Raw genomic sequence first — 55,875 nt, forward strand, 5'->3', positions numbered from 1 at the left:
CCGTTACACTGCGCGACCTTTTCAAACTGTAACGGCATTGCTGTTCCTGTAGGAGCGAGCATGCTCGCGAAAAACGCATGGGCGACGCGTGTATTCTGAATGCACGCGTTATCGTTAACGTCCATCGTCGGAGCGCCGCCCGGAGCATGCTCGCTCCTACAAGTGAAATGAAGGTTGTACCGTTTCAGTAGCGCTGCCCCTGCCTGAGTGGGGCTTCGCGGTCGATGGCACTTCCCAAGTGCCGCGACCAGTCTTTGTCCTCCCAAGAGGATTGCCGGTGGCCAAAAAAGCCGCATCCTTCGCCGCCCTAGGTGGCCTGGTATTTTCCACCGACGCAGGTCGTCATTGCCCGGAATGCAGTAAACCGGTGGACGCCTGCATCTGCAAACAGACCGTTATCCCGGCCGGCGACGGCATCGCTCGCGTGCGTCGCGAAAGCAAGGGCCGTGGCGGCAAGACGGTGACCACCATCACCGGCGTGCCCTTGGCCGAAGACGCACTCAAGGAGCTGGCTACAACGTTGAAAAAACGCTGTGGTACCGGTGGGGCGTTGAAAGACGGGATCATTGAAATCCAGGGCGATCATGTCGAGCTACTCTTGGCTGAACTGATCAAGCACGGTTTCAAGGCGAAGAAGTCCGGCGGCTAGCAGCCTCTGTGAAACCCACCTGCGGCTTGATCCAGACCTGCCTGACAGCAGGCCTGGCGTCGTCATCATGGTTTTCACAGAGCCTGTTCATGACCGGTTTCTAAACTCACTGCGGTCGGCGAGGTCTATCCCTTCGTTGACGAACCGTCATTATCATTCTTTAGACTGCGCCGGCCTGAATCCAGGCGACGCACTATGACTTCTTTATAGGGGACTTCAATGTCCGTACGACGCACACGCAAAGACGATGGCAGCCAATGGACAGTTGCGGACAGCCGCAGTGTTTACGGGATTCGCCATTGGGGGGCCGGGTATTTCGCGATCAATGACGCCGGTCGCGTCGAAGTTCGTCCCAACGGTCCGAGCAGTTCACCGATCGATCTGTTCGAGCAAGTCGACCAGTTGCGCAAGAGCGGGCTGTCCTTGCCATTGCTGGTTCGTTTCCCGGACATCCTGCAAGACCGCGTGCGTCAGCTGACCGGTGCGTTCGACGCCAACATCGAGCGCCTGGAATACCAGAGCAAGTACACCGCCCTGTACCCGATCAAGGTGAACCAGCAAGAAGCGGTGATCGAAAACATCATCGCCACCCAGAATGTCTCGATCGGCCTGGAAGCCGGCTCCAAGCCTGAGCTGCTGGCGGTGTTGGCGCTGGCGCCGAAGGGCGGCACCATCGTCTGCAACGGCTACAAGGACCGCGAATTCATCCGTCTGGCGCTGATGGGTCAGAAGCTTGGCCACAACGTGTTCATCGTGATCGAGAAAGAATCCGAAGTCGGCCTGGTGATCGAAGAAGCCGCCTCGCTCAAGGTCAAGCCACAGGTCGGCCTGCGGGTGCGCCTGTCGTCCCTGGCCTCGTCCAAGTGGGCAGACACCGGTGGCGAGAAATCCAAGTTCGGCCTGTCGGCGGCGCAATTGCTGTCGGTGGTCGAGCGTTTCCGAGCGGCCGGCCTGGACCAGGGCATTCGCCTGTTGCACTTCCACATGGGTTCGCAGATCGCCAACCTGGCTGACTACCAGCATGGCTTCAAGGAAGCGATCCGTTACTACGGCGAGCTGCGCAACCTCGGCTTGCCCGTGGATCATATCGACGTCGGCGGTGGCCTGGGGGTGGACTACGACGGTACGCACTCGCGTAACGCCAGCTCGATCAACTACGACATGGACGATTACGCCGGTGTCGTGGTCGGGATGCTCAAGGAATTCTGTGACGCGCAGAGCCTGCCGCACCCGAACATTTTCTCCGAAAGCGGCCGCTCCCTGACCGCCCACCACGCCATGCTGGTGATCCAGGTGACCGACGTCGAGAAGCACAACGACGACGTGCCACAGATCGAGAACAAGGAAGCGCTGCCGGAAACCGTGCAGTGGCTGGTGGACCTGCTGGGCCCGACCGACATCGAAATGGTCACCGAAACCTACTGGCGCGCCACGCACTACATGAGCGATGTTGCCGCCCAGTACGCTGACGGCAAACTGACCCTGGCCGAAAAAGCCCTGGCCGAGCAATGCTACTTCGCCGTTTGCCGTCGCCTGCACAACTCGTTGAAGGCACGTCAGCGTTCCCATCGCCAGGTGCTCGACGAGCTCAACGACAAGCTGGCCGACAAGTACATCTGCAACTTCTCGGTGTTCCAGAGCCTGCCGGACACCTGGGCCATCGACCAGGTACTGCCGATCATCCCGCTGCACCGCCTGGACGAAGAGCCCCTGCGTCGCGCGGTACTGCAGGACCTGACCTGCGACTCCGACGGCAAGATCAACCAGTACGTCGACGAGCAGAGCATCGAAACCAGCCTGCCGGTGCACGCCCTGAACGAAGGCGAGGACTACCTGCTGGGCGTATTCCTGGTCGGCGCCTACCAGGAAATTCTCGGCGACATGCACAACCTGTTCGGTGACACCGACTCGGTGAACATCTATCAGAACGCCGACGGCAGCGTGTACCACGCCGGTATCGAAACCCACGACACCATTGAAGACATGCTGCGCTACGTGCACTTGTCGCCGGAAGAGTTGATGACCCACTACCGCGACAAGTGCGCTAATGCCCGCATCAGTGCCAGTGAGCGCACCCAATTCCTCGATGCCCTGCGTCTGGGCCTGACCCGTTCCTCTTACCTGTCTTCCTGAGGTAAGCACTGCGCTCATCAGGTTGTCTGAAAATGTACCGTTTGCTGCGGAAATTTCAGATGACCTGGTGCGGCAATTCTCTTTTTTCCAGCGAAATGGACCGTGTCTCGGCCGTCCAAGGGATTTCGTCCTCTTTTCGCGTAGGTCTTTTCCTAAGTTGTACTTCGCCTCTCTACTCGGCCATGTCTCTCGGCGAGAATCCCCGGCTGTCCCTCCTGTAGAGAAAACGCCCATGGTCGATCCAGTCAACGAGCCGTCATTTCGTCTGGACGTAGCAGGTCTGTCCAATGCCTTCGAGGTTCTGTCCTTTGCCGGTAGAGAATCCATCAACGAGCCTTTCGTGTTCGACGTGGACCTGCTGATCGAAGACCCGACGCTCGACCTCGCCAGCTTGCTGTACCGTTCGGCCTCCTTGCTATTCGGGCCGGCGGGAAACGGCATTCATGGACAATTGCATGAGCTGGTCCAGCGTGACCACGGCCTGGGAATCAGGCTCTGTCAGGTTCGGCTGGGGCCGAAACTCGCCTGTTTGGCCCAGCGCTTCAGCCAGCGCATTTTTAGCGGCCGGTCGGTGCCGCACATACTTGATCAGGTGCTCAGGGAGCACGGCATTGTCGATCATGATCGGCGCTTTGAACTGGCTGGTGATTACCCGCCCCGTGATTTCTGCACGCAGTACCGGGAATCGGACCTGCAGTTTCTTCAGCGCTTGTGCGCCCAGGAGCGGCTGCACTATCACTTCGAACACCGGGATGACGGGCATTGCGTGGTGTTTGGCGAGGGGCCGGGGAATTTTCAGATCGCTGAAGCGGCGGTCTTCCGTGCGGCGGGCGGGCAACCGGCAGTGCGTCGTTTCGAGGTCAGGCGCAGCACCGATGGCGCGGCGCAGCGCGTGGAGTGTGGCACTGACCTGACAACGCTGCGCAGCGGCCAGTTCATGCCGCTGTCCGGGCATCCGGTTGGCGAATGGAATCACCTGTGGCTGTTGACCCATATCGAGCATCAAGGCGCTCAGGGTGCGAGCCAGACCTACAGCAACCAGGTGCGGGCGGAGCACTGGGTATTGCCCTTTGAAGCGACTCAGGTGGCAGTGAAGCCAAGGATGCACAGCTTGCAACGGGCATGGGTGGTCGATGTCAATGAGCCGCAACCTGATCCATCCAGGCAGGTGGCGGTGCAGTTTGACTGGCTTTATCAGGGGGAGGGCGCGGCATCCAGCCACTGCTGGTTGCCATTGGCTGACCCATTGAACGTTTCGGGCAGCCCCCGGTTGGCTGAAGGCACGGAGGTGGTGGTGAGCTTCACCGAAGGTGATCCGGACCGACCGTTGATTACCGGGTTTCTGCACGGCCCCGCCGGTGTCGAAGCTGACGAGGTGCAGAATCCTGCCACCACGGTTCTCGAAAATTGCCCGCGCGACGGTGTACAAGACTGGCTGTGTTCGGGCGAGCCCCTGATGTTGTTGTGCCTGCTGCCCGGTGGCGGCAGTTTCAATCATTGCGCACAAGCACTCTGCATCTGCCGCACAGCCACGCGCCTTGGCCAGAGCGGTGCGGCATGACCGCGGTACAGGTGCCCGATGCGAACCCGCAATGGTTGTTACTGGACATGCCGGGCGCACCGCAGGCGGGCGTGACCCTGCAAGACACGTTTGCCCATGCCCGTCGGTTCTGGTTGTTCGAAGACACTGAGTGGCAGGCAATGCAGGAGCAGGGGCCGCTACTCATCGATCTGCGGACCTGCCCGGCCCTGGCCGATCTGAATCGCGTCGACGGGCAACGCTGGCGCGGGTTGCTGATGTTCAGCGAGGCGTCGGCGTCGACATTGCTGGCGCATCTGCGCCGCATGCTCAGCGTCTCGTTCAACCTGCATCACCGCGCCTTGTTGAGTTACTACAACCCGAACACCGCCAGTTACTTTTTTGATGCCTGCGACGCCGAGGAACTCAGTCGCTGGTTGGGGCCGATCAGCCAGTTGCGCTGGTTCGGCGGAACCTGGGCGGATCGCGCGCTTGGCTGTGAGGGTTGGCAGCAGTTGCTCAACCCGGGGCTTGCCGTGCGCCCCCTGGCGGTCGATGAAGACCTCAGCCCCCGGCAGCGGGAAAAACTGCAAACCTGCCTGCTGGAGCAACATGCCTGGCGCTGGAGTAAATCCACGGGGGCTGATTTCACGCGTTTATGGACCCATCTGGAAGAGGGGCTGGCATTGGGTTTCAGCGAGCGCCCGGTGCTCGATGGCTGGATGTGGCTACGCTTGCAGTACCCCGACGCCTGTCTGGTACAGCCATTATCGGGGCATACCCAACAGGAACGCCTCGAAAGCTTGCGCAGCCAATGGCAGAGCGACTCACCCTGAACTGGCGCTGTAGACAGCGCCGGCTCAGTGAGCGCGGGCGAACCAGCCATCGTTCTGGCGCAGGCGCCAGGCAATCAAGCCGAGCGTCAGGCTGCGTAGCAACATGAACAGCAGGAAGGTTATCCACAAGCCATGGTTGCCCAATCCCTGCAGCGCCCAGGCGAACGGCACCAGTAATGCCACCGTCAGCAGCATGCCGTTGCGCATTTCCCTGGCGCGGGTGGCGCCGATGAACAGCCCGTCGAGCAGGTAGCTCCAGACCGCGATCAACGGCAGCACGGCAAGGTAGGGCAGGTACAGGAAGGCGGTGTCGCGCACGCTGGCAATGTCGGTTTGCATCTGGATGAACAGGTGTCCGGCAAACAGAAACAAGCCGGCAAAGCCCAGGCTCGCCAACAATGACCAGCCGCAGGCCACCACCAGGGAGCGCCGCAGGGCATCGCGGTCGCGAGCGCCGATGGCGTGTCCGCACAGGGCTTCCACGGCATGGGCCAGGCCGTCGAGCGCGTGGGCGGTCAGCAGCAAGCCGTTGAGCAGCAGGGCGTTGGCGGCAACGGTCGCATCGCCCAGCCGGGCGCCTTGCACGGTGATCAGGAAAAACACCGATTGCAGCGCCAGGCTACGGATGAAGATGTCGCGGTTGACCGCCAACAGGGGCCGCCAACTCTGCCAGAGTCCGAGAGCGGCCCAGACGATATGGCCGGGATAGGCGCGCAGGGCCTGGCGGGTCAGCAACAGGCCGATCAACGCACCGGTCCACTCGGCGATCACCGAAGCCCGGGCCGCACCCACCACCCCCCATTCCAGGCCAAGGACAAACCACAGGTTCAGGGCAATGTTGACCAGGTTGGTGCTCAACAGGATCACCAGCGGCGCACGGGCGTTCTGCGTGCCGAGAAACCAGCCGACCAGCGCATAGCTGGCCAGGGCCGCCGGCAGGCCGAATAGCCGCGTATGGAAAAATTCGCGGGTCATCTGGTCCAGTTCCGCCGACGGTTGCATGAAGTGCAGCGCAACCCCGCTCAACGGCACGCCCAAGATGCCCAGGACCACCGCCAGCCCCATGGCCAGCAGCAGACCCTGTAACAGAATCTGCCGTAACGCCGCGCCATCCCCGCGCCCCGCGGCCTGGGCGGCAAAACCGGTGGAGCCCATGCGCAGAAAACCCATGGCCCAGGCGAGGAAGGTATAGAGGCTGGCCCCGACTGCCACGGCCCCGAGCTGGTGAGCGTGGGGCAGGTGGCCAATGACGGTGCTGTCGACCAGCGCCACCAGCGGTACGGAAATGTTCGAGAGAATCATCGGCGCAGCCAGCGCCCAGACCCGACGATGGGTTGGACGGTCGCGCCAGTCGGCGATCAGGTTGGACATGCAGGCTCCTTGGGGAGCAGGCATTGTAGCGACACATTTGGAATCTACGGCGATCCATGTGGAGGGTGTGTCAGTGCATGATCCAGCTGAGCAACCACAACCCCAGCATCAACCAGATGATCCCCATGATGATCGACGCATTCATGAAGGCTCGGATCGCCGACCACAACAGTACCAACCCGACGACCAGGGTGATGATGCTGATGATCGACGTGTCCATGCCCAGTGCCTGGGACAAGCCTTCGATAAAATGACTGCTGGCTCGACTCACCAGTTGGAACAGACCGCTGAGGCCGTCAACGATGAAGCGAATGACTGAACCGAGAACCTGGCCAAGCCATTCGAAAAAACCTTCTACCTGCATGGAATGAACGTCCTGATCAAAGAGAGGCATGGTTGCCGGATTTTAGCCTTGGGCTATCGACCTCGGTGCCGAGTTCCCTGTAGGAGCTGCCGAAGGCTCGGGCCGCGTTCGGACGATCTTTTGATTATGGTGCAAAGATCCACGTCACACTCGCACGCTTGCCTTCCCCCGCCATCCCCCCGAAGCTATACGCCTTCAGGAGAGCCCGATGAACCTTGTTGAACTGACCGAACGCCTGCACGCCATCCGTGATCGCAATGACTGGCGGCAATTTCACAGCCCGAAAAACCTGGCCATGGCCGCGAGTGTCGAAATGTCCGAGCTGGTGGAGATTTTCCAGTGGCTGAGCGAAGACCAGTCTCGCCAGCTGTCGGCCGACAAGCTGGCCCATGCCGGCCAGGAAATTGGCGATATCGTGCTCTATCTGTTGTTGCTGTGCAGTGAACTGGGGCTGGACATGAATGACGTTGTGCGCAGCAAGCTGGCGGACAGCGAGCGGAGGTTCGGCTGATGAGCGACCGTCATTTCGATCAACTGGCGACACGCTTCGCCGAAAAAATCTACGGCGGCGCCAAAGGCGCGATTCGTCTGGCGGTGCTGCAGGCCGATCTGGCCGAAGCCCTGCCGGACCGGCCGCTGCGGGTGCTGGATATCGGCGCCGGCCTTGGCCACATGTCGTTGTGGCTGGCCCAACGTGGCCATCAGGTGACCTTGGCCGAACCCGCCGAACCCATGCTCGAAGGCGCCCGCCAGCGCTTTGCCGACGCGGGACAGACTGCGACCTTTATCCAGGCACCCTGGCAGGAACTGCTCGGTCAGCTTACCGAGCCCTACGACCTGGTGCTGTGTCATGCCGTGCTGGAATGGCTGGCCGAGCCGCACGCCATCCTGCCGGTACTGCATCAGTTGACCAAGGCCGACGGCTGGCTATCCCTGGCCTTCTACAACCGCGATGCACTGATTTACCGCAACTTGCTCAAGGGCCATTTCCGCAAGATGCGCAAGAACGACATGGCCGGCGAGAAGCAGAGCCTGACCCCGCAACAGCCGCTGGATCCACGAGAGTTGGCCACGCAACTTGAGGGGCTGTGGCAGGTCGAAAGCCAGAGTGGCGTGCGGGTTTTTCACGATTACATGCCGGTGGAGTTCCAGGCCCGCGCCGATCTGTCGGACCTGCTCGAAATGGAGCTGGCCCATCGTCGCCATCCAAGCTTTGCCGGGCTTGGGCGTTATCTGCACTGGATCTGTCGGCCGGTCTGATCGGAGTTCGAAATGAAAAGTCGTTCAGGGTTGCTGTTGATCTGCCTGGGCCTGGCGGCCTGCCAGGGCAGCAATCCATACGTGGCGAGTTCCAGGCCCTTGCCGCCAGCGCCACCCCAGGCGGCCACTACCTTTGATCGCAGCGCTTACCCGGCGCCAACCCGAGGCTACGGGCGTTATCGCAGCTGGGCCTGGCTCAACGGGCAAATGCCGCCGGGCACCGCGTGGGCGGACTCGGCGCAGGTCGCCGAAGCCGTCAGCAGTGCGCTGGATCAACGCGGCCTGCGGCCCCTGCATGACAATCGGCCGGCGGACCTGTTCGTCAGCGCTGACCTGCGTCTGGAAACCCGCTTGCGTCAGGTCCGGGACGACTACGGGTACTACGGCGGTTACGGCGGCTACGACCGCTATGGCTATGGCCCGGGTTACGGCATGTACGGCAGCACGCCGATTGTGCGGACCTATGAGGAACAGGTCGTGGTGGTTCACGTCGACCTGTTCGACGCGCAAGACGGTGAACCGGTCTGGAGTTCCAGCGCCGAAACCAGCAACCGGGGCAGCCAGAGCGAGCGAGTCGACGCCATACGGGAGGCTGTAGAAAAGGCAATGTCGGCGTATCCTCCTAATTAGCTTCTTGTAGTCAAGAAGCATTTCGCAGGTTCATGTCTTCTACCGGAGAATCATCATGTTCCGCCGTCTCGCTTTACTGGTAGTAGCCGTGCTGCTCAGTGCCTGCGCCGCCAACCAGGTCAATCATGACTTCGACGCCAGCCGCGATTTTGCCGCGTATCACAGCTGGAGCTGGAAAGAACCCGCGCTGCAATACCGTCCCGATGACCCCAGGATCAAGAGCGACCTGACCGAACAGCGCGTGCGCGAATCGGTGGTCGATCAGCTCGAACAGCGAGGCTTGCGCCAGGCGGGAACTGGCGCCAAGGGGGACTTGAGTGTGCAGGCGTACCTGATTGTCGAAGATCGCCAGCAACAGGTAACTACCAACTACGGCGGCGGTTGGGGTTACCCTTGGTACGGTTACTATGGCGCGCCGATGTACAACGAAACCCGCCTGGTGTCCTACAAGGTAGCGACGATCCAGATCGACCTGCTCGACGGCAAGGACGGCAAGCTGGTATGGCGCGGCAGTGACGAGCAGATACTCAGCCGCACCCCGAATCCGACGGATCGCAGTAATGCCATACACGAAACGGTCACGCAGATCCTGGCCAACTATCCACCCCGCCGATAAAAACACATCCCCCCCCTCTGTAGGAGCGAGGCTTGCCCGCGAACCATGCGCCTCGGTGTATCTGTCGCACCGCGTTATCGTTCTTCGCCTGTAGGAGCCAGGCTTGCCGGCGAACCAGACGCCGCGGTGTGTCTGTTGCACCGCGTCATCGTTCTTCGCCGGCAAGCCTGGCTCCTACAGGTGAACCATTCAACGCGGTGTGTCAGGCGTGACGTCTGTAATAGCGAGTTGCCAGCAGTCGTGCCATCCCTTGTCTACACTGCTTTACACCCACGGAGGTCACGTTCGGCAGTGCGCCGGCAAAGGAGTGCGCGATGTCGCCCCGCATGCAGTTTCGCGGCCCGGCCAGGCAAAAGGGAGCAATTGGCTTGATGGCGGCGGTGACATTGGCGATGGCGCTGGCGTTCATGCTGGTGGTGATCGACAGCGGTCGGCTCTACCTGGAAAAACGCAACCTGCAGCGCATCGCCGACATGGCCGCGCTTGAAGCCGCCACACGGGGCGGGGATTGTTCCACCGCGGCAACCGCGACCAGCTATGCCACCGCCAGCGCCCAGCGCAACGGCTTCGCCTTGCCCAGCGACGGGCGCGCACTGGCGGTTAGCTGCGGTGCGCTGACCCTGGATGCCAACAGCCTTCGGACATTTGCCGTCGACCCTGGCAAAAGTGAAGCGATCCAGGTCATCGCCAGTCATGTCGTGCCGCAAAGTTTTGCTGGCGGCATCGGCGCATTGTTCGGCGGTGCATCTGCGAGCTCAACCCTGACCATGAAGGCAACGGCGGTCGCCGCGCTGCCGCCGCCGCTGGCAGCACTGACCATCCGCAGCACCGCGCTGGCATTCGATACCAGCAAGGCCGCCATCACCAGCTTACTGTTCGGTGGCTTGCTGGGAGGCAACGTGACCATTACCGCCGCAGGCTGGAATGGCCTGGTTAATAGCAACCTCAGCCTGCTCAGCTACCTCAATCGATTGAAAGTCGACCTCGGCCTGACCGCCGCAGGCTATGACCAGGTGCTGACCAACAGCATCAACGTCAGCCAGTTGATCCAGGGCGCCATTAATGTCCTGGACCCCAATGGCACTCTGGCGGCGAGTGCCACGATCGTCAGCCTGAAGGCGCTGAAGGTGGCGGCCGGTACGACCTGCGTCGTGCTGGGCGACTTGTTGCACGTCGAAAGTGGCAGTGACATCTCGGCCCTGGCGGTTAACCTGAAAGCCTTCGACCTGATTGAAGGCGTCGTGCAGTTGGCCAACAAGAAAAACGGCCTGGTGGCGACCCTGCCGATCAACCTCTCGGGCCTGGCACAGATCACCGCCCAGGTGCAGGTGATGCAGCCGCCGCAACTGTCGGCCGTGGGCAATCCGAAAAAGGCAGCCTTGGCACCCTTGGGACCTGACCGGATCTATGTTCGAACCGCCCAGGTCAAGACGTTGTTGTCGATCAACCTGCCGGCGCTGGACGCCATCACTCCCCTGGTCAATGCAGTACTGGACCTTGCTACGTCGCTGACCGACTTTCTGAAAGACCTGCTGGGCCTGCAACTGCACAAGTTGCTGACCTGCGGCTTGGGTGCACCCTGTGACACGACGGAAGTCAAGTTCTTGCCGTCACCCATACGGCTCGATGTCGCCCTGGAGGTGGGCGGTGCCTGGAGTTATGTCACGGCCTACAGCTGCATAAGCGCGACGAACAAAAGCCTGACGACCAACACCACGACTACGCTCATCGGACTGAAAATCGGACAGATCACCCCCGCGGATGTGTTTGGCTCCGCCACGGTCCCGCCCACCAACGTCGTGAACCCGCTACAAGTCATTTATGTCGGCGTGCAGACCTGCAACCGGCTGCTGTTTTTACCGGCGGTCTGTTACAACCATCGGCCGAGCGGCGGCATCGGCATCCAGGTCAATACCTCGGTGGCGCAAAACGCCAACATGCCCCATGTGTATTCCGCACCCGCCGCTGCCAATCTTCCGGAAATCAACCAGCCACCGTTTTTCTACGCCTACACCACCAACAACATCGTCAACAGCCTGAGCACCACCGTCAGCAACCTCGGCGTGAACATGTATGGGCTGTCGGGCAGCATCATCGGCGGCCTGGGGAGCCTCTTGAACGACGTCACCACCGCCCTGGTCAATGCGATCAATACCGTGCTCAGCCCGCTGCTGGACATACTGATCAACACGTTGCTGGCGAGCTTGGGCATCGACTTGAACAAGGTCGAAGTCGGAGCCAACCTCAGCTGTCACACCGGTCGCGCGTCGCTGGTGATCTGATCGTCGGGCACAATCGGCAGCTCGATGCAAAACCGCGCCCCCTCGGCCGAGTTGCTGACACTGAGTGTTCCACCCATGTTCTGCACGATGCCATAGCTCACCGACAACCCCAGCCCGGTGCCGACGCCCACGGGCTTGGTGGTGAAGAAGGGCTCGAAGATCCGCTCCAACAGGCGCGGATCGATGCCGCCGCCGTTGTCTTCAACCCACAGCCGTACAGCGTGTTCATCGCGTTCGGCGTACACCGCGATCCACGGCTTGAATTGCCCGTCGGCCTCACGCTTGCCGAGCAGCGCGTCCCGGGCGTTGACCATCAGGTTGATCAACACCTGTTCCAGCTGATCGACATGCCCGCGCACCTGAATCGCAAAAGCGCTTTCGCTGACCCGCAGCTCCACGCCTTTGCCGCGCATCCCCTCGGCCAATAGCGACAACGTGCCTTCGATAGCCTTGGCCGGGTTGAACGGGTGCTGTTCGATGTCCGAGCGACGGCCGAACACGCGCATGTGGTCCACGACCCGCGCGGCGCGCTGGACCTGAGCGTCGATGCGGTTGAGCTTGTCGGTCAGGTAATCGATCTGTACATCGCCATTGCCCAGGCGCTTGAGCACATTGATGATCGCCATGCGCATCACGTTCAGCGGCTGGTTGATTTCATGGGCCAGGCCGGTGGCCATCTCGCCCAATGTGGCCATTTTCGCGCTTTGGGTGAGTTGTTGCTGGGCGCGCCGAACTTCGGTGTTGTCGCGGCCCACGGCCTGGACTTCCAGCAGACGGCCGTGCTCGTCGAACACCCCGCGATCCGACCACACCCACCAGGCGTGTTCCCGGCCGGGCAACTGCAGGTTGATTTCCGCCGTGCTCACCGGGAACTCCGGGCTCAATTGGCTCAGGCGCTGAAGGAAGGACTCGCGCTGCTGCGCCGACATCCAGCTACCCAGGTTCACCCCCGGCAACCCTTCGGGCGAACATTCCAGATACGTCGCCAGCGGCCGGTTGCCGAAGGTCAGGGTCAGGTCCGGACGGTAGCGGCAGATCATGGCCGGCGAGTCCTCCACCAACATCCGGTAACGCTCTTCGCTCTGCTTGACGTGCTCGGCCGCCAGCGTCGCTTCGGTGACGTCCAGCCACAGGCCGACGGCTTCGACCGGCAAACCCAGGTCATCGCGCAGCAACCTGGCTTCGTCGAGCAGCCAGTGGTAATCGCCACGACTGTCGCGCAGCCGATACCGTGCGCGTGCCGAACCTTCGCGCAGCAGCAGACGGGTGCGTTCGAAATAGCGCTCGCGATCCTCGGGGTGAACGCGATCGACCAACGCCGCACCGGCGCAATCGGCGAGCGTCCAGCCCAGTAAGGGTTGCAGGCTGTCGCTGAAGAAGGTGGGTTGCAGCGCACCTTCGACATAGCGCTGCACGTAAATCACCGCGGGCGAACTGGCGATCAGATTGTCCAGTCGCGCATGGGCGGCAGCGGCGAGTTGCTCCTGGTTCTTGATGTCGCTGATGTCGAGCATGAATCCTACCAGGCGCCGTTGGCTGCCAACGCCCAAGGCCTGGCCTTGCAAGCGATACCAGACCGCTGGAGCGTCGCCGTCGACGCGTTGCAGGCGCACGCATATCAGCAATGGCGTGCCGTCGTGCTGCAAGTCCTGCAGGCGGCTGCGCAACTCTTCGCGATCGGCGGGGTGCACCTGGGTGAGCCAGTCGTGCAACGGTAAACGTTCCTGGTCAAGGTTCAGGGCGCGGGTCAGGGAGGGGGCCAATTGCACCTCGGCGCTGTCGCTGAACATTTCCCACCAGCCGGTGCCGAGCAAGGCCTGCAACGACTCCAGGCGTTCCAGCTGCAGCTGGTGTCGATGTTCGCGCAAGCGTTCCAGCAAGGGGCCGGCGAGCGCGGCGGCGAACTGCAACCAGTCGCGCTCGCTGGCGTCCGGGGCGTGTTGATGGGCCGGGTCACAGCCACAGAGCAACCAGGCCACCACGCCTTGAGCGTCGTGATAGGGCACGGCGAAACCCTCGGCATTGCCAAAGGTGCCTTGCAGGCGCGGGTGCTCGGCCAGGTTCAGGTGATACGGCGTGGAGCCGTTCAAGCTGTCGAGACCGGTGCCCAGGCGCTGACCGTTGTGCCACAGGCTGGGCACGTCGAAATCGGCATAGTGCTGGTGTACCTGCCAGCCCTGCTCCTGCTCATCGAGCAATGCCAGGGCGATACAGGGAATGTGAAAGCGTTGGGCCAGCGATTGCAGTTGGTCGACCAGCACGTCGGGCAAGCGCGTCAGGCTGCACAGGCGCAACTGCTCACCGATCTGTGCCGCGAGCAATTGGCACTGCTCGCGCAGGCGCGCTTGTCGGCGTTCTAACAGCAAGTCGCCGATGTCCAGCAACTGCAGCAACCAGGCGTCGGCCATTGGCTGGACCCAGCCACGCAGGTGCAGAGGCTGACCGCTGAGGCTGTAGAAATCCAGGTCCAGGTGCTGGCCCTGCCAATCGGCGGGCGATCCCTCGATGGCGAGGCTGCAATGGGGCAAGAGAAAATCCTGCAGATGCGCAAGCTGTGCCCTAGGGACCTGCTGGGCCAGCAAGTGCCGCAACGGGCCGGTGAGGTGCAACACCTGTCCCTGGGCATTGAGCTGTATCTGTAAGCCGACGCTGAGCATGCCCGAGGGCTGCGCGATTTCCGGGTGCGCGGGCGGATGGCGATTGAGCAGACGCCCGAAGAGTTTATCCCCGGCACTCAAAATTGCAGACTCGAACTGGCAGTGAGCGTCGCCGGCAAATTCGGTACGGGGCCAAGCCCCGGCAGGTTAAGAAACGGAATCACCGCGCCCAACTTTTGCGAGGGGTAGTGGATGACGACCTTCAACACGCCGCCCGTATAGGTGGTGGTTGTGTCGGCGGCGACATCGAAATTCAGCCCGGCGGGAATCCACGCCAACTGACGGGTCAGTTCCAGCTTGACGATGTTTTTCAGCGCGGCCTCGTAACCTGGCATGCTCGGGTCCAGAGCCACGCTACGACGCACGGCTTCGGCGGTCGACTGGTTGAACGACTGCATCAGCAACAGCGGCAGGCTGTACGCGACAATCGCGTAGAACACGGCGAAAAAGATCACAAACACCAAGGCAAACTCAATCGCGACGGCACCTTTTTGCTTGCGTGGGAGGTTGGTTTTCATGAGTGCGTCTACCCTGACATCACGAGGTAATGTCAGCATAGAATCATTCCGCCATAACGGACGTTTTTTACCGGATGCAGAGCTTTGTCCTATTGATCTGGCTGACGCTATGCGCAGCGCAAGATGCCCGGGAGCGGCACATCGCCAATCGCCTGACCCTGGGAGTCGGGGCGCTGGCCCTGGCGTATCTGCTATGGAGCGGAACCACCTGGATGGGCGCGACAGCCGAGCAGGGCGGTTGGGCTGCGTTGTTGGCCCTGGCCTTTACCTTGCCTGGCTACGCGATGCGTCGCCTGGGCGCCGGGGACGTCAAACTCATGACCGCCCTGGGGCTTGCGACCGATGGTCGGCATGTGTTGGGCGTATTTATCGGCGCCGGCCTGGCCAGTGCCTGTTGGTGGCTGCTGGCGCCAAGAGTCTGGCTTCATATCAGTCAAGGGCTTAGAAAACGCCTGTGTTACCTGGAGCCCGGTTTGTCAAAGAAACAACCTTTTGCACCCTTCTTGTTGGTGGGGCTGTTGCTGACATTTGCCTGGCTCGGCTAGTCATCCGTTTTTGTACAGCGGCGAAAGAGCGACTACTTTCATACAGACGTTGCACAGCTTCAGGCTGTCAGTAATGGGACGGTCAGTCCTTGCCTATCAGGGAGTTGCACGTGAACAAGCGTACTTCGGCAGTAAAAGTCCTTGTGGTCGACGATCAGCCCTTGATCGTTTCAGAACTTTGCGAATTTCTTGAGAGTAACGGCTACCGCTGCGTTCCCTGCGAATCCAGCCATCAGGCGATCGAACGATTCCAACACGACACGGACATCGGACTGGTCCTCTGCGATTTGCACATGCCTGGCCTGGACGGCATTCAAATGGTTCAGGAGCTGCAACGCCTGTCCGGCAAGCACCGGGCCTTCGAAGCCATCATGCTCACCGGGCAGGCGGACAAGCAGGATGTGATCAAGGCATTGCGCGCCGGCATTGCCGATTACTACCAGAAGCCGATTGATCTGGGTGAATTGCTCGAAGGCGTGCAACGCCAGGAAGTGGCACTGCAGGAGCGGCACAAGACGTTGCAGTTGGGGCATCTGAATCAGAAGCTGCAATACCTGTCGGAGTCGCTTGATGATTTGTATCAAGACCTGGACAGGGTTCGGCGTACACCGTTGCCGTCGGGTGCGGGTGAGGGCGCTGTCAGCGATACCGGGCGGGCCGAGATCCCGGCCATTTTCAATCAGTTGTCGCCACGCCAACTGGATGTGGCGCGGTTGGTAGGCAAGGGGCAAACCAATTATCAGATTGCCTGCGAGTTGGGCATTACCGAGAACACGGTGAAGTTGTACGTGTCCCAGGTGTTGCGGTTGACGCATATGCATAACCGTACGCAATTGGCGTTGGCGTTGACGCCGAGTAATTTGGGGATGCGGCATCGGGCGTCGACGAGCTGATCTCCGCTGTAGGGTTTTATGGGTGTACATATCCATTGCTGCGGTAACGGCCACTTATGGTTTCGCCCTTACGGCGAGTCCCTTTTGGCAAACGCCCCAAAAGGAACCAAAAGGTCTTGCCCCAGCGTCCGGCCCCTCGCTAAGGCTCGGGGTTCCTTCGCTCCGGCGTCCATCCGGGGACACTGCCCTCCGGTTGGCTTCGCTGCACCTACATGCAGCGTGTTCGACTGCGTCGAACGGCGCTGCGCGCCACTCCCCGGATAAACGCCTCCACTCAGCCTCCCGAAGGGGCCGGCAGATCAAGATCAAAAGCTGAAGGCGAGCTAACGCTCGGCCTGATGAGTGGTGAAGAGCGGAGGGTGTACACCGACCCACTGTGGGAGCGAGCCTGCTCGCGAAGGCGGCCTGCCAGCCGACCTGCATCTGGCGGATGTACTGGATCCCCTGTGGGAGCGAGCTTGCTCGCGATGGCGGCCTGAAGCCGACCTGCATCTGGCGGATGTACTGGATCCACTGTGGGAGCGAGCTTGCTCGCGAAGGCGGCCTGACAGCCAACCCATGTCGAGCAGGATCCCTCAAATCCGTGGGAAACATCCGACACGCTTTTCAGGTTGTCCGTCGGAAGCGCGATCTCTAGCCTTTGTCCGTCGCTGAAAAAATCAGTGATCGGGCTGTCGCGGCCTGTTCAATTTACTTGGTGCATAATCCTCCGCCTAACTAGAGCGCTTCGGTGCTTGTTGTTTGGTTTAATGGTGGCTGTGCGCGGGATACCTTTGGGTATGCCGGGTTTTCCAAGTAGCTCGGTCCGCGACCCCGCGTACAGCTGCCACCCTAGATCGCTGTCGCGGCGATCGGTAGCAGCTCTATTTCATACTTGGAGCTTCACCATGATCAAACCCACCCCAAATCCCCCCGCAACCGACGACGTTTCACCCTACCAATCCCCCAACTCAAAAACCCTCCACGAAGCCGCCGACCGCGCCCTCGATCACTACCTCAATCCGCTCAAGACACCTGTCGTGCGAAAGCCCAGCACGATGTTCGTCATCTCTCCCGATATCGATACCGAAACCCTGCTGGCCCACGCCTGTGAATCCCTTGCGTCGGCGAGTGTCATGGCCAATGACTTCGCGGCGTTTCTGGACGGGTCGCAGCGCAACACGCTGCTGGGGATTGCCCAAGTGATCATGCTGGGTGAGCTGGCGGTAAATCGGGCACTGGACAACCTCGACCCGCAGCAATAACGCTAACCCCCCCTGTAGGAGCGAGCATGCTCGCGAAAAACTCGAGGGCGCCGCGGGGCATCTGGTTTCCAGTGTCATCGTTAACGACCATCGCGAGCATGCTCGCTCCTACAGGGGGCGATGCGGTTCAGGCGCAATCGCTATTCCCCCGACCCACTGTCCACTTTCCCTCCCGCATCCTGATCAAAGAACTGCGGAATCTCATGCTGAAAGCTTTTCAGCCAGCGCTGCATCGCCAGTTCGCGCTCGGTTGCGCTGGCGGTTTGCGGCTTTGTGGAGGCGGCGGTGTTGCTGCTTTGCAGTTGCAGCCAGCCTTCGGTTTCCTGTTGTTGTGGCGAGGCAGGGCCGGCGTCGATGGCGTGGGCGGCAAGTGGTAGGGTCAGCAAGCCGAGACAGTAAAGGGTGGTCGGTTTCATCAGGGTTCTCCCTACTGAACGGCGGCGACGGTGGGACCGGCCTTGCCGGGTGACTTGAGCTTCTCGGCGCGGGCCTGGGCCTGAGTGACTTGTGCCGGTTTCAGTCCAAGGCGGCTGACCAGCTCGGCGGCGCGGTTCCAGTCGTCCTGGTAGATCAACAGGGTCACCAGGTTCATGGCGGCCAGCTGGTCGCTCTGCTTGAGTTCGATGGCGGTGAGGAATTCGAATTTGGCGTCTTCGATGCGCAATTGATTGAGGTACACCACGCCCAGGTCGTTGCGGATTTTTTCGTCGGTGGGCGCCAGGCGGGCGGCCCGTAGAAGGTGCGCCTGGGCCAGGCCATTGTCGCCTCGGGCGGCGGCGAGTTGGCCCAGGCCGTGCTCGGCTTCGGCGGCCAGGCAGCCGCCGAGCAGGCTGCGGTACAGCGGCTCGGCTTCACTGCGGTCCAGCAGGCGATACACCTTGGCTTTGCGCAGGCGCACATCGGCAAAATTGTCCGGCAGGCTCTGCAGGTTGGCGAGGCTGGCGTGCAGCTTGCCGTCATTGGCCATGTCATCGGCGAGGTTCAGCGACAGCTGTTGTTCGGCGTTCAACTTGCCGCAACTGGCGGTGCTGGTCAGGGCACTCCAGGGTGTCTGTCCGTTGCTCGCGCAACCACCCAGCATCAGCAGACAGAAACCTGCAATCATTGCTTTCATCACGATTCCTCTAAGAAGCAAAAGCCCGGGCGAGGGCGGTGAAACCCGGGCCCGCCAGTACGATCAATAACGCCGGGAAGAGGAACAGCATCATCACGACGGACATTTTCGCGGACATCTTGGAGATGTATTCCTGTAGGCGCGCCAGGCGTTTGTCATCGAGCAACAGTTTGAGCGCCAGCAGGGATTTCATCGCACCGCCACCCTGATGGATCAGCTGTTGCAGGATCACGCAGGTGTCAGTGAATTCGTCGACCGCCAGCAAGCGGGTGGCCTTGTTCAGTTCATCGCCCAGCTCCAGGCCCGAGTCGACGCGGGCCAGCACCAGACGTAGCTCGTAGGTCAGCGTGGGCATCAGTTGTTTGCCTTCATTGCTCAAGACGCGCAGCGATTGCTCCACGGCCATGCCCGATTCGAACAGGATGCGCAGCAACGGAATGAAGGTGGAGATTTCCAACGCCAGTTTTTTTTGCCGATGGTGTGCGGCGGCGGCCAGCAGGCGCTTGGGCAGCAGATAACCGATGCCCAGGGCGAACGCCGGGACCAGCCACGGGTGAGTGACCTGGGGGAAGAACAAGCTCTGGACCAGCGCACTCAATGCCAGCGCCAGTACCGGGACGCCCACCTGCAAGGCGGCGAACAACGCCCGTTGCCGCGCGGTACGCCAGCCCAGGCGGTTGAGCAGCGTCTGGGTTTCGTTGTCGAGCTTGACCGACTGCTGGCCGACCCGGCTCGTGCCCAGTGCGTGCAGCCACTGGCTGAAGCGGTTTTCGCTCGGCGTTTTACCGTCCAGGCGCTGCACCACCTGGCGGGCACGCCGACGCATTTGCACGATGACGCCGACAAACAATCCGCATGCCAGCAGGAACAGCAGCGAGCTCAGCAGCATGGACGGGTTCATAGGCTGCGCAACATCCGCCACAGCGCCACGCAGCCGAACACCTGGAGGGCGAGTGCTCCCACCAGCATCGACTGCCCCGAACTGTCGTTCCACATGCCCATCAGGTACTTCGGATTGGACACCAGGATGTAGCCGGCGAGTGCTACCGGCATCAGCGCCAGGACCACCGCCGTGACCCGGGTTTCCCCGGTCATGGCGCTCAATTGGCGAGCCGCCTGTTCACGTTCGCGAATGATCTTGATCAGATTTTCCAGCAGTTCACTGGCGTTGCCGCCGTAGCGGTGATTGACCTTCAAGCCGAGGGCAAACAAGCGAAGTTCGTCCTTGTCGTAGAGTTCTGCAAAGTCCGAGGTGGCGTCCGGCAGGCTGATGCCCATGTGCACCTGGCGTTGCACGCGGCCCAAGGCATTTTTCAGCGGGTCTTCGGCGGCGTCGACGGCGCCCAACACCGCATCGGCCAGGGTTCGGCCGGACTTCAGGCTGCGCACGCTGTGATCGAGTAGCGCTGGCAATTGTTCGATCATGCGCTTGAGCCGGCGCTGGTAACGCCAATCGACATACAGACGCAGGAGCAGGGGCGGCAACAGCAACAGGGCGAGCAAGCCCAGCCAGCCGCCGCCGATGAACCCGAGCAAGACACTCAAGGCCCACAGCGTCAGCCACACACCCAGGCGTTCGGTGGGCCGCCCGAGGCCGGCGCGCAAAAAGGCGCGCTCCAGTCCCGTCCAGGGTGTTTTGCGCACCACCCGCTCCGGTTGCCCTTGGCTCAGACGCTCCAGCACGCGCTGGGTGCCGGGTTCGCGCAAGCCGCGAGCGAGCAGGCGGGCCGATAGCCCCAGCAACGCCAGGCAAACAAGGATGAGCAGCAGCGGTTTGAGCATACCGTGGCCTTCAATACGCCGAGGAAGAAAGCGCCGACTCGCGACGCAGTTTGTCACCGGCGGGGTTGACCGCCTCGCGCGTGAAACCGAAACCGCTGCGGCGGTCGAGGCGAAACAGCGTATTGGTGACGTACACGTCTTCACGGATGCCGATCACCTCGACCACTTCACTGACGCAGCGGCGGCCATCGGGCATGCGCGTCAACTGGATGACCACGTCCAGCGCCGCGCAGATCATCTGGCGCAAGGTCCGTTCGGCAATGCTGCGACCAGTCAGGCCGACCAGGGTTTCCAGGCGCAACAACGCATCCTGCGCGTTGTTGGCGTGCACGGTGCTCATGGATCCGTCGTGACCGGTATTCATCGCCGTCAGGACGTCGACCACTTCGACACCGCGGATTTCACCGAGGATGATCCGGTCCGGGCGCATCCGCAGGGCGTTGCGAATCAGGTCGCTGGCCTTCACCTCGCCATGGCCTTCGGCATTCGGCGGCCGGGTTTCCAGGCGCACCACGTGAGGGTGGCCCAGTTGCAGTTCGGCGACGTCTTCGATGGTCACCAGCCGTTGGTGGGGATCGATCAACTGGCTGAGAATGTTCAGCAGCGTGGTCTTGCCGGTGCCGGTGCCGCCGCTGATCAGAATGTTGCAGCGCTTGCCCACGGCCTCTTGCAGGAATTCGTAGATCGCCTGGTCGATGGTTTGGATGGCCATCAGGTCGGTGCTGTTGAGCATGTCCTGGCGGAATTTTCGAATCGACAGGCACGGGCCGTCGAGCGCAATCGGTGGAATGATCGCATTGACCCGGCTGCCGTCCGGCAGGCGCGCATCGACCATCGGCGAAGACTCATCGAGCCGCCGGCCCAGAGGTGCGAGGATGCGCTGGATGACGCGCTCGACATGGTGCGCATCGATGAAACGCAAGTCGCTCTGATGCAGTACGCCATCGCGTTCGATGAACACGCGGTGCGGGCCGTTGACCAGGATTTCAGTCACCGCCGAATCACGCAGCAGCACTTCCAGCGGGCCGAAACCTGTGAGTTCGTCGACGATCTCTTCGGCCAGGCGCTCCATCTCGTAGCGCGAAATCGCCAGGTGCAAGCGCGCGATGTATTCGGCCACTTTGTCGATGACGAACTGCGCCAGCACCTGGCGCGAGCCTTCCAGCAGGTTTTTCCCGGACTCCTCGATGGCATCGATGATGTAGCGGTGCAGCACCAGTTTCAGGCCTTCGTGGTCGGTATTGCCGGCCACCCCGCGGTGCGTTGCGCCGAACAGTTTTTCGCCGCTCATGGCGTACCTCTCAAACGGCTGAACCAGGACTTGGGTTTGGCCAGGCTTTCGGAGCGTTTGGCCAAGCGTTCGCCGAGGTTGCGCAGGCTTTGGGTGAGCACTTCCCGGGGGGCCAGTTCGAACAGGGTCACGCCCTGGTTCTTGGCGTTCAAGCGCACCTCGGGGCTATAGGCAAGGGTGGCGATGATCTCCATGCCGAAGCTTTTGCTCAAGGCCTCGGAGTCCGGCGCGACGCTGCGCAGGTAGCGATCCACCAGCAGCTTGGCGTGATCGAGTTTCATGCCTTTTTCGCGCCACAGATTCAGTACCGCCAGGTTGCGGCGGCAGTCGAGCACGTTCTGGTCGGTGTACCACAGCAGCTTGTCGCAATGGCTGACGAAAGTGCGCAGGGCTTCGCTGTCGGGCTGGCCGGTGAGGTTCACGACGATATGCTGGAAGTGCTGGCGCAGGGCGCTGAGCAGCATGTACAGCTCGGCGGCGCTGGTGTGTTCCAGCGGTTCATCGTGGGTGGCGTAGGCAAGGATCCGCAGCCCGGCTTCGCAACGGGTAAAGGCGCTGTCGATCAGCGTCGCGTCGAGGCGGCGCAAGTTGCGCAGTGCATCACCGAAATGAAACGAACTCTCCAGGCCCAGCAGGGCCAGGCTGTCACCCCGGGGCAGGCCGAGGTCGAGCAGCAGCGTTTGCTGACCGCTTTTTTGCACCACCTGCGCCATGTGGTTTGCCAGCAGGGCACCGTCGGCGTTGCTCTGCACCCCGTACAGTACGGTCAGGCCGCCCAGGTGAGTATTCGGCACCACCGGTGGCAGGCGTTTACTCTGGCGCCGCACCAGACCGGCGACTTCACTGGAGCGCGAGCCATAGGCCACGAAGTCCCGGGCCCCGGCGCGCATGGCGTTGAGTACCAGCTGGTTATCCATGCCGTCGCCCAACGCGACGATGGCCAGCCTCGGCTTGGCTTCCAGGGCGCCTTCAATCAGTGCGCACTGGGCCACTACATGCTCACGATCCAGGCCCACGAACACCAGGCCGGCCAGGGTCACGTCCACCAGCGCCAACAGCTCGTCGAGACTGCCGCCACCGGCACTGACCACTTGGCCCAAGGGGGCGAGCGCGCCTTGCAGCCATTCCAGGTCAGTGCTGTTGCGCGTGATCGCCAGGAAGGTCTGGCTCAGGTTCTGGCTCATTGCGATAACCCGCTGCGTTTATCGAAGTCGCCGTTTTCGAGGAAGTACAGGCGATACCAGTTGGGGTCGTAATTGCGCAGTTTTTCACCCGGCAGCGACGGCAGTTGCGCATTGGCCGCCAACGGCTGCACCAGGTGCGGCGTGACGATCATCAGCAGTTCCCGTTCTTCGCGATTGATCGAGGAGCTGCGAAAGAACGCGCCGAGGATCGGGATATCGCCCAGCCCCGGAAACTTGTCCACCTGCGAGGTATTTTGCGTGGTGATCAGGCCGCTGATGACGAAGCTTTCGCCATCGGCCAGGGAGATGCTGGTGTCGGTGCGGCGAATGGTGAACGCCGGCACCGTGGTGCCGCCGATGGTCACGGCGTTGTTGTAATCCAGTTCGCTGACTTCGGGAGCGACCTTGAGGGCGATCTGATCATTGCTGACCACCGTTGGCGTGAGCGTCAGGCGGATGCCGAATTCCTTGTATTCGATGGAATAGCTGTTGCTGTTGGCGCTGGGAATCGGGATCGGAATTTCTCCGCCCGCCAGGAAGCTTGCGCTTTGTCCGCTGATCGCCACCAGGCTTGGCCGCGCCAGGGTGTAGGCAAAGCCACTGCTTTCCATGGCATTGATGATGGCCAGGAAGTTGCCTCCGCCGGCGACGATGTTGAACATGTCGTTGGCCAACGGAATGCTCGGCACGGCAATACGCGGATCCAGGTTGCGCAACGGGAACACCCGGGGTGTCACCGCCGTATTGGGGACGGTGCCGGGGGAGCCGAACAGGAAGTTAGAGTTTTTGCCGTAGATCGAAGTACTGGCTTCTTTCAGCTTGGTGCGACTGACTTCGACGAAGCGGATATCGGTCTGCACTTGCGAGGGCAGCAACGGATCATCCGACGGTGACTGTCTGGCACTGGTCATGGCCGCCGTCGCGCGGCCCTGGACGAACACCATGCTTTGGCGCGGTGCGCTGGCACAGGCGGTCCAGACCATCAGGCTGGTGGCGCCGGCGCCCATGCCAGTGAGCAGGAAAGCCTGGTTGCCATTGACTCGCACATCGGCGATTTTCGGGTCGCCAACCGCGATCCGGGTGATTGCCACTGGTGATTGCACTTCCTGTTGCAGGCCTTCACCTACTTCCATTACTGCTGGCAGCGGGCCCAGCGCTGCACAACTACCGGTAGCAGCCATTGCTGCCGTCACCGGCATGCCGCTCAGCAAGGTGGCCCAGATCAAGCCGTTGAACAACGGCGTAATACGTCTGCGCATTTAAAGCGTTTCCTTGCTCGATTCAGGGGGACTTTTGCGTGGATTCGTTGCCGCGGATGACTTCCACACCCGACTGGCGCGGTGCGACTGCGCGACTGGCGACCAGAGGTCTGGGCGGCGCGGTCATGGCCAGTTGGTTGAACTGGATCAAGTCGCGATTGGCGTTGGCGATGTTGGCCGCTGAATCGCGTTCACCGGCCCAGTAACGAGCCAGGCGTTTTTCCTCGGCGCTGCGCACGGCCAGGCGCAACACCCCGGCCTGCGCCGCGAGCATCAAGCGGCTCAGCAGTTGTTCGGGGACCGCGAGCAGCACGGTGCGGGCGCTGGCGCGCTGTTGTTCCTGCCGGAGTTTTTCATCGTTGCCCTGGGCCGGGCTGGAGGGCTGGCCGTCGTTGGTCAAACCCATTTGCTCGCCTACACCCAGCACGCGCAAGGCCGGGACCACGAGCTGCGCCGAGGGCTGAAGATTGATGTTGTCCATGCGCAAGAACAGCAGTACATCGACATAGTCCCCCGGGGTCAATTGCCCGCCGGCATTGATCACTTCATCCACGGCGACGGCGAGCGCGCGCTCATCGGGCCGAATCATCCGCGCCAGCTTGCCCCCGGCTTCAAAGCTCTCGTCGTTGAGCCAGCTACCGGCGGTCAGGGCGCGCCAGGGCGTACGGCCAATGGCTTGATCGAGACGGGTCAGGCTGCCCACCGGGACGGTGCGCAGTTTTTCCAGGGCCACATCGGCGGCGGTGATTTGCACAAACGGCGCGATGTCATGTAGCAACACCACGATCGGTTGGCGCGTGTCTTCTACTGGCTGGGGAACAGTTGCGGGAGTTGCGGGTGTCGGGGGGGCGATCTCGACTTGCGCAATTGGAGCGACGGCCGGTTGACGGGTCAAGGTGAAGCCCCAATAACCGGCAATGACAGCGCCCGCCAGTGACAGTCCGGCAAGGCTGAGGATGACACGACTGTTCATGACGGCACTCCCTTTCCTGCTGCACAAAAAACTCGTTTTCCGCAACGAGACAACTACGCAATCAGGCAGCTATGAACATGGAACTATTTGGCTATTTGAAGGTAGCTCAGCTAGAGCAAAACGCCATTACCGAGGAGGTGAAAATCTGACGAAATATAATGATTCAGCTCAAATGCGAGGTTTTTTGACGTCAACGAAACGATTAATACTTTGGTGTTAATGCGTTCTTACAGTTGTTTAGCGGAGGAATGCCGACAATGCTGATGCTGGCATAGGGGAATCATGTTGCGTCCGTGCAACACCCATGAAGGAGAACGTTCATGTCTTTCGCCAAGCTGGTTCAGAAGATCAAATCAGAAATCGCTTTTTACAAGAGGCTGGCGAAGGATACCGAGGGGGCTTCGGGTATCGAGTACGCCATTATTGCTGGTATGGCGGCGGTTGCGTTGGGGGTCTTCATGACTCCCATCTCCGGTGCGGTTACAACGATATTTACCACCATCAAGACGGCGCTGGTGCCGTCGTGATAGCAGTGGCCTGCTAACGTGTCGTCATGGTTTGAACGTCAGTGCCCCATCCATTGCAGGTAGAGTCCATGAACGCTTTAGCATCTCCACGACAGCAGCTTCTTCTGGTCGATGACGAGGAGGATGCGTTGTTGGAATTGGCGGAGTTGCTGGAGGGTGAGGGTTTCGATTGTTTCACCGCGACCTCGGTCAAGCTGGCGCTGCAGCATCTGACGCGCCATCCGGATATCGCGCTGGTCATCACCGACCTGCGCATGCCGGAGGAGAGTGGCATGTCGTTGATCAAGCGCCTGCGCGAGCACACGGCGCGCCAGCATTTGCCGGTGATCGTGATGTCCGGGCATGCGGACATGGAGGATGTCAGTGATATGTTGCGGTTGCAGGTGCTGGACCTGTTTCGCAAGCCGATCTATCACGTGCGGTTGTTGGAGACGCTGAATAACCTGTTCCCACAGCCGCTGGGGGAGTTGGCCAGGCGTTGAAGCCTTCGAAACGGTTGCTTATGGGCCAGGTGAAAACTCTGTAGGAGCCAGGCTTGCCGGCGAAGGCGTCCTTGAACATTGCGCAAGTCTTTCGGGCGTCTTCGCCGGCAAGCCTGGCTCCTACAGGTGTATGTTGTCCGATTCGTATCAGGCAATCGGCCGCCAGTGGCCAACCATATGTTCCAGATCGCCGACCCCGACCAATTGCAGATCCCCACTGGAGCCTGCGGCGCTGGCCAGTAATGTCACCTCGCTGGGCAGGCGCACCGGCTTTTTGAATTGCACCGCGATCTCGATGTTCGCCGCCGGCAGATGCTCGGCGAGGGCCGCCAGGGTGCGGGCCTTGTTCCATAATCCATGAGCAATCGCCGATGGAAAACCGAAAATCTTGGCGCTGGCCGCACTCAGGTGAATCGGGTTGTAGTCGCCGGATACCTTGGCGTACTGCCGGCCGATGTCCGCGGGCGCTTTCCATTGGGCGACTTGCGTCAATGCCAGCGTCGAGGCCAACTCCTCCTCGACGGGCTCGCCCTCAAGCTTGACCCCTCGGCACAGCATCTGGCTTTGCGCCTCCCAGAGCGGTCCCAATTGATCATCCAGCGTCGTCACCAGATCGAACGTTGCCCCCTTCGCATGGGGTTGCAGATTCTCCACGCACACGCTGGCCCGCACTCGATGGACCCCGCCCATGGGCCGCAGCACGCGGATGCGATTGCTCAGGTGAATCAGCCCCAGCAGCGGGAACGGAAAGTCCCGGGCGGTGAGCAATTGCATCTGCAAGGCGAATGCGAGGATGTGCGGATAGGTGGGTGGCAGCAGACCGTTGTCGGTGAAGCCGCAGACCTTGCGATAGGCCGCCAAGCGCTTTGGATCGACATCGAGCCAGCAGCGCAAACCCGAATCGGGCAGGGTGGTGCCGGTGATTTTGCGCCGCGTCGCCGCATGCACGTACAGCCCCGGCAGGCTAGGTTCGCGATTGAGTGTGTGCCAGTCGATGATCATGCCTAGGCCCCCAGAACGCTTTGTCCGCAGACACGCAACGCCTGGCCGGTGAACGCGCCCGTGCCCGGTTGCGCGAGCCAGGCCACCGCTTCGGCGACGTCTTGTGGCAGGCCGCCCTGGCCCAATGAGCTCATGCGTCGTCCGGCTTCGCGCAGGCCGAATGGAATGTGCGCGGTCATTTGGGTTTCGATAAAACCCGGCGCCACGGCATTGATGCTGATGCCCCGCTCATGCAACAGCGGCGCCCAGGCCTGCGCCAGGCCAATCAGGCCGGCCTTGCTTGCCGCATAGTTGGTTTGTCCGCGATTGCCCGCGATGCCGCTGATCGACGCCAGCAGAATCACCCGGCCATTGTCGCGCAGGGTGCCGCTGTCGAGCAGCGCTTTGGTCAACACTTGCGGGGCGTTGAGGTTGACGGCGAGCACCGCATCCCAGAACTCCGGAGTCATGTTGGCCAGGGTTTTATCCCGGGTAATGCCGGCGTTGTGCACCACGATGTCGATGCCGTCGGGCAACTGTTCAACCAACTCCGTCGCGGCATTCTCGGCGCAGATGTCCAGAGTGATTCCACGCCCGCCGAGGCGTGCGGCGAGGGTATCGAGATCGGTCCTGGCCGGGGGCACGTCGAGCAGGATGACCTCGGCACCGTCACGGGCCAGGGTTTCGGCGATGGCGGCGCCGATGCCCCGCGCAGCGCCGGTGACCAGCGCCTTGCGCCCGGCCAGAGGGCGCGTCCAGTCCGTTACTTGGGTGTCGCAGGCATCCAGGCCAATCACTTGCCCGGACACGAAGGCGCTTTTCGGTGAGAGGAAAAACCGCAGTGGGCCTTCCAGTTGATCCTCGGCACCCTCGCCAACATGGATCAGCTGCAAGGTGCCGCCGCTGCGCAGTTCCTTGGCCAGCGAGCGACTGAAACCTTCGAGGGCGCGCTGGGTACTGGCGGCGAACGGGTCGCTCAAGGTCTGCGGGTCACGTCCCAGAATCACCAGGTGTGCACTGTGGTCGAGGTTTTTCATCAGTGGCTGGAAGAATTCGCGCAGTTGCTTGAGCTGGTCGGTTTGCACCAGATCACTGGCATCGAACACCACGGCCTTGAGTTTCGGACCGTGTCCGGGAATCCACGCGGTCGCCATCGAGGGCTCGGTGCCGTAGGTGTAGATCGCGTCCGTCAGGCGGTTGGCAAGGGCGCTGACCTTTTCCGCCAGCGGTCCGCCGCCAATCAGCAAAGCGCCCTCGACAGGGCGCAATCGCCCGGCTTGCCAGCGATCCAGGCGTACCGGCGAAGGCAGGCCCAAGGCCCCGACCAGTCGATGGCCGATGGACGAATTGGCGAAGTCGATATAGCGGTCAGACATGGAACGCGCTCCAGCAGATGAGGTTCAAAGTGTGGACCATGAATGGCAATCAGTCGTTCGATTCACCGGAAAAAGGCCTACGCTTGCGGGTAGTGGCCTTCACAGAATAGGAAGCTTTTCATGACTCAGCTGCGTCGTGTCGCGATCATCGGTGGTAACCGGATACCCTTCGCTCGTTCTAACGGGCCGTACGCCACCGCCAGTATCCAGGCCATGCTCACTGCCACGCTCGAAGGCCTGATCGAACGCTACAACCTGCATGGACTGCGCCTTGGCGAAATGGTCACCGGGGCCGTCCTCAAGTTGCCGCGGGACATGAACCTGACACGCGAGTGTGTGCTCGGCTCGCGGCTGTCTCCCACTACGCCGGCCTATGACATTCAGCAGGCTTGCGGCACCGGGCTGGAAGCAGCGCTGCTGGTGGCGAACAAAATTGCCCTGGGCCAGATCGACTGCGCCATTGCCGGTGGGGTCGACACCACCTCGGACGCACCGATCAGTGTCAGCGATGGGCTGCGCAAGATTCTGCTGCAAGCCTATCGCGCCAACACGACCATTGAAAAACTCAAACCCTTCCTGCAGTTGCGCCCATGGCATCTGATCCCCGAGTTTCCGCGCAATGGCGAGCCGCGCACGGGATTGTCCATGGGGGAGCATTGCGAGTTCATGGCGCAGGCCTGGAGCATTCCTCGTGAAGAGCAGGATCAGCTGACGCTGGAGAGTCATCAGAAACTGGCCGCGTCTTACGCCGAAGGTTGGCAAAACGATTTGATGACGCCGTTTCTTGGCCTTACCCGCGACAACAATTTACGCCCGGACCTGACCCTGGAAAAACTCGCCTCGCTGAAAACGGCATTCGACAACACCGCCAAGGGCACCCTCACCGCCGGCAACTCCACACCACTGACCGATGGCGCCTCGCTGGTGCTGCTGGGCAGTGAGGAATGGGCGAAGGCACGTGGCTTGCCGATCCTCGCCTACCTGCGCGATGGCGAGGCAGCAGCGGTGGATTTCGTCAACGGCGCCGAGGGCCTTTTGATGGCACCGGTGTATGCCGTGCCGCGGTTGCTGGCGCGCAATGGCCTGACCCTGCAAGACTTCGATTACTACGAAATCCATGAAGCCTTCGCCGCGCAAGTGCTCTGCACCTTGAAGGCCTGGGAAGACCCCGAGTATTGCAAAAGCCGCCTGGGTCTCGACTCGCCGCTGGGCTCGATCGACCGCAGCCGGCTTAATGTCAAAGGCAGTTCGCTGGCGGCGGGGCACCCGTTTGCCGCCACGGGTGGGCGAATCGTCGCCAACCTGGCGAAGTTGCTCGATACCGCGGGGAAGGGACGTGGGCTTATCTCAATCTGCGCCGCGGGCGGTCAGGGGGTGACCGCCATCATCGAACGTTGATGGCGGATCACAACCTGTGGGAGCGAGCCTGCTCGCGAATGCGGCGGCACATTCAACATTGATGTGGCTGAAAGATCGCTTCGCGAGCAGGCTCGCTCCCACAGGGAATATCGGTGTTGAATGAATGTGTGACTTGGCCTAACGTCGGCCTTCATCAGCCATACAGCAACACAAGGCCAGGCAATGCCGACTAACGGACAGGTTTCCCTCGAACGCAGCATTCCACCGCTCATTACGCTGCCGCGTCCGCTGTATGCCCGGGTGGAGAGCCTCAATGCCGGGTCGTGGACGGCGTCCCATCGTCACGACTGGGCGCAGTTTTCCTATGCCATCAGTGGCGTGCTCGGTGTGCACACCGCCGAGGGCAGTTTCTTCGCGCCGCCGCAGTGGGGGATCTGGATTCCGGCGGATCTCGATCATCAGGTCGTGACCTCGATGCGCGCCGAGATGCGCAGCCTGTATGTGCGTCGCGAGGATTGCCAGTGGGCGGACGGGCGTTGCCGGGTGCTGGAAGTGACGCCCCTCGCCCGGGAGCTGATCAAGAGCTTTTGCCAGCTGCCAGTGGATTATCCACAGGGCGACAGCCCGCAAGCGCGGCTGGTGGGTGTGTTGCTGGATCAGTTGGCGACGCTGCCGGAAGTCGGGTTTTCCCTGCCGTTGCCCCGTCATGAAAAGTTGCTGGGGTTGTGCAACGAACTGATCGAAAATCCCGAGCGCAATGTGACCTTGCACGAGTGGGCCGAGCGTCTGGGCACGTCGGAGAAAACCCTGATGCGCCTGTTCCAGCGTGAAACCGGGTTGAGTTTTCGTGGCTGGCGCCAGCGTATGCGCTTGCTGTCGTCGTTGAGTCTGCTGGAGGAGGGGGACAGCGTGACCAATGCCGCGCTGGCCTGCGGGTATGACTCGACGTCGGCTTTTATTGCTGCGTTCAAGGGGTTGTTCGGGTTTACCCCGGGGGAGTTGTTTCGGCAGTGATGGCCTCATCGCCAGCAAGCCGGCTCCTACAGGTTTTGTGTCGTACCCAATATCGGGAACGACGCAACCTCTGTAGGAGCCGGCTTGCTGGCGATTGACCGCGCAGCGGTCGTCGGTCAGGTGCGGAACCGGCGCACCAACCCATCCAGCTCATTCGACAACCCGGCCAGGCTCTGGGAATCCAGTCGCGCCGAGTTCGCCAGTTCTGCCACCAATTGCGCATCGCCATGGATCTGGCTGATGTGCCGGTTGATGTCTTCGGCCACCTGATGCTGTTGCTCCGCCGCCGTGGCAATCTGGGTGTTCATGTCGCGGATCACGTCCACCGACTCGCGGATCTGCCCGAAACTGTTGCGCGCTTCGCCGATGCGCGTCACCGATTGTTGGGACACCTCCAGGCTCGCATGCATCTGCTGGGTCACCTGGCTGGTGCGCTTGGCCAGGTTGCCCAGCAGCCCGTCGATTTCCGCGGTAGAGTCGGCCGTGCGCTTGGCCAGCGCCCGTACTTCATCGGCCACCACCGCAAAACCACGGCCCTGTTCACCGGCCCGCGCCGCTTCGATGGCGGCGTTCAGCGCCAGCAGGTTGGTTTGCTCGGCGATTGAGCGAATGGTCCCCAGGATCGACTGGATATCGTTGCTGTCGCGCTCTAGCTGTTGCATCGACTGGGCCGACTGTTCGATTTCCTGGCTCAGGCGATCGACACTGCTGACGGCCGCGTCAATCTGTTGCTGACCTTCACGGGCCTGGCGCTGGCCGCTGTCGGCGGACTCGGCCGCCTGACTGCAGGAACGCGCCACTTCGTTGGCGGTGGCGACCATTTCGTGGAATGCCGTGGACACCATGTCCACCGCTTCGCGCTGGCGTCCAGCGGCTTCGGCCATGTCGCTGGAGACCTGGGTCGAGCTCTTGGAGGTAGCCAGGATCTTGGTCGCGGCACCGCCGATGCTCTGGATCAGGTTGCGAATCGCGGTCAGGAACTGGTTGAACCAGTTGGCCAGTTGCGCGGTTTCGTCGCTGCCACGCACCTGCAGGTTCTTGGTCAGGTCACCTTCACCCTGGGCGATGCCTTCCAGGCCATCGGCCACGCTGCGGATCGGCCGCACGATGACGCTGGCGAAACTGGCGCCGACGATGGCGAAGATTACCGCCAGCACAGCGGCGATGATCGCGATCAACCAGGTCAGTTGGGTCGCGGTGCTCATCACATCGCTCTGTTTGATAAGGCCGATGAAGGTCCAGCCCAGTTGCTCAGACGGCCAGACGTTGGCCATGTAGCGCTCACCATTGAGTTCGACTTCGACCAGGCCTTTGCCGGCCTTGGCCAGTTGCGCATAACCCTCACCGAGGCTGCTCAGGGCCTTGAAATTGTGTTCCGGTTGCTTCGGATCGACCAGTACGGTGCCGGAGTTTTCCAGCAGCATCAGGTAGCCGGTCTCGCCGAGCTTGATCTGCTTGACCAGTTCGGTGAGCTGTTTGAGCGACACGTCGATGCTGACCACACCGCCGTTGATGCCCAGCTTGTTGTCGATGGTGCGTACGGTGCTGACGTAGGACGTATCATTTTCGGCCCAGTAATAGGCTTCGGTACGGAACGGCTTGCCCGGTTTGGCCTGGGCTGCCTTGTACCATGGCCGCTGACGTGGGTCGTAGTTGGCCAGCTTGGCATCGTCCGGCCACGACACGTAACCACCGGCCGCGGTGCCGAGGATGGCGTAGGCGTAGGACGGATGGGCGTTGCCCAGGTCCTGCAGGAAGCCGAAGACTTTTTTGTCCATTTCGCCTTGGGGAATGCTGGCGGCGTTGGCGTTCATGTAAGTCTTGAGGCTGTCGTCGGAGTGGGTGATCAGCGGTTGCCTGGCCAGGTATTCGACGTTCTGGCTGATGCCGTCGAAGAACAGTTGCATGGCATTGCTGACCTGACGGATTTCGCGACCGCTGTTGTCGACGAATTCGTCCTTGGCATCACTGCGCAAGTTCAGCACAACGAGGGTGGCGACCAGCACCACGGGCAAGCAGGCGATGATTGCAAACGCCCAGGTCAGTTTCTGTTTGATGTTCATCCGCGCTCCAGATTTTCTTGTAGGCCCACGCAGTGCAGATGACTCGCGGTTTATTGGCAGCCGTAAACGTTGTCGATCAACCCGGGTCCGTGAGTGCGCTATCGTTATTGTCATGGAAACGATTGTCGGACAAATCACTTTGTCACTAAGGACTTCGGCTGTTGCCTGCGGAAATTGAGGGCTGTTTTGAAAAAACACACGAACGGTACGTCGGCACCCCCTCCCCCGAATGGATGGATTGCCGTATAACGAATGACTTTCGCGTGTTTGGTAATAAAGGACCCACAATAAAAGCTGATGAAGACTCCAAAACGCATTGAACCCCTGATCGAGGACGGTCTGGTCGACGAGGTGCTGCGCCCACTCATGAGTGGTAAAGAAGCAGCTGTTTATGTGGTGCGCTGCGGCAACCAGTTACGTTGCGCGAAGGTCTACAAGGAGGCGAATAAACGCAGTTTTCGTCAGGCGGCCGAGTATCAGGAAGGCCGCAAGGTGCGCAACAGCCGACAGGCCCGGGCCATGGCCAAGGGCTCCAAGTTTGGCAAGAAAGAAACCGAAGACGCTTGGCAGAACGCCGAAGTGGCGGCGCTGTTTCGCCTGGCCAGTGCCGGTGTGCGAGTGCCCAAGCCGTACGACTTCCTCGAAGGCGTGCTGCTGATGGAGTTGGTGGCCGACGAGTACGGTGATGCCGCGCCGCGTCTGAACGACGTGGTGCTGGAACCGGATCAGGCGCGCGAGTATCACGCCTTTCTGATTTCGCAGATCGTGCTGATGCTGTGTACCGGTCTGGTGCACGGAGACCTGTCCGAGTTCAACGTGCTGTTGACCCCGACCGGCCCGGTGATCATCGACTTGCCGCAAGCGGTTGACGCGGCGGGCAACAACCATGCGTTCAGCATGCTGGAACGGGATGTCGGCAACATGGCGTCCTATTTCGGACGGTTTGCGCCAGAGTTGAAAAAGACCCGGTACGCCAAGGAAATGTGGGCTTTGTACGAGGCGGGTACTTTGCATCCGGCCAGCGTCCTGACCGGCGAATTCGACGAACCTGAAGAGCTGGCCGATGTGGGCGGCATCATGCGCGAGATCGAGGCTGCGCGCCTGGATGAAGAGCGCAAGCAAGCGGCGCGTGCGGCTGATGACGCGCCACCGAGCAAAGCCGAAGAACCGCCTCCGCCCTGGATGCAGTGATCGGTTGATCGAAAAAAAACCGGCTTCGGCCGGGTTTTTTGTCCGCACCACCAAACCCAATGTGGGAGCGAGCCGGCTCCGGGCGGCGTTCCGACGAAGACGTCGGCACATCCAATATCAGTGTGTCAGGCAGTCCGCTTTCGCGAGCAGGCTCGCTCCCACAGGGAAGCGTTTGGCAATCAGGCCGAAACCGGTTCAGCACAACACCCCGACTCCAGATTCTTGAGAATCGGGCAATCCGGCCGATGATCCCCCTGACAATGCTCGACCAAATCCTGCAACGTATCGCGCAACTGCCCCAGCTCACGGATCTTCTGGTTCAACTCATCGATATGCTGGCGGGCCAGCGCTTTCACATCGGCACTGGCACGCTGGCGGTCCTGCCAGAGGGTCAACAGCTTGCCGACTTCTTCCAGGGAAAACCCAAGGTCCCGTGAGCGTTTGATGAATGCCAGTGTGTGCAGGTCGTCTTCGCCGTACATCCGGTAGCCGCTGTCGGTGCGATGAGCCGCCTTGAGCAGGCCGATGGACTCGTAGTAACGGATCATCTTTGCGCTCAGGCCGCTGTGGCGGGCCGCTTGGCCGATGTTCATCGGTTGTCCTCCAGATCCTCGGGTTTCCAGGTTTTCAACAGTAGCGCATTGCTCACCACACTGACGCTCGACAACGCCATGGCCGCGCCGGCCAGCACCGGATTGAGGAGGCCGAAGGCGGCCAATGGAATGCCGATCAGGTTATACACAAAGGCCCAGAACAGGTTCTGGCGGATCTTCGCATAGGTTTTGCGGCTGATCTCCAGCGCCGCCGGCACCCGCCGTGGATCGCCATTCATCAACGTAATACCGGCCGCATGCATGGCCACATCGGTGCCGCCGCCCATGGCGATGCCGATATCGGCCGCGGCCAGCGCTGGCGCATCATTGATGCCATCGCCGACCATCGCCACCACGCCGGTTTTCTTCAGCGCAGCGACGGTGGCGGCTTTGTCCGCCGGCAGGACTTCTGCGTACACATCATGGATGCCTAGCGCCTTGGCGACCACGTTGGCGCTGCCTCGGTTGTCGCCGGTCAGCAGGTGACTGCTGATGTTACGCGCGCTCAGTTGCTGCACCGCTTGTAGTGCGCCAGGCTTGAGGGTGTCACCGAAGGCGAACAGGCCCAGCACCCTTGGCTCAGGGCTTTGCTCGATCAGCCAGGACAAGGTCCGGCCTTCGGTTTCCCACGCGTTTGCCGAGCCCGCCAGGTCGCCAGCGTCCAGTCCGTTTTCTTCCAGCAGGCGACGATTGCCCAGCGCCAGACGACGAGCCTCAAGGGTGCCGGCAATGCCTCGGCCGGTCAGGGATTGACTGTCGGTGACGTCGGCCACGGCCAGGCCACGCTCGGCGCACGCATCCAGCACGGCTTTGGCCAGCGGATGCTCGCTGCCGCGTTGCAGGGCGCCGGCCCATTGCAGCAGGCTGGCTTCGTCTCCATCGAGAGCGCTCAGATGGGCGATACGTGGCGTACCTGACGTCAGCGTGCCGGTCTTGTCGAACACCACGGCGCTGACCTCATGGGCTCGCTCCAGCGCCTGGGCATCCTTGATCAGAATGCCGTAGCGCGCCGCGACCCCGGTGCCGGCCATGATCGCCGTTGGCGTGGCCAGGCCCAGGGCACAAGGGCAGGCGATCACCAGCACCGCCACGGCATTGATCAACGCGGTTTCCAGAGGGGCGCCATACAGCCACCAGCCGATCAGGGTCGCCAACGCCAGCAGCAAGACCACCGGGACGAAAACCTGACTGACTCTGTCCACCAGTTTCTGGATCGGTGCTTTCGCCGCCTGAGCGTCCTCCACCAGGCGAATGATCCGCGCCAGCACGGTTTCCGCACCCAGGGCCTGAGTGCGCACCAGCAACCGACCTTCGCCATTGATCGCGCCGCCCGTGACCTTGTCACCGGGTTGCTTGGGCACCGGCAGGCTTTCGCCGCTGATCAATGCTTCGTCGGCATGGCTCTGGCCGTCGACCACTTCGCCGTCCACCGGAAAGCGTTCGCCGGGCTTGATCATGACCAGGTCACCGAGGCGCAGGGCGCTGATCGCAACCTCCTGCTCGCGACCATCGATCACCTGGATCGCCCGCTCCGGGCGCAGCGCTTCCAGGGCGCGAATGGCGCTGGCGGTCTGGCGTTTGGCGCGGCTTTCCAGGTACTTGCCCAACAACACCAGGGCAATCACCACGGCCGAGGCTTCGAAATACAGGTGCGGCATGCGCCCGGCGGCGGTGGCCCATTCGTATACGCTCAAGCCATAACCGGCGCTGGTGCCCAGCGCGACCAGCAGATCCATGTTGCCAGCACCGGCACGCACGGCTTTCCAGGCGGCCACATAAAACCGCGCGCCGAAGATGAATTGCACCGGTGTGGCCAAGGCGAACTGCGCCCAGGCCGGGAGCATCCAGTGCACGCCGAACGGTTGCAGCAACATCGGCAAAACCAGCGGCAAGGCGAGGGCAATGGCTGCGATCAAAGCCCAACGCTCGCGGTGCAATCGGGTTTGCCGCGTGTCGATGAGTGGCTGATCGGCTTGCCAGACGCTGGCGGCGTAACCGGCCTTGGTCACGGCCGCGATCAAGGTTTGCGGATCGACCTGCCCGAGCAGCTCCAAGTGAGCGCGTTCATTGGCCAGGTTAACGCTGACGCTCTTGACCCCCGGCACCTTGTTCAGTGCCCGTTCGACCCGGCCGACACAGGAGGCGCAGGTCATGCCGTCGATGCTCAATTCCAGACGGTGCTGCGGTACGCTGTAACCGGCCTTTTGCACCGCCTCCATCAAGGCCGGCAGGCTGTCGACCGGCGCTTGAACCCGAGCCTGCTCGGTGGCCAGGTTGACGCTGACGGCACTGGCGCCGATGACTTTGCTCAAGGCGCGCTCGACACGCCCGGCGCAGCTGGCGCAGGTCATGCCGGCAATCGGCAGATCGAAAGTAGTGGATTCGGACATCGGTCACGCTCCCTGTAGAAGATGCCTACAGGATCAACCTTGCCATGCTGGCAAGGTCAAGCGCAAAATTCGATGCCTTGTAGGAGCCAGGCTTGCCGGCGAACCAGGCGCAGCGGTGTACCTGCCGTACCGCGTTTTCGTTCTTCGCATTGTAGGAGCCAGGCTTGCCGGCGAACCGGACGCTACGGTGTATCTGCCGCACCGCGTTTTCGTTCTTCGCATTGTAGGAGCCAGGCTTGCCGGTGAACCGGACGCTACGGTGTATCTGCCGCACCGCGTTATCGTTCTTCGCATTGTAGGAGCCAGGCTTGCCGGCGAACCGGACGCTACGGTGTATCTGCCGCACCGCGTTATCGTTCTTCGCGGGCAAGCCTCGCTCCTACAGGGGGATTCTTATCAATAACCAAGCCCTGCGCGCTTCAGATACATCCCATCCTGCGTCATCGCAATCCGGTACTTCAACACATCACCGGCCCTGAGCTGAATGTCTTGCGAACCCGGCGCCAGCATGCCCGGGTTGCACCCCGGCGCCTGGCCCGGCAGCAGCTTCAGGCGCAGCGACACATTGCCCGCCGGCAAGTTGAACGAGGTGCTTTGCTCCTGGAACAGCCGCGCCGCCAACTGGTCCTGGATGTACACGCCGATCTCGCAGCTGGTTGCGACTTCCAGGCGCTCGCGGGAAATGATCAGCACGCCATAATCCTCCCCGGCGGCATTGACCGAGGCTGTGGCGGTTAAAAGGCTGAGCAGGCCAAACAGGCTGAAAGCTGACCAGCGCATGGCTGAATCTCCTGGGATCAAGTCGTAGATGAACGCAGCTTGGCCGAGCGCGAAGCCGATTGCCAGCCCGGCAGGTCATTTCAGAACTTGACCTTGCCATGGTGGCAAGCTCGAGACTGATGGTCACCTCATTCAAGCGCCACATTAAAGGAGTCATCCATGCAAGTGTTCAATGTTGAAGGCATGTCCTGCGGTCACTGCGTCCGGGCGATCACCCAGGCTGTGCAGGCCAGGGATCCGGCGGCGAGTGTGCGGGTCGATCTGGCTGCCAGGGAAGTCGGGGTCGAGAGTGCATTGAGCGCCGAGCAAGTGATCGAGCTCATCAGTGAAGAAGGCTACAGCGTGAAGCTGGCCTGATTATTTAATAGTTAGCGAGCTAACTTAATGTTCAAGGCGTCCATGCGCGGCTAAACTGTCGGGCTGCCGACTTCTGTCCGATTGGATGCCTGATGAATTTTCGCATAATCCTGATTCTTGGCGCCTTGAGCGCTTTCGGTCCGCTGGCGATCGATTTCTATCTGCCGGCGTTCCCGGCGATGGCGCTCGCCTTCGGCACCGACGAAAAACACGTCCAGCTGACGTTGGCCGTGTATTTCCTTGGCTTGTCCATTGGTCAGCTGGCCTACGGCCCGGTGGCAGATCGTTTCGGGCGACGCATTCCGTTGTTGATCGGTGTCGGGCTCTTTACCGCCGCTTCGCTGGCGTGCGCGTACGCGCCGAACCTTGAGTGGCTGATTGGTGCGCGGTTCATCCAGGCACTGGGCGGTTGCGCAGGGATGGTGATCTCGCGGGCGGTGGTCAGCGATAAATGCGATGCGGTGGGTTCGGCGAAAGTCTTTTCGCAGCTGATGCTGGTGATGGGCCTGGCGCCGATTCTTGCACCGATGCTCGGCGGCTTGCTGGTCAACACCACAGGCTGGCAGTCGATCTTCCTGGTGCTGACCGGTTTCAGCGCCTTGGCAGGACTGGCTGTGGCACTGGGCTTGCCGGAAAGCATGCCCGCGCATTTGCCACGCCAACCCTTGGCCGGGGCGTTGCGTCAGTACGCACGTCTGCTCAAGGACCCGGTGTACCTCGGCCATGCCCTGACGGGCGGTATCGCCATCGCCGGCATGTTCTCCTACATCGCCGGGTCACCGTTCATCTTCATCAAGCTCTATGGCGTCCCGGCCGAACATTTTGGCTGGTACTTCGGTGTCAATGCGGCGGGGTTCATTCTGGTGGCCCAGGTCAACGCGCGACTGTTGGCCAAGCGTGGTCCGGCATTCCTGCTCACACGCACAGTGTGGATTTACTTAGGTGCCGGCCTGGCGTTGCTCGCCGTCAGTGCGCTGCACACCGCACAGCTCTGGCCGTTACTGATTCCGTTGTTCGTCTGCATCGCCAGCCTGGGTTGCATCCTTCCCAATTCTTCGGCCTGCGCGATGAACGGCCAGGGTGCCCGCGCCGGCAGTGCCTCGGCGATGCTCGGATGCCTGCAATTCAGTGTCGCGGCAGGTGCTGCGGCGCTGGTCGGTGTTTTGCACGACGGCAGCGCCGTGCCGATGGCCATGGTCATCAGCCTGTGCGGGATTCTGGTGGTGAGCGTAGCGATGCTCACCCGGCGGTTGCAAAATGCCCGGGCGCTGGTACAAGCCCAGGTCTGAGGACTGACTCAGCCAACAGCGCGCTGTTGGCGGTCGGGTATCTGGTGAGGGGCGTGCAATCGCGCTTCAAGGGTATTGGTGAAGGCGCGGGCTTCGGCTTCGCTGCGGAAGGTGACGGCATGTTGATCCAGGCGGACTTGCCACTGGGACTTTGCCAATTCTTTTATCAGGATCTTCATTACTGACCTCCTCAAAAGATTGTCTCGCAGAGGCTTCGATTGTAGTCCTGAATACGAACGTTATTGTGACAAGGCTCAACTCTCGGACTGACGGTTTGTAACAAAAAACATCGCAGTCCGAGGGCAGCCTTCGGCAGCTCCTGCAATCGTTTAAAACCCTTCCAGCACGATCTTGCCCTTGGATTTTCCACTTTCCAGCAGCGCATGGGCACGCCGCAGGTTCGCCGCATTGATGGTGCCGAATTGCTCGCCAACCGTGGTTTTCAGGGTGCCAGCATCGATCAGCCGGGCTACCCGGTTGAGCAGTTTGTGCTGTTCGATCATGTCCGCGGTTTCGAACAGTGAGCGGGTGTACATGAACTCCCAGTGCAGCGACAGGCTCTTGCGCTTGAGCTTGGTCACGTCGAGGGTTTTCGGGTCGTCGATCAGGGCCAGCTTGCCTTGCGGTGCCAACGCCTCGACCAGTTGATCCAGGTGATGATCGGTCTGGGTCAGGCTGGCGACATGGGTCACCTGATCGATGCCAGCCTGTTTGAGCGCCTGGCTCAGCGGCTGGCTGTGATCGATCACCTGATCGGCCCCCAGCGCCTTCACCCAGCTTTGGGTCTGCGGGCGCGATGCGGTACCGATCACCTTTAGGCCCGTGAGCTGTTTGGCCAATTGCGTGAGGATCGAGCCGACGCCACCGGCTGCACCGACGATCAGCAGGCTCTGGCCTTCATCGGTTTTGCCTTCGCGCACTTGCAGGCGCTCGAAAAGCAACTCCCACGCGGTAATGGCCGTCAACGGCAGGGCCGCGGCTTCGGCGAAACCGAGGGTTTTCGGCATATGGCCGACGATTCGCTCGTCCACCACATGCAACTCACTGTTACCCCCGGCGCGGGCGATGGAGCCGGCGTAGAACACCTTGTCGCCTGCCTTGAACAATGTCACTTCACTGCCAACGGACTTGACCACGCCGGCCACGTCCCAACCCAGCACGTTGGCCGCGCCGGCTTCAGGATGGACGTTCTGACGGACCTTGGTGTCCACCGGGTTGACCGAGATGGCTTTGACTTCCACCAACAGGTCACGGGGGCCTGCGACCGGCGCCGGCAGTTCGATGTCTTGCAGGGCGTTTTCATCGCTGATCGGCAACGAGGCGTAGTAGGCAACGGCTTTCATAGAAGGCTCCGGAGTAAATATATGAAGAAAGAGTCGATGGGGCGGATAATTGGCTATTTCTATGCAAGATAAAACCCGCTAAAACAGCAGTCTCTTTCAACGTTTTTTTGATAATAAAGGCTTCACATGCTGCGATTCGATGATTTGCAGTTGTTTGTCCGGGCGGCGGACCTGGGTAGCCTGTCCGCGGCCGCACGGGGCATGGACATGTCGGCGGCGGTGGCGAGCGCTGCGTTGAAGCGCATCGAACAGCAGCTGGGCGCCCGGCTGCTGGCCCGTTCGACCCGCAGCCTGCGCCTGACCGCCGAAGGCGAAGGTTTTCTCGAGTACGCCCGGGCGGCCTTGAGTCATCTCGACGAAGGCCGGCGTTTGTTGGCCAGTGGACAGGATCAGGTCAGCGGCGTCCTGCAGCTGTCGGCACCGTCCGATTTTGGGCGCAACCTGCTGCTGCCCTGGCTGGACGAGTTTCAGCGCGAGCACCCGAAGCTGACCGTGCGCCTGCTGCTGGGCGACCGCATCGCCGATCTGTTCCGCCAACCAGTGGACATTGCCTTGCGCTACGGTGAGCCGGAAGACTCCAGCCTGGTGGCGCTACCCATCGCCCCACACAATCGTCGCGTGCTGTGTGCCGCGCCCGATTATCTCGCCCGGCGTGGCGAGCCGCGCCAACTGGAGCAACTGGCTCAGCACAATTGCCTGCTGTTCATGCTGGGCAGCCGGGTTCATGATCACTGGAGTTTTCATGACGGCAAGCGCGAGGTCGGCCTGACCGTTAGTGGCGATCGTTTCAGTGATGACGCCGATGTCGTGCGCCTGTGGGCTCTGGCAGGGGCCGGGATCGCTTACAAATCCTGGCTCGATGTGGCCGCCGATGTGCTCGCGGGGCGCTTGAAAGTGCTCATGCCGGAACTGCTCTGTGAGCGCGCACCGCTGAATCTGTTGTGCGCCCATCGCGCACAATTGAGTAAGCCGGTGAACCTTTTGCGGGAAATGCTTACCGGCCGATGCGCCCGGTTGAGCAGTCATTTTCCAGGGTTATCGGGCATCGATCATTAGTCGCAGGCAAAAAGCGAAATTTCCCTCAGGAACTATCAGCATCGGCGGTTTGCAGGGGGCAGGATCTGGCGGTCAACCGGCCTATACTAACGTTCGCCTCGTGAACGCACCGTCGATCGCAAAGGCGAACCCGGTTTATGGCAGTTTCCACGTTTGGCCGACGGCACATGACGGGTCAAGATATCTCTGAGCAGCAGGACGATACGATTCAACAGGGAGTGAATACATGGAACATGCACCTTGCATCAGCCAGATAGCAACGTTGCTGGCTGACCCTAAGCGCAGCGCAATGATGTGGGCCTTGATGGACGGCTCGGCGCGACATACCGAAGAATTGGCATTGATGACTGGCCTGTCACCGTCTTCGGCCAGTGCGCACCTGGGGCGGTTGTCCGCCGGAGGCCTGTTGAAAGTAGAAGCCCGTGGGCGAAAGCGCTTCTTCCGCCTGTCGGCGCCCGAAGTCGGTGCCGCGATCGAAGCCCTGGCCAGCGCCACGCTGGCCAGCACGCCGCATGATATCCCGGATATTTTCAAACGCGCCGCGCCCTTGGCCAAATCTCGGTCGAGCGGTTCGTCGTTGTTGCGCGCGCGGCTTTGTGACGACCATTTGGGCGGCACCCTGGCAGCGGATCTGTACCAGCGTCTGCTGGAGGCAGGCTGGATCGAACAGTTCGATCAGCGGGTCACGATCACGCTCAAGGGCGCGACGCAGTTGGCGGCACGCGGCGTCTTCATTCAGGCGCTGGCCCATCGCAACGACAAAGTTGCGTGTGCGTGCCCCGACTGGAGCGAAAGACGCCCGCACCTGGGCGGTGCCTTGGGTGCGGCGTTATTGCAGCTGTTCATGCAGTCCGGTTGGTTGAGCTTGCCCATGGACTCGCGTGCCTTGCAGCTTACCGCCGCCGGGCAGCGAGAACTTCACCGTTTCGCCAAACAGACCGAGCTTGAAATGGCCTTGTAGGAGCGAGGCTTGCCCGCGAAAGCGGACTTACCTTCGACATCGATGCTGGCAGTTATGGCCTCTTCGCTGGCAAGTCGGGTCGCCGCATCGCAGCTCCTACAGAAAATTCAAGTCTCAGGGTTTTACCAATCGGGCATCCAGGCTGTTCTGCGCCAGGCGTTTGGCCTGGTCCTGGGTCATGCCCAGATCGGTATACAAGGCATGGAAGTTTTCGGTGACGTAACCGCCGAAGTACGCCGGGTCATCGGAGTTGACGGTCACTTTCACGCCACGCTCGAGCATGTCGAGAATATTGTGCTGTGACATGTGATCGAACACGCAGAGCTTGGTGTTGGACAGTGGGCACACGGTCAGCGGAATCTGCTCGTCGATGATGCGCTGCATCAAGCGCTCGTCTTCGATGGCGCGCACGCCATGATCGATGCGCTGGATTTTCAGCAGGTCGAGGGCTTCCCAGATGTACTCGGGCGGGCCTTCTTCACCGGCGTGGGCGACGGTCAGGAAACCTTCGCCACGGGCGCGATCGAACACGCGCTGGAATTTGCTCGGCGGGTGCCCCATCTCGGAGCTGTCCAGGCCCACGGCGACAAACGCATCGCGGAACGGCAGCGCCTGGTCGAGGGTTTTCTGCGCCTGCTCTTCGCTCAAGTGGCGCAGGAAGCTCAGGATCAAACCGCTGGTGATGCCCAGTTGCTGCTCACCATCCTTCAACGCTGCAGCGATGCCGTTGAGCACCACTTCGAATGGAATGCCACGGTCGGTGTGGGTCTGCGGGTCGAAGAACGGTTCGGTGTGAATCACGTTCTGCGCCTTGCAGCGCAACAGATACGCCCAGGTCAGGTCGTAGAAGTCCTGGGAGGTGCGCAGCACGTCGGCGCCCTGGTAGTACAGGTCGAGGAATTCCTGCAGGTTGTTGAAGGCGTAGGCCTTGCGCAGGGTTTCGACATCGCTCCACGGCAGGGCGATCTTGTTGCGTTCGGCCAGGGCAAACAGCAGTTCGGGTTCCAGCGAGCCTTCCAGGTGCAGGTGCAGTTCTGCCTTGGGCAGGGCGTTCAGCCAGTCGTACATAATTCTGTTCTCATCAGGTGCAATGGCGCCATTCTACAGATGCTCGCTGCAACAATTGGTAAAACCTGACCAGGCGGTTCATTCCGCTGCCTCCTGTCCCCGTCGATAAGCGTAGGTATCGGCGAAGCGTGAGAGCAGGAACTGGGCGCAAGTGGTGGCCGGGTATTTCGCCACCTGCTGCTCATCCTGACACCCGGGCAGGCATTCGATGCGGGTGTCCGGGTGCGGCTCGGCAAAGAAGGGCATCGAATAACGATCCACGGCCAACGGGCTGATCACCCTGTGCGGCGTCGACAGGTAACGGTCGTTGCTCCATCGCGCCATCATGTCACCGAGGTTGACCACGAACGTCCCTTCGATCGGCGGGGCATCGATCCATTCGCCTTTTACGTTCCTGACTTGCAAGCCACCGGCGGCATCCTGGTAGAGCAGGGTGATGCAGCCGTAATCGGTGTGGGCCCCGGCGCCTTGCTGCTCCTGGGAGCTGGCGGTGTAACGCGGCGGGTAGTGAATCATCCGCAATACGCTGACCGGCTCACGAAAGCGCGTGTCGAAAAAATCTCGCTCGATGCCGAGCGCCAGCGTCATTGCCCGCAACAAGGTTTGCGCGAGTGCCTGCATGTCGACGTAGTGCTGCTCCATCAGCGCCTCCCAACCCGGCAGCGATGGATGACGGTTGGGGCCGCGCAACGGTTTTGCCGCCAGCACATCGGGATGGTCGAGCGGCAGGTGCAGGCCCATGTCGAAGGTTTCTTTCAGGTCGCTGGGCTTGCTCGGGTCGAGTTGTTCGGTGGCGATGGCGCCATAGCCGCGATGGTGGCGGGTCTGGGTGATGTCGATCTTGAGCTTTTCGGCGGCGGGCAGGGCGAAGAAGCGCTGGGCGTGGTCGAGCACCGCGTCGATGCGCTGCGCCGAAATAGGGTGACCCTTGATATAGAAAAAGCCCCACTTGCGGCAGGCTTGGTCGATCTCGGCAGCGACGGTGAGCCAGGCGTTCTGGTCGTCGCTGTAGAGTGAGCTGATGTCGATGATGGGAAGGCTGGTCATACACGGTCCTTATGTGGGAGCGAGCCTGCTCGCGATAGCGGATTTCCATTCAACAGAGATGTCGGATGTGATGGCCTCATCGCGAGCAGGCTCGCTCCCACAGGGTTTTGTGTGGGTGGCTGGATTTACTTGGGAATGTCGGCCTTCATGCCTTCCACGTAATAATTCATCGATGCCAATTCCGTATTCGTCGCGCTCACCCCCGCCGGAATTTTCTCGACCCCGGCCTGGTCCTTGATTGGCCCGGTAAACGGCTGCAGCGCGCCGCTCTTGATGTCGGCGACGATCTGCTCGGCTTCAGTTTTCACCGCCGCCGGTACCAGATCGCTGATCGGCAGTTCAACGGTGCCTTCCTTCAGGCCACCCCAGTAATCCTGGGTTTTCCAGCTGTGATCGATCACGCTTTGGGTCGCTTGAAGGTAATGCGGCGCCCAATCGTTGACGATGGAGGTCAGCACCGCCTTGGGGCCGAAATGCGCCATGTCCGAAGCGTAGCCCACGGCATACACGCCGCGACGTTCAGCGGCCTGGATCGGCGCCGGGCTGTCGGTGTGCTGGAACACCACGTCCACGCCCTGGTCGATCAGCGCGTTGGCGGCATCGGCTTCCTTGCCCGGATCGAACCAGGAGTTGACCCACACCACTTTGATTTCGGTGCCGGGGTTGTACTTGTTCAGGGCCAGTTGAATGGCGTTGATGTCGCGGATCACTTCCGGGATCGGGAACGAGGCGACGTAGCCGATCTTTTTGCTCTTGGTCATCTTTGCCGCGAGGAAACCGCCGACGTAGCGACCTTCATAGGTGCGCGCCAGGTAGGTGCCCAGGTTCTTGTCCTGCTTGTAGCCGGTGGCGTGTTCGAACGTCACCTTGGGAAACTGCTTGGCGACCTTGAGTGTCGGGTTCATGTAGCCGAACGAGGTCGTGAAGATCAGGTCGTACTTGTCCTTGGCCATGTTGCGGATCACTCGCTCGGCGTCGGCGCCTTCGGCAACGTTTTCCACATAGTTGGTGGTGATCCGGTCGCCGAGTTTTTCCGCCAGTGCCTTGCGTCCCTGTTCATGTTGATACGTCCAGCCGTGGTCACCGATCGGGCCGATATAGACGAAGCCTACTTTCAGTGGCTCGCTGGCACTGGCGATCAGGCTGGCGCTCAGACCGATGGCGGCTGTAACGGCGCAAAGCAGCTTCTTCAACGGACGTTTGTGCATGAATTCGAACTCCATGTTTTTGTGTGTTGGCAGGGGCAATGCAAGTTGCTGACCAACAGGACAACAATCGACCTGGAACCGCGTAACGGCCTTCGCGGGCAAGCCTCGCTCCTACGGGTTGGCGCCGCTCTTGTAGGAGCGAGGCTTGCCCGCGAAGAGGCCAGTACGGCCAATAAAAGTGCATGACTCGAACCGGCCGCCATCCACTGGTGCGCTAAGGTGTAACGAAACATTAGCGCGGCCTCGAAGTCAGTAGCTCATCCGCTCCTCCACGGCAAAAGGCTCGACATGCTCACCGTCCTCAAGCAAGAAACCTTTCTGCTGCTGGCCTTGATCGCCGCCGTCGTCGCTTTCCCGCTGGAGCACTGGTTGCTGCACAGTGGCCAAACGGTCGCGCTGGCTGGCGGGCTGGTGCTGATCGCGTTCATCGTCGCCGCCTCCATGCGTGTCGCCCATCAGGCCGAACTGCTCGCGGAAAAGGTCGGCGACCCCTACGGCACGATGATCCTGACCCTGGCCGCCGTGCTGGTGGAAGTGGTGATCCTGGCGATCATGATGAGCAACGAAGCGTCGGCCACGCTGGTGCGCGACACGATTTACTCAGCCGTCATGCTCGACATCAACGGCATCCTCGGCTTGGCGGCGTTGATGGGCGGGCTCAAGCACGGCGAACAGTCCTACAACGATGATTCGGCGCGCAGCTACAGCGCGATGATCCTGACCGCCATGGGCGTGTCGATGGTGGTGCCGGAGTTCATTCCCGAAGGCGACTGGAAGCTCTATTCGGCGTTTACCATTGGCGCGATGGTGGTGCTTTACGCCTTGTTCCTGCGGATGCAGGTCGGGCCGCACAGTTACTTTTTCAGCTACAGCTACCCGGAAAAACGCCGCAAGAAGGAACCGCTGGAGCAGGAGCAGGAGCCGGCACCGATCAGCCTGACGTTGTCGATCGGCATCCTGGTGTTCGGTGTGGTGGTGATCGGCGCCTTGGCCGAAGTGATGTCCAAGACCCTCGACCTGGGGCTGGAAGGGACGGGCGCACCGCCGGTGATCACGGCGATTCTGGTGGCGGCCATCTCGGCGGCACCGGAGATTCTGACGGCATTGCGCGCGGCACTGGCCAACCGCATGCAGTCGGTGGTCAACATCGCCTTGGGGGCGTCACTGTCGACGGTGATCCTGACGGTGCCGGTGATGGAAGCGATGGCGCTCTACACCGGCCAGCCGTTCCAGATGGCCATGACCCCGGTGCAGACCGTGATGATCTTCATCACCCTGATCGTCAGTGCGATCAACCTCAACGATGGCGAAACCAACGCCATCGAAGGGATGACTCACTTTGTGCTGTTTGCGACGTTCATCATGTTGTCGCTGTTGGGTCTGTAGGAGCTGGCGCAGCCTGCGATCTTTTGATCTTGTTTTTTAGAAGCAAAATCAAAAGATCGCAGCCTTCGGCAGCTCCTACAGTGGGCCGGTGTTGTGTCAGACGCCCGCGATCAACTGCCGCGCCGCCTGACTGTGATCGGCAATCAATCCCTTCAGGTCCAGCCCCTCGACCTGCCCGTCGATCACTCGCCACTTGCCGCCGACCATCACCCGATCCGCGCGGTCTGCGCCGCACAACAGCAGCGCCGATACCGGATCGTGGCTGCCGGAGAAACGCAGCTCGTCGAGTTTGAACAGCGCCAGGTCAGCCTGTTTACCCACCGCGATTTCACCGATATCGGAACGACCCAGCAAACTTGCCGAGCCTTTGGTCGCCCAGCCCAGGACGCGCTCTGGAGTGATCTTCTCGGCACCGTAGCGCAGACGCTGGATGTACAACGCCTGACGGGTTTCGAGCATCATGTTCGACGCATCGTTGGAGGCAGAACCGTCCACGCCAAGACCGAGCAACGCACCGGCATCGGTCAGCTCGATGGTCGGGCAGATGCCGGAGGCCAGGCGCATGTTCGAACTCGGGCAATGGCAGATGCCGGTGCCGGCTGCGCCGAGGCGGGCAATCTCGTCCGGGTTGAAGTGGATGCCGTGTGCCAGCCAGGTACGCGGACCGAGCCAGCCGACGCTGTCCAGATAATCGACGGTGCGCAGACCAAAGCGCTGCAGGCAGAACTCTTCTTCGTCCAGGGTTTCGGCCAGGTGCGTGTGCAGGCGCACGTCGAGTTTGTTCGCCAGTTCGGCGCTGGCGGACATGATTTGAGGGGTTACGGAGAAGGGTGAGCAGGGCGCCAGGGCGATCTGGATTTGCGCGCCTTCGCCACGTTCGTGGTACTCGGCGATCAAGCGCTGGCTATCGGCCAGGATCACTTCACCTTCCTGTACGGTTTGCTGCGGCGGCAAGCCACCGTCCTTTTCACCAAGGCTCATGGAACCGCGCGTCAGCATGGCGCGCATGCCCAGTTCGCGAACGCTCTCGACTTGCACGTCGATCGCATTTTCCAGGCCTTCGGGAAACAGGTAGTGGTGGTCGGCGGCCGTGGTGCAGCCGGACAGCAACAACTCGGCCAGCGCGACTTTGGTGGCGAGGGCGAGTTTTTCAGGGGTAAGTCGCGCCCACACCGGGTACAGGGTTTTCAGCCATGGAAACAGGGGCTGGTTGACCACTGGCGCCCAGGCGCGGGTCAGGGTTTGATAGAAGTGGTGATGGGTGTTGATCAGCCCCGGCAGGATCACATGCTCGCGGGCGTCGAACACTTCATTGCAAGGCGTGGAGGGCTGTTGGCCGAGGCCAAGCACTTCGACGATCAGACCGTCTTGCAGCACCAGGCCGCCACGGGCATCGAGATCGTTGGCCGTGAAAATGGCGAGGGGATTTTTTAACCAGGTACGGGTCGCAGGCATGTTGGCCGGCTCCTCTGAAAGTTGGGTTCAGGGTTGCCAGCTCAGTGTTGCCCTGTCTGCTGATCCAGGGTCGCCGGGGAGGCGAGGTGCGAAGTGTCGATCAAAAGGGCTTCGCGGGCAAGCCCGTCCCGACCAGACAACGCAAAACCTGTAGGAGCTGGCTTGCCAGCGATAGCGTCCTGTCAGTCACATTATCGCTCGATGTGCCGCCGCCATCGCTGGCAAGCCAGCTCCTATGTATGGACTCGCCCCCACTGTCTACCCGCTTTTGAAAAACTGTCGCCCCGTTGCATCTATGTATTAGGCCTATTCGTGGAAGCCGTCTTCGGCCTCTGGCCAAAATTGGAAGAGCTCGTGGTATGCCGATTACAGTCAGGCCTCGAAGGCCAGTAGGAGCTTAGGCATCAATCCACGCCGGTCTTACCTGGGGTCAATTTTTTTCAGCAAAGGGTCAGACAGTCAGTACCTCGGTGGCAGAACTCTGTCGCTCAGTGGCTCATCGTCGCTTGCTGACCATCACCAGCATGGCGACGATAAGACTGGTCATTCTGTAGAAGCACCCAGACGATTCGCAGGTTGCGGTTGGCTAGCCTGATCGCAGCCTCCTTACGGCCCAGTCGGCTCATCCACCGCAACAAGCGGCGGTCATCGGGTTGCTGGGAATCAGGTCGTAGTTGTTGCAGCACCGCATGGGCTCCCTGGATCATCAGGCTGCGTAAATAAACATCACCTCGCTTGGTCATGTCCCCCAGCCGGACCGTCTGCCCGCTACTGTGCTGGTCAGGTACCATGCCAAAGTACGCGGCAAACTTGCGGGCATTGGGAAATCGCTCAGGCTTGCTTTCCTTGGCCACCAGTGCCGTGGCAGTGACTGGGCCGATGCCGCGCACAGTCATCAGTCGCTTCGCCGTCATGTCGGCGTTGGCGGCCACTTCCAGGCGTCCCGTCAGCACGCTGATGCGCTCGCCCAAATGGCGCCACTCGGCCAACAGTTCGTGGATCAGTTCACGCAGCAGGCCCGGCACCGGCTGGGTGGCATCTTCCAGTACCCGCGGAATTTTCTGACTGATCGCAACATCGCCCTGCGCCAAGGCCACGCCGTGCTCGAGCAGCAGGCCGCGCATCTGATTGCTTACCGCTGTGCGTCGACGCACATAGCCCTGACGGGCGCGATGCAGCGCTTGCATTGCCAGCGCCGCAACGCTTTTGACCGGTACCGCGCAGATTTTTTCATCGCGACCCGCCCGCAGAATCGCCAGCGCATCGTTGCGATCATTTTTAGGCCCGCTGCGGTGTGTGGCCACCAAACCGGCTGGAAGAATCCGCGCCAGATTGCCTTTGTCTTGCAGCTGCCGGGCCCAGGCTTGAGCACCCGGACCGGTCTCCATCAAAATCACGACATGAGGCGGCAACTGCTGGAGAAACTCATAAAACGCCTCACGCGACTTGATCCGCTGCTCGTAGCGCACTTGGCCAAGGACATCTTCACCGGCGACCTGAAAGACCTGCTTGGCCAGATCGACCGCCAAAGTTGTGCAGGCCGACAAATCGGAAGAAGACAGGGATTGATCAATCGAACTATGATTTTTCATGGACTCGCCCTCGCTGTCGTTGGCTGTTTAGACTGCCATCGTGGCGCATTGACGCCTCGGCTGGGGCGAGTCCATCCAATTACAAGGGGCGGTGGTGTTACCAGGGAATGGTTTCACCCCGGTAATTGATGAAGTAATGCCCGCCCTTGCCGACATACGCATTCACCTGATCAACCAGTCCGCGCGTGCTGGTGTCCACATCGATGTCAGCGCCTTCACCGCCCATGTCGGTTTTCACCCAGCCCGGATGCAGCGACAGCACGGTGAGTCTGGTTTCGCCCAACTGAGTGACGAAGCTATTGGTCATGGAATTCAGTGCAGCCTTGCTGGCCTTGTACAGCGCCAGTTCCGGCGCGTCGGGCATGGTCACGCTGCCCAATACCGAGCTCATGAAGGCCAGCACGCCGCTGTCCGGGCGGATGTGCCCAACGAAGCGTTGGGCCAGGTTGATCGGCGCCACGGCGTTGGTGAAGAACAGTTGCCCGACTTCGGCCAGGGTCGCGCCGCCGTTTGGCGTCTGCACCTCAGGACCTTTTACCCCGGCGTTGACGAACAGCAGGTCAAACACTTCGTCCTTGAGTTGCTGACTTAGCACGATCACCGCTTGCTGATCGTCCATGTCGAGTTTCTCGATCCGCACCTTGCCCAGTGCCTTCAAGGCCTCGGCGCTTTGCGGATTGCGCACGGTGGCGGTGACTTGCCAGCCATCGGCAAGCAGGGTTTTCACCAGGCCGAGGCCAAGGCCGCGGGAGGCACCGATGATCAGTGCGTTTCTGGACATGTGTGGCTTCCTTGAAGTTCAGAGACGTGGATTCAATGGACAATCTTGTCCAAGCCGTTGTTGCAACTCATCGCGCAATGCGCCCAGTTCGGCCATGCGGGCCTCGATCAGTTTGAGCTTGTCTTGCAGCAATCGTGTGACGGCACTGTCCGGATCGGGCGACTGCCAGATTGTCGCGACGCTGTGACCGATCTCGCCGAGGGTAAAGCCTAGCCGTTGAGCGGTCTTGATGTACTGCACCAGTTGCACCATGTCTGCCGGATAGTCGCGATAACCATTGGCGCTGCGTTGTGCGGCAATCAATCCGCGCTGCTCATAGAATCGCAGCGTATCGCGGCTGACGGCGCTGGCCTGGGCTAATTCACCGATGCGCATCATCACGTCTCTTCGAGGGCTTGACCCTGGAGCATACTCCAGGCTTTAGCCTGGTTGCTCCCTAAATTGATGGAGCAATGTCGATGTGGACTTCAACGCAGTATCGTCAGCTGGTACGCGGCAGCGCCTGGTACGACCTGATCGTCATGGCAGCGTTTGCCACACCGTGGAGTTTTGCCGCGGTGCACGGGCTTTTGTTGAGTCTGAGCCAGTCTTTCAATCTGCCAGGCGAGCTGCCACCGTTCGAACCGATGCACATGCTGATGGCGAATCTGTTGGGCTCGATTGTCTGCGTATGGGCGGTGCTGCGCATTCGTGATCCACAGCAGGTGTATGGGCGGTATGACGCCGTGGCCAGATTCCTGTTTTCGGCTTGGCAAGCTTATGCCCTGATCCATGGCGCGAGTTCGCTGCTGGTGGTTTTTCTGTTCTTCGAGTTGGCGTGGGGCATTGCTCAACTGTTGCCTGTGCGGACGCCATCGCGAGCAAGCTCGCTCCCACATAACCGCGTACGCCGCAGTACCTGTGGGAGCGAGCTTGCTCGCGATGAGGCCAGTCCTGACAAACACTAATGCCCAGCCTGCCACGGCTGCCCCAACGACACCGGCGCATACAACCGTGTGCGCACCGCATCCCGCGACAGCAGCACCAGCACCACAATGGTCGCCACATACGGCAGCATCGCCAGCAAGCTCGATGGAATCGCCAGCCCCAGGCCCTGCGCCACCAGGTGCAGGATGCTGGCGAGTCCGAACAGATACGCACCCAGCAGCAAGCGCCATACCCGCCAACTGGCGAATACCACCAGTGCCAGGGCAATCCAGCCGCGGCCGGCGCTCATGTTTTCCGCCCACATCGGTGTGTAGGCCAGCGACAGGTACGCACCGGCCAACCCGGCCATCGCGCCGCCAAACAACACCGCCAATGCCCGAACGGCCAACACCGGCAAGCCCATGGCACTGGCAGCATCCGGGTTTTCGCCGACCGCCTGGATGATCAGCCCGATGCGGGTTTGCAGCGTCACCCAGACCACCAGCGCAAACAGCGCGAATGACAGGTACACCAGCAGATCCTGGGCAAACAGCATCCGCCCGATCAGCGGAATCTCACTCAAGTACGGGAGCGCCACCGGCTCGAAGCCCGCCAACGGTTTGCCGACCCACGCCGCGCCGAGAAAGGCCGACAGCCCCACGCCGAAAATCGTCAGGGCCAGCCCGGTGGCCACCTGGTTGGCGTTGAAGACCAGCGCCACCAAGGCAAACAACGATGACAACAGCATCCCGGCGAGCATCGCCAGCAATACGCCCAACCACAGGTTGCCGGTGCTGAACGCGATGATAAAACCGATCACCGCACCAAACAGCATCATGCCTTCCTGGCCCAGATTGAGTACGCCGCTTTTCTCGCAGACCAGTTCCCCCAGCGCCACCAGCAGCAGCGGTGTACCGCAGCGAACCATGGCGAAGAAAATGTTGCTCAGCAGATCGATATCCATCACAGCGCACCTACTTGTTGTACGGCAGTGGCGGGTGCGCGGCGTGCCCAGCGCAGGTTCAAACGCGGTCGGTAGAGAATCAGCACATCACTGGCCAACAGGAAAAACAGCATCATCCCCTGAAACAATTGGGTGATCGCTTGCGGCAGGTTCAAGCTCATCTGCGCGCTCTCGCCACCGATGTACAGCAGCGCCATCAGCAGGCTGGAAAACAGAATGCCGAGGGGGTTCAAGCGCCCTAGAAACGCCACGGTGATCGCCGCATAGCCGTAGCCCGGCGATACTTGCGGCACCAATTGCCCGATCGGCCCGGTCACCTCACACGCACCCGCCAGGCCCGCGAGGCCACCGCTGATCAACAGCGCCAGCCAGATAAGGCGCTTTTCGCGAAAGCCGACGAAACCGGCCGCGCGCTTGTCCAGCCCAAGCACTTTGATCTGGAATCCGACAAAGCTTTTGTGCAACAGCACCCACACCGCCACCAGGGCGAGCAGGGCGAAATACACGCCGACGTGAACCCGGCCGTCCTCCATCAAAAGCGGCAAGCGGCTGGCTTCACCGAACATCGCCGACTGCGGAAAGTTGAACCCGTCAGGATCTTTCAGCGGACCGTGAACGCAAAACAGCAGCAGGTTCAGGGCGATGTAATTGAGCATGATGCTGGTGAGGATTTCATTGGCGTTGAAGTGCGTACGCAACCAGGCCGTCAGCCCCGCCCACGCAGCGCCGGCCAGGGTCCCGGCAAGCAGGATCAGGACCAGTGCCCAGCGGCTTTGCAGCTCGATGAAGTTCACCGCCAACGCGCTGCCGGCCAAGGCGCCGAGCAGCAGTTGGCCTTCGGCGCCGATGTTCCAGATCCGCGCCTGGTAGGCAACGGCCAGGCCTAACGCGCAGAGCAGAATCGGCAGTGTTTTTAGCAGCCACTCGGAGAGGCCATACAGGTCGCTGATGGGCGCGATCAACAAAGTATGCAAAGTCAGCAATGGATCGTGGCCCAATGCGATAAACAGCAATGAGCCACTGCCCAGGGTCAGGACTGCCGCCAATAACGGCGAGCACCACAGCATCAGGCTCGATTGCTGGCCACGGGGTTCAAGAGAAAGCAGCATGTGAGACTCCGTTAACGTGTTGCGCACGCAGGCAATTGAGGGGCGTCGAACTGGCCGGCCATCCAGCCACCGACATCGGTCAGGCGGGTGTCGACGGTGGCTTTGAGCGGCGATAACCGTCCGCTGCACAAGGCGCCGAGGCGGTCGCTGATCTGGAACAATTCGTCGAGGTCTTCGGAAATCACCAAGATCGCCGCGCCGGCATCGCGCAGGGCAATCAACGCACGGTGAATGGTCGCGGCCGCGCCGACATCCACGCCCCAAGTCGGGTGCGCGGCCACCAGCAGTTTCGGTTGTTGAAGAATTTCCCGACCGAGAATGAATTTCTGCAAGTTACCGCCGGACAGGCTGCGGGCCGGCGCCTGGGTGCCGCGAGCCTTGACCCCGAAGCGGCGAATGATCTCTTGCGCCAGCGCCTGAACCTTGCCGCGCTGGATCAGCCCCTTGCTCACCAGCCCTTGCTGGAATGCGCTGAGCAGGGCGTTGTCCGCCAGGCTCAGATCCGGCACGGCGCCATGCCCCAATCGTTCAGCCGGGACGAAGGCCAGTCCGCGTTGGCGACGGGCATCGGCACGTAGATGCGCGACCGGTTCGCCGCCGAAACGGATGGTTGCAGCGTCATTGCGGCTCAGCCGTTCTTCGCCGCTGAGCAACGCCAGCAGCTCATCCTGACCATTGCCGGCGACACCGGCGATGCCGACTATTTCGCCGCTGAGCACTGCAAGGTTGATGGTCTTGAGCGAGCAACCGAACGGGTCCGGGTTGTGCCAGGACAAACCTTGTACGTTCAAAAAAACATCGGTGCCCGCCACCTTCGGATAATCGGCGATCAACTCCGCCGCTTCGCCAACCATCAGGCGCGCCAATTGCCGATCCGAGTACTCGGCCGGTACGCAATGCCCGGCCACTCGCCCGCCACGCAACACGGTGGCGCTGTGGCACAACGCACGCACTTCGGCAAGTTTGTGGCTGATGAACAAAATGCTGCAGCCCTCGGCGGCCAGTCGACGCAGGGTCACGAACAAGTCCTCGGCCTCCTGCGGAGTCAACACCGAGGTCGGTTCGTCGAGAATCAACAGGTGGATGTCCTGCATCAGGCAGCGAATGATTTCCACCCGTTGCCGTTCGCCGATGGACAGGCTGTGGACAAGTCGCTGCGGCTCCAGCGCCATGCCGTAGCGTTGCGACACTTCAGCAATCTTGCGTTCAAGTTGATGGGGCGAGCCTGCCGCCGGACCCATGGCCAGTGCGATGTTCTGCGCCACACTCAGGGTTTCGAACAGCGAGAAGTGTTGGAACACCATGCCGATCCCCAAGTCGCGAGCCTGGGCCGGGCTGCGCAGGGTGACGGGCTGTCCATGCCAGAAAATCTCGCCAGCGTCGGCTTGGACGACGCCGTAGATGATTTTCATCAGGGTGCTTTTGCCCGCACCGTTTTCGCCGAGCAGGGCGTGGATCTCGCCGGGGGAGATGGTCA

Annotated in this window: 54 protein-coding genes and 1 pseudogene (1 of these 55 running past the window's edge); 23 read left to right on the forward strand and 32 right to left on the reverse strand. The window is 61.3% G+C overall.

Going from position 1 to position 55,875, the window contains the following annotated elements; all coding sequences use genetic code 11:
- Positions 1–277: 277 nt before the first annotated feature.
- The 4 genes from ACA054_RS03075 (at position 278) to ACA054_RS03090 (ending at position 5,137) form a co-directional block, all read left to right on the forward strand.
- A complete protein-coding gene (locus ACA054_RS03075) occupies positions 278–649 on the forward strand; it encodes a translation initiation factor Sui1 (protein WP_007914613.1) in 372 nt (123 codons plus the stop codon).
- Between the two features lie 219 nt (positions 650–868).
- Positions 869–2,782 carry an arginine decarboxylase gene (gene speA / locus ACA054_RS03080; RefSeq protein ID WP_103397199.1) on the forward strand — a complete coding sequence of 638 codons (1,914 nt, stop codon included), beginning with the start codon at positions 869–871 and terminating at the stop codon, positions 2,780–2,782.
- Positions 2,783–3,014: 232 nt separating this feature from the next.
- On the forward strand, positions 3,015–4,343 hold the full coding sequence (locus ACA054_RS03085; RefSeq protein WP_497688139.1) for a contractile injection system protein, VgrG/Pvc8 family: 1,329 nt from the start codon (positions 3,015–3,017) through the stop codon (positions 4,341–4,343).
- Positions 4,340–5,137 carry a DUF4123 domain-containing protein gene (locus ACA054_RS03090; protein WP_497688140.1) on the forward strand — a complete coding sequence of 266 codons (798 nt, stop codon included), beginning with the start codon at positions 4,340–4,342 and terminating at the stop codon, positions 5,135–5,137. Before ACA054_RS03085 ends, ACA054_RS03090 begins: the two co-directional genes overlap by 4 nt.
- Before the next feature lie 24 nt (positions 5,138–5,161).
- Here ACA054_RS03090 and ACA054_RS03095 read toward each other — a convergent pair whose 3' ends face one another.
- Together ACA054_RS03095 and ACA054_RS03100 are read right to left on the reverse strand one after the other, a co-directional pair.
- The gene (locus tag ACA054_RS03095) at positions 5,162–6,508 is read right to left on the reverse strand and encodes an MATE family efflux transporter (RefSeq protein WP_497688141.1); all 1,347 of its coding nucleotides are present in this window, start codon (positions 6,506–6,508) and stop codon (positions 5,162–5,164) included.
- 70 nt (positions 6,509–6,578) lie between these two features.
- The gene (locus ACA054_RS03100; RefSeq protein ID WP_497637791.1) at positions 6,579–6,872 is read right to left on the reverse strand and encodes a hypothetical protein; all 294 of its coding nucleotides are present in this window, start codon (positions 6,870–6,872) and stop codon (positions 6,579–6,581) included.
- A 208-nt stretch (positions 6,873–7,080) separates the two neighbouring features.
- Between ACA054_RS03100 and ACA054_RS03105 the strand changes: the two genes are divergently transcribed.
- The 5 genes from ACA054_RS03105 (at position 7,081) to ACA054_RS03125 (ending at position 11,660) form a co-directional block, all read left to right on the forward strand.
- A complete protein-coding gene (locus ACA054_RS03105) occupies positions 7,081–7,383 on the forward strand; it encodes a MazG-like family protein (RefSeq protein ID WP_497688142.1) in 303 nt (100 codons plus the stop codon).
- Entirely contained in the window at positions 7,383–8,132 is a 750-nt protein-coding gene (locus tag ACA054_RS03110; protein WP_497688143.1) for a methyltransferase domain-containing protein, read from the forward strand. The genes ACA054_RS03105 and ACA054_RS03110 overlap by 1 nt, the downstream gene beginning before the upstream one ends.
- A gap of 12 nt (positions 8,133–8,144) precedes the next feature.
- Positions 8,145–8,762, forward strand: coding sequence for a DUF4136 domain-containing protein (locus ACA054_RS03115; protein WP_497688144.1), 618 nt, complete (start codon positions 8,145–8,147; stop codon positions 8,760–8,762).
- Positions 8,763–8,817: 55 nt separating this feature from the next.
- Positions 8,818–9,378, forward strand: a complete 561-nt coding sequence (locus ACA054_RS03120) for a DUF4136 domain-containing protein (protein ID WP_497688145.1) — start codon at positions 8,818–8,820, stop codon at positions 9,376–9,378.
- Positions 9,379–9,692: 314 nt separating this feature from the next.
- Positions 9,693–11,660, forward strand: coding sequence for a pilus assembly protein TadG-related protein (locus ACA054_RS03125; RefSeq protein ID WP_497688146.1), 1,968 nt, complete (start codon positions 9,693–9,695; stop codon positions 11,658–11,660).
- On the opposite strand, the gene ACA054_RS03130 is transcribed toward ACA054_RS03125, so the two are convergent.
- Positions 11,630–14,398 (reverse strand): ATP-binding protein, encoded by a 2,769-nt coding sequence (locus ACA054_RS03130; protein ID WP_497688147.1) that lies wholly within the window; start codon positions 14,396–14,398, stop codon positions 11,630–11,632. The two genes, ACA054_RS03125 and ACA054_RS03130, sit on opposite strands and share 31 nt — an antisense overlap.
- The gene (locus ACA054_RS03135) at positions 14,395–14,835 is read right to left on the reverse strand and encodes a TadE/TadG family type IV pilus assembly protein (protein WP_497688148.1); all 441 of its coding nucleotides are present in this window, start codon (positions 14,833–14,835) and stop codon (positions 14,395–14,397) included. Before ACA054_RS03135 ends, ACA054_RS03130 begins: the two co-directional genes overlap by 4 nt.
- Before the next feature lie 74 nt (positions 14,836–14,909).
- Between ACA054_RS03135 and ACA054_RS03140 the strand changes: the two genes are divergently transcribed.
- The 3 genes from ACA054_RS03140 (at position 14,910) to ACA054_RS03150 (ending at position 17,517) form a co-directional block, all read left to right on the forward strand.
- Positions 14,910–15,380 carry a prepilin peptidase gene (locus ACA054_RS03140; protein ID WP_497688149.1) on the forward strand — a complete coding sequence of 157 codons (471 nt, stop codon included), beginning with the start codon at positions 14,910–14,912 and terminating at the stop codon, positions 15,378–15,380.
- A gap of 110 nt (positions 15,381–15,490) precedes the next feature.
- Positions 15,491–16,273 (forward strand): response regulator transcription factor, encoded by a 783-nt coding sequence (locus ACA054_RS03145; RefSeq protein ID WP_497688150.1) that lies wholly within the window; start codon positions 15,491–15,493, stop codon positions 16,271–16,273.
- 887 nt (positions 16,274–17,160) lie between these two features.
- Positions 17,161–17,517 carry a DUF6124 family protein gene (locus ACA054_RS03150; RefSeq protein WP_497688151.1) on the forward strand — a complete coding sequence of 119 codons (357 nt, stop codon included), beginning with the start codon at positions 17,161–17,163 and terminating at the stop codon, positions 17,515–17,517.
- 140 nt (positions 17,518–17,657) lie between these two features.
- On the opposite strand, the gene ACA054_RS03155 is transcribed toward ACA054_RS03150, so the two are convergent.
- The 8 genes from ACA054_RS03155 to cpaB are packed head-to-tail and all read right to left on the reverse strand — an operon-like array spanning position 17,658 to position 25,120.
- Positions 17,658–17,933: a DUF3613 domain-containing protein gene (locus tag ACA054_RS03155; RefSeq protein ID WP_497688152.1), complete on the reverse strand. Its 276-nt coding sequence runs from the start codon at positions 17,931–17,933 to the stop codon at positions 17,658–17,660.
- A gap of 11 nt (positions 17,934–17,944) precedes the next feature.
- Positions 17,945–18,631, reverse strand: a complete 687-nt coding sequence (locus ACA054_RS03160) for a hypothetical protein (RefSeq protein WP_497688153.1) — start codon at positions 18,629–18,631, stop codon at positions 17,945–17,947.
- Positions 18,632–18,641: 10 nt separating this feature from the next.
- On the reverse strand, positions 18,642–19,520 hold the full coding sequence (locus ACA054_RS03165) for a type II secretion system F family protein (RefSeq protein WP_497688154.1): 879 nt from the start codon (positions 19,518–19,520) through the stop codon (positions 18,642–18,644).
- Between the two features lie 8 nt (positions 19,521–19,528).
- Positions 19,529–20,413, reverse strand: a complete 885-nt coding sequence (locus ACA054_RS03170; RefSeq protein ID WP_497688155.1) for a type II secretion system F family protein — start codon at positions 20,411–20,413, stop codon at positions 19,529–19,531.
- A gap of 10 nt (positions 20,414–20,423) precedes the next feature.
- Entirely contained in the window at positions 20,424–21,704 is a 1,281-nt protein-coding gene (locus ACA054_RS03175) for a TadA family conjugal transfer-associated ATPase (protein WP_497688156.1), read from the reverse strand.
- Positions 21,701–22,888, reverse strand: coding sequence for a CpaE/TadZ family protein (locus ACA054_RS03180; RefSeq protein WP_497688157.1), 1,188 nt, complete (start codon positions 22,886–22,888; stop codon positions 21,701–21,703). The genes ACA054_RS03175 and ACA054_RS03180 overlap by 4 nt, the downstream gene beginning before the upstream one ends.
- Positions 22,885–24,147, reverse strand: coding sequence for a type II and III secretion system protein family protein (locus ACA054_RS03185; RefSeq protein WP_497688158.1), 1,263 nt, complete (start codon positions 24,145–24,147; stop codon positions 22,885–22,887). The genes ACA054_RS03180 and ACA054_RS03185 overlap by 4 nt, the downstream gene beginning before the upstream one ends.
- Before the next feature lie 22 nt (positions 24,148–24,169).
- Complete coding sequence (gene cpaB / locus ACA054_RS03190; RefSeq protein WP_497688159.1) at positions 24,170–25,120, reverse strand: Flp pilus assembly protein CpaB; 951 nt, start codon at positions 25,118–25,120, stop codon at positions 24,170–24,172.
- A gap of 320 nt (positions 25,121–25,440) precedes the next feature.
- On the opposite strand from cpaB, the gene ACA054_RS03195 reads away from it, so the two are divergent.
- Entirely contained in the window at positions 25,441–25,647 is a 207-nt protein-coding gene (locus ACA054_RS03195; RefSeq protein ID WP_497688160.1) for a Flp family type IVb pilin, read from the forward strand.
- A 68-nt stretch (positions 25,648–25,715) separates the two neighbouring features.
- Complete coding sequence (locus ACA054_RS03200; protein ID WP_497688161.1) at positions 25,716–26,129, forward strand: response regulator; 414 nt, start codon at positions 25,716–25,718, stop codon at positions 26,127–26,129.
- Positions 26,130–26,276: 147 nt separating this feature from the next.
- On the opposite strand, the gene ACA054_RS03205 is transcribed toward ACA054_RS03200, so the two are convergent.
- Together ACA054_RS03205 and ACA054_RS03210 are read right to left on the reverse strand one after the other, a co-directional pair.
- Positions 26,277–27,131 (reverse strand): MaoC family dehydratase, encoded by an 855-nt coding sequence (locus ACA054_RS03205; protein ID WP_497688162.1) that lies wholly within the window; start codon positions 27,129–27,131, stop codon positions 26,277–26,279.
- 2 nt (positions 27,132–27,133) lie between these two features.
- Positions 27,134–28,486 (reverse strand): 3-oxoacyl-ACP reductase, encoded by a 1,353-nt coding sequence (locus ACA054_RS03210; RefSeq protein WP_497688163.1) that lies wholly within the window; start codon positions 28,484–28,486, stop codon positions 27,134–27,136.
- A 120-nt stretch (positions 28,487–28,606) separates the two neighbouring features.
- Between ACA054_RS03210 and ACA054_RS03215 the strand changes: the two genes are divergently transcribed.
- Both ACA054_RS03215 and ACA054_RS03220 read left to right on the forward strand, forming a co-directional pair.
- A complete protein-coding gene (locus tag ACA054_RS03215) occupies positions 28,607–29,884 on the forward strand; it encodes an acetyl-CoA C-acetyltransferase (RefSeq protein WP_497688164.1) in 1,278 nt (425 codons plus the stop codon).
- A 183-nt stretch (positions 29,885–30,067) separates the two neighbouring features.
- Positions 30,068–30,859 (forward strand): AraC family transcriptional regulator, encoded by a 792-nt coding sequence (locus ACA054_RS03220; protein WP_497688165.1) that lies wholly within the window; start codon positions 30,068–30,070, stop codon positions 30,857–30,859.
- 116 nt (positions 30,860–30,975) lie between these two features.
- On the opposite strand, the gene ACA054_RS03225 is transcribed toward ACA054_RS03220, so the two are convergent.
- Both ACA054_RS03225 and ACA054_RS03230 read right to left on the reverse strand, forming a co-directional pair.
- Positions 30,976–31,743, reverse strand: a complete 768-nt coding sequence (locus tag ACA054_RS03225) for a methyl-accepting chemotaxis protein (protein ID WP_404821821.1) — start codon at positions 31,741–31,743, stop codon at positions 30,976–30,978.
- Positions 31,744–31,833: 90 nt separating this feature from the next.
- Positions 31,834–33,036, reverse strand: a pseudogene (locus ACA054_RS03230) (cache domain-containing protein); the annotation flags it as partial.
- A 183-nt stretch (positions 33,037–33,219) separates the two neighbouring features.
- Between ACA054_RS03230 and ACA054_RS03235 the strand changes: the two are divergent.
- A complete protein-coding gene (locus ACA054_RS03235) occupies positions 33,220–34,113 on the forward strand; it encodes a PA4780 family RIO1-like protein kinase (protein WP_497688166.1) in 894 nt (297 codons plus the stop codon).
- Between the two features lie 179 nt (positions 34,114–34,292).
- Here the strand turns inward: ACA054_RS03235 and cueR are convergent, their stop codons facing one another.
- Genes cueR through ACA054_RS03255 form a run of 4 tightly spaced genes read right to left on the reverse strand, consistent with a single transcriptional unit; the run spans position 34,293 to position 37,876 of the window.
- Positions 34,293–34,706, reverse strand: coding sequence for a Cu(I)-responsive transcriptional regulator (cueR, locus tag ACA054_RS03240; RefSeq protein ID WP_497688167.1), 414 nt, complete (start codon positions 34,704–34,706; stop codon positions 34,293–34,295).
- Positions 34,703–37,096: a heavy metal translocating P-type ATPase gene (locus tag ACA054_RS03245; RefSeq protein WP_497688168.1), complete on the reverse strand. Its 2,394-nt coding sequence runs from the start codon at positions 37,094–37,096 to the stop codon at positions 34,703–34,705. The genes cueR and ACA054_RS03245 overlap by 4 nt, the downstream gene beginning before the upstream one ends.
- 25 nt (positions 37,097–37,121) lie before the next feature.
- A complete protein-coding gene (locus ACA054_RS03250; RefSeq protein ID WP_497688169.1) occupies positions 37,122–37,466 on the reverse strand; it encodes a hypothetical protein in 345 nt (114 codons plus the stop codon).
- A 26-nt stretch (positions 37,467–37,492) separates the two neighbouring features.
- Positions 37,493–37,876, reverse strand: a complete 384-nt coding sequence (locus ACA054_RS03255; RefSeq protein ID WP_497688170.1) for a hypothetical protein — start codon at positions 37,874–37,876, stop codon at positions 37,493–37,495.
- A 159-nt stretch (positions 37,877–38,035) separates the two neighbouring features.
- Here ACA054_RS03255 and ACA054_RS03260 point away from each other — a divergent pair, with 159 nt between their 5' ends.
- The gene (locus tag ACA054_RS03260; protein ID WP_497688171.1) at positions 38,036–38,233 is read left to right on the forward strand and encodes a heavy-metal-associated domain-containing protein; all 198 of its coding nucleotides are present in this window, start codon (positions 38,036–38,038) and stop codon (positions 38,231–38,233) included.
- A 92-nt stretch (positions 38,234–38,325) separates the two neighbouring features.
- The gene (locus tag ACA054_RS03265) at positions 38,326–39,522 is read left to right on the forward strand and encodes a multidrug effflux MFS transporter (RefSeq protein WP_497688172.1); all 1,197 of its coding nucleotides are present in this window, start codon (positions 38,326–38,328) and stop codon (positions 39,520–39,522) included.
- Between the two features lie 8 nt (positions 39,523–39,530).
- Here ACA054_RS03265 and ACA054_RS03270 read toward each other — a convergent pair whose 3' ends face one another.
- Both ACA054_RS03270 and ACA054_RS03275 read right to left on the reverse strand, forming a co-directional pair.
- The gene (locus tag ACA054_RS03270) at positions 39,531–39,701 is read right to left on the reverse strand and encodes a hypothetical protein (RefSeq protein ID WP_008066222.1); all 171 of its coding nucleotides are present in this window, start codon (positions 39,699–39,701) and stop codon (positions 39,531–39,533) included.
- Between the two features lie 150 nt (positions 39,702–39,851).
- Entirely contained in the window at positions 39,852–40,865 is a 1,014-nt protein-coding gene (locus tag ACA054_RS03275) for a zinc-binding alcohol dehydrogenase family protein (protein ID WP_497688173.1), read from the reverse strand.
- A gap of 126 nt (positions 40,866–40,991) precedes the next feature.
- On the opposite strand from ACA054_RS03275, the gene vimR reads away from it, so the two are divergent.
- Both vimR and ACA054_RS03285 read left to right on the forward strand, forming a co-directional pair.
- Positions 40,992–41,921, forward strand: coding sequence for a transcription regulator VimR (vimR, locus tag ACA054_RS03280; RefSeq protein WP_497688174.1), 930 nt, complete (start codon positions 40,992–40,994; stop codon positions 41,919–41,921).
- Between the two features lie 226 nt (positions 41,922–42,147).
- Positions 42,148–42,882: an ArsR/SmtB family transcription factor gene (locus ACA054_RS03285; RefSeq protein WP_497688175.1), complete on the forward strand. Its 735-nt coding sequence runs from the start codon at positions 42,148–42,150 to the stop codon at positions 42,880–42,882.
- Between the two features lie 114 nt (positions 42,883–42,996).
- Here ACA054_RS03285 and ACA054_RS03290 read toward each other — a convergent pair whose 3' ends face one another.
- The 3 genes from ACA054_RS03290 to ACA054_RS03300 form a co-directional block, all read right to left on the reverse strand.
- Positions 42,997–43,950, reverse strand: coding sequence for an adenosine deaminase (locus ACA054_RS03290; RefSeq protein WP_020796340.1), 954 nt, complete (start codon positions 43,948–43,950; stop codon positions 42,997–42,999).
- Positions 43,951–44,028: 78 nt separating this feature from the next.
- On the reverse strand, positions 44,029–44,997 hold the full coding sequence (locus ACA054_RS03295) for a 2-oxoglutarate and iron-dependent oxygenase domain-containing protein (RefSeq protein WP_497688176.1): 969 nt from the start codon (positions 44,995–44,997) through the stop codon (positions 44,029–44,031).
- 125 nt (positions 44,998–45,122) lie between these two features.
- The gene (locus ACA054_RS03300) at positions 45,123–46,205 is read right to left on the reverse strand and encodes a BMP family ABC transporter substrate-binding protein (RefSeq protein ID WP_497688177.1); all 1,083 of its coding nucleotides are present in this window, start codon (positions 46,203–46,205) and stop codon (positions 45,123–45,125) included.
- A gap of 288 nt (positions 46,206–46,493) precedes the next feature.
- Here ACA054_RS03300 and ACA054_RS03305 point away from each other — a divergent pair, with 288 nt between their 5' ends.
- Positions 46,494–47,591 carry a calcium:cation antiporter gene (locus ACA054_RS03305; RefSeq protein ID WP_497688178.1) on the forward strand — a complete coding sequence of 366 codons (1,098 nt, stop codon included), beginning with the start codon at positions 46,494–46,496 and terminating at the stop codon, positions 47,589–47,591.
- Positions 47,592–47,687: 96 nt separating this feature from the next.
- Here ACA054_RS03305 and ACA054_RS03310 read toward each other — a convergent pair whose 3' ends face one another.
- From ACA054_RS03310 to ACA054_RS03325, 4 genes are all read right to left on the reverse strand, one after another.
- The gene (locus ACA054_RS03310; protein ID WP_497688179.1) at positions 47,688–49,046 is read right to left on the reverse strand and encodes an 8-oxoguanine deaminase; all 1,359 of its coding nucleotides are present in this window, start codon (positions 49,044–49,046) and stop codon (positions 47,688–47,690) included.
- A 488-nt stretch (positions 49,047–49,534) separates the two neighbouring features.
- Positions 49,535–50,593 (reverse strand): IS110 family RNA-guided transposase, encoded by a 1,059-nt coding sequence (locus ACA054_RS03315; RefSeq protein ID WP_497690228.1) that lies wholly within the window; start codon positions 50,591–50,593, stop codon positions 49,535–49,537.
- 142 nt (positions 50,594–50,735) lie between these two features.
- On the reverse strand, positions 50,736–51,419 hold the full coding sequence (locus ACA054_RS03320) for an SDR family oxidoreductase (RefSeq protein ID WP_497688180.1): 684 nt from the start codon (positions 51,417–51,419) through the stop codon (positions 50,736–50,738).
- An 18-nt stretch (positions 51,420–51,437) separates the two neighbouring features.
- A complete protein-coding gene (locus ACA054_RS03325) occupies positions 51,438–51,794 on the reverse strand; it encodes a MerR family transcriptional regulator (RefSeq protein ID WP_497690238.1) in 357 nt (118 codons plus the stop codon).
- A gap of 83 nt (positions 51,795–51,877) precedes the next feature.
- On the opposite strand from ACA054_RS03325, the gene ACA054_RS03330 reads away from it, so the two are divergent.
- Positions 51,878–52,366, forward strand: coding sequence for a hypothetical protein (locus ACA054_RS03330; protein WP_497688181.1), 489 nt, complete (start codon positions 51,878–51,880; stop codon positions 52,364–52,366).
- Here the strand turns inward: ACA054_RS03330 and ACA054_RS03335 are convergent.
- The 3 genes in view from ACA054_RS03335 to ACA054_RS03345 are tightly spaced (at most 11 nt apart) and all read right to left on the reverse strand, a layout consistent with a single transcriptional unit that may run on beyond the window.
- Positions 52,363–53,289, reverse strand: a complete 927-nt coding sequence (locus tag ACA054_RS03335) for an ABC transporter permease (protein ID WP_497688182.1) — start codon at positions 53,287–53,289, stop codon at positions 52,363–52,365. The genes ACA054_RS03330 and ACA054_RS03335 overlap by 4 nt on opposite strands.
- Positions 53,289–54,398: an ABC transporter permease gene (locus ACA054_RS03340; RefSeq protein WP_497688183.1), complete on the reverse strand. Its 1,110-nt coding sequence runs from the start codon at positions 54,396–54,398 to the stop codon at positions 53,289–53,291. The genes ACA054_RS03335 and ACA054_RS03340 overlap by 1 nt, the downstream gene beginning before the upstream one ends.
- An 11-nt stretch (positions 54,399–54,409) precedes the next feature.
- Positions 54,410–55,875, reverse strand: the 3' portion of a protein-coding gene (locus ACA054_RS03345; protein ID WP_497688184.1) for an ABC transporter ATP-binding protein. The gene runs 88 nt beyond the window's last position; only the last 1,466 of its 1,554 coding nucleotides appear in the window; its start codon lies off the right edge, out of view — the gene reads right to left on this strand; its stop codon occupies positions 54,410–54,412.

The sequence above is a fragment of the Pseudomonas sp. LBUM1653 genome, assembly GCF_059716115.1.

Excerpts from the sequence above, each read along its gene's own strand:
- speA (WP_103397199.1), top strand. The coding sequence starts at position 869 with ATGTCCGTACGACGCACACGCAAAGACGATGGCAGCCAATGGACAGTT.
- ACA054_RS03085 (WP_497688139.1), top strand. The coding sequence starts at position 3,015 with ATGGTCGATCCAGTCAACGAGCCGTCATTTCGTCTGGACGTAGCAGGT.
- ACA054_RS03090 (WP_497688140.1), top strand. The coding sequence starts at position 4,340 with ATGACCGCGGTACAGGTGCCCGATGCGAACCCGCAATGGTTGTTACTG.
- ACA054_RS03095 (WP_497688141.1), bottom strand. The coding sequence starts at position 6,508 with ATGTCCAACCTGATCGCCGACTGGCGCGACCGTCCAACCCATCGTCGG.
- ACA054_RS03100 (WP_497637791.1), bottom strand. The coding sequence starts at position 6,872 with ATGCAGGTAGAAGGTTTTTTCGAATGGCTTGGCCAGGTTCTCGGTTCA.
- ACA054_RS03105 (WP_497688142.1), top strand. The coding sequence starts at position 7,081 with ATGAACCTTGTTGAACTGACCGAACGCCTGCACGCCATCCGTGATCGC.
- ACA054_RS03110 (WP_497688143.1), top strand. The coding sequence starts at position 7,383 with ATGAGCGACCGTCATTTCGATCAACTGGCGACACGCTTCGCCGAAAAA.
- ACA054_RS03115 (WP_497688144.1), top strand. The coding sequence starts at position 8,145 with ATGAAAAGTCGTTCAGGGTTGCTGTTGATCTGCCTGGGCCTGGCGGCC.
- ACA054_RS03120 (WP_497688145.1), top strand. The coding sequence starts at position 8,818 with ATGTTCCGCCGTCTCGCTTTACTGGTAGTAGCCGTGCTGCTCAGTGCC.
- ACA054_RS03125 (WP_497688146.1), top strand. The coding sequence starts at position 9,693 with ATGTCGCCCCGCATGCAGTTTCGCGGCCCGGCCAGGCAAAAGGGAGCA.
- ACA054_RS03135 (WP_497688148.1), bottom strand. The coding sequence starts at position 14,835 with ATGAAAACCAACCTCCCACGCAAGCAAAAAGGTGCCGTCGCGATTGAG.
- ACA054_RS03140 (WP_497688149.1), top strand. The coding sequence starts at position 14,910 with ATGCAGAGCTTTGTCCTATTGATCTGGCTGACGCTATGCGCAGCGCAA.
- ACA054_RS03150 (WP_497688151.1), top strand. The coding sequence starts at position 17,161 with ATGATCAAACCCACCCCAAATCCCCCCGCAACCGACGACGTTTCACCC.
- ACA054_RS03155 (WP_497688152.1), bottom strand. The coding sequence starts at position 17,933 with ATGAAACCGACCACCCTTTACTGTCTCGGCTTGCTGACCCTACCACTT.
- ACA054_RS03160 (WP_497688153.1), bottom strand. The coding sequence starts at position 18,631 with ATGAAAGCAATGATTGCAGGTTTCTGTCTGCTGATGCTGGGTGGTTGC.
- ACA054_RS03165 (WP_497688154.1), bottom strand. The coding sequence starts at position 19,520 with ATGCTGCTGAGCTCGCTGCTGTTCCTGCTGGCATGCGGATTGTTTGTC.
- ACA054_RS03170 (WP_497688155.1), bottom strand. The coding sequence starts at position 20,413 with ATGCTCAAACCGCTGCTGCTCATCCTTGTTTGCCTGGCGTTGCTGGGG.
- ACA054_RS03175 (WP_497688156.1), bottom strand. The coding sequence starts at position 21,704 with ATGAGCGGCGAAAAACTGTTCGGCGCAACGCACCGCGGGGTGGCCGGC.
- ACA054_RS03180 (WP_497688157.1), bottom strand. The coding sequence starts at position 22,888 with ATGAGCCAGAACCTGAGCCAGACCTTCCTGGCGATCACGCGCAACAGC.
- ACA054_RS03185 (WP_497688158.1), bottom strand. The coding sequence starts at position 24,147 with ATGCGCAGACGTATTACGCCGTTGTTCAACGGCTTGATCTGGGCCACC.
- cpaB (WP_497688159.1), bottom strand. The coding sequence starts at position 25,120 with ATGAACAGTCGTGTCATCCTCAGCCTTGCCGGACTGTCACTGGCGGGC.
- ACA054_RS03195 (WP_497688160.1), top strand. The coding sequence starts at position 25,441 with ATGTCTTTCGCCAAGCTGGTTCAGAAGATCAAATCAGAAATCGCTTTT.
- ACA054_RS03200 (WP_497688161.1), top strand. The coding sequence starts at position 25,716 with ATGAACGCTTTAGCATCTCCACGACAGCAGCTTCTTCTGGTCGATGAC.
- ACA054_RS03205 (WP_497688162.1), bottom strand. The coding sequence starts at position 27,131 with ATGATCATCGACTGGCACACACTCAATCGCGAACCTAGCCTGCCGGGG.
- ACA054_RS03210 (WP_497688163.1), bottom strand. The coding sequence starts at position 28,486 with ATGTCTGACCGCTATATCGACTTCGCCAATTCGTCCATCGGCCATCGA.
- ACA054_RS03215 (WP_497688164.1), top strand. The coding sequence starts at position 28,607 with ATGACTCAGCTGCGTCGTGTCGCGATCATCGGTGGTAACCGGATACCC.
- ACA054_RS03220 (WP_497688165.1), top strand. The coding sequence starts at position 30,068 with ATGCCGACTAACGGACAGGTTTCCCTCGAACGCAGCATTCCACCGCTC.
- ACA054_RS03225 (WP_404821821.1), bottom strand. The coding sequence starts at position 31,743 with ATGGCCGAAGCCGCTGGACGCCAGCGCGAAGCGGTGGACATGGTGTCC.
- ACA054_RS03235 (WP_497688166.1), top strand. The coding sequence starts at position 33,220 with ATGAAGACTCCAAAACGCATTGAACCCCTGATCGAGGACGGTCTGGTC.
- cueR (WP_497688167.1), bottom strand. The coding sequence starts at position 34,706 with ATGAACATCGGCCAAGCGGCCCGCCACAGCGGCCTGAGCGCAAAGATG.
- ACA054_RS03245 (WP_497688168.1), bottom strand. The coding sequence starts at position 37,096 with ATGTCCGAATCCACTACTTTCGATCTGCCGATTGCCGGCATGACCTGC.
- ACA054_RS03255 (WP_497688170.1), bottom strand. The coding sequence starts at position 37,876 with ATGCGCTGGTCAGCTTTCAGCCTGTTTGGCCTGCTCAGCCTTTTAACC.
- ACA054_RS03260 (WP_497688171.1), top strand. The coding sequence starts at position 38,036 with ATGCAAGTGTTCAATGTTGAAGGCATGTCCTGCGGTCACTGCGTCCGG.
- ACA054_RS03265 (WP_497688172.1), top strand. The coding sequence starts at position 38,326 with ATGAATTTTCGCATAATCCTGATTCTTGGCGCCTTGAGCGCTTTCGGT.
- ACA054_RS03270 (WP_008066222.1), bottom strand. The coding sequence starts at position 39,701 with ATGAAGATCCTGATAAAAGAATTGGCAAAGTCCCAGTGGCAAGTCCGC.
- ACA054_RS03275 (WP_497688173.1), bottom strand. The coding sequence starts at position 40,865 with ATGAAAGCCGTTGCCTACTACGCCTCGTTGCCGATCAGCGATGAAAAC.
- vimR (WP_497688174.1), top strand. The coding sequence starts at position 40,992 with ATGCTGCGATTCGATGATTTGCAGTTGTTTGTCCGGGCGGCGGACCTG.
- ACA054_RS03285 (WP_497688175.1), top strand. The coding sequence starts at position 42,148 with ATGGAACATGCACCTTGCATCAGCCAGATAGCAACGTTGCTGGCTGAC.
- ACA054_RS03290 (WP_020796340.1), bottom strand. The coding sequence starts at position 43,950 with ATGTACGACTGGCTGAACGCCCTGCCCAAGGCAGAACTGCACCTGCAC.
- ACA054_RS03295 (WP_497688176.1), bottom strand. The coding sequence starts at position 44,997 with ATGACCAGCCTTCCCATCATCGACATCAGCTCACTCTACAGCGACGAC.
- ACA054_RS03300 (WP_497688177.1), bottom strand. The coding sequence starts at position 46,205 with ATGCACAAACGTCCGTTGAAGAAGCTGCTTTGCGCCGTTACAGCCGCC.
- ACA054_RS03305 (WP_497688178.1), top strand. The coding sequence starts at position 46,494 with ATGCTCACCGTCCTCAAGCAAGAAACCTTTCTGCTGCTGGCCTTGATC.
- ACA054_RS03310 (WP_497688179.1), bottom strand. The coding sequence starts at position 49,046 with ATGCCTGCGACCCGTACCTGGTTAAAAAATCCCCTCGCCATTTTCACG.
- ACA054_RS03320 (WP_497688180.1), bottom strand. The coding sequence starts at position 51,419 with ATGTCCAGAAACGCACTGATCATCGGTGCCTCCCGCGGCCTTGGCCTC.
- ACA054_RS03325 (WP_497690238.1), bottom strand. The coding sequence starts at position 51,794 with ATGCGCATCGGTGAATTAGCCCAGGCCAGCGCCGTCAGCCGCGATACG.
- ACA054_RS03330 (WP_497688181.1), top strand. The coding sequence starts at position 51,878 with ATGTGGACTTCAACGCAGTATCGTCAGCTGGTACGCGGCAGCGCCTGG.
- ACA054_RS03335 (WP_497688182.1), bottom strand. The coding sequence starts at position 53,289 with ATGGATATCGATCTGCTGAGCAACATTTTCTTCGCCATGGTTCGCTGC.
- ACA054_RS03340 (WP_497688183.1), bottom strand. The coding sequence starts at position 54,398 with ATGCTGCTTTCTCTTGAACCCCGTGGCCAGCAATCGAGCCTGATGCTG.